40 protein-coding genes and 3 tRNA genes (1 of these 43 running past the window's edge) are annotated in these 57,671 nt (G+C 61.1%); 16 read left to right on the top strand and 27 right to left on the bottom strand.

The window, feature by feature from the left end:
• Both serS and ACWI6D_RS03305 read right to left on the bottom strand, forming a co-directional pair.
• Positions 1-304, bottom strand: the 5' portion of a protein-coding gene (gene serS, locus ACWI6D_RS03310; RefSeq protein ID WP_337368462.1) for a serine--tRNA ligase. The gene continues 989 nt to the left of window position 1, outside the view; 304 of the gene's 1,293 nt are visible here — the first part of the coding sequence; it begins with the start codon at positions 302-304; the stop codon falls past the left edge of the window.
• Positions 305-433: 129 nt separating this feature from the next.
• The gene (locus tag ACWI6D_RS03305) at positions 434-886 is read right to left on the bottom strand and encodes a peptidase dimerization domain-containing protein (protein WP_449133651.1); all 453 of its coding nucleotides are present in this window, start codon (positions 884-886) and stop codon (positions 434-436) included.
• A gap of 756 nt (positions 887-1,642) precedes the next feature.
• Here ACWI6D_RS03305 and ACWI6D_RS03300 point away from each other — a divergent pair.
• The 3 genes from ACWI6D_RS03300 to ACWI6D_RS03290 all read left to right on the top strand — a co-directional run bounded on the left by ACWI6D_RS03300 (position 1,643) and on the right by ACWI6D_RS03290 (position 5,102).
• Positions 1,643-4,471 carry a molybdopterin-dependent oxidoreductase gene (locus ACWI6D_RS03300; RefSeq protein WP_449133650.1) on the top strand — a complete coding sequence of 943 codons (2,829 nt, stop codon included), beginning with the start codon at positions 1,643-1,645 and terminating at the stop codon, positions 4,469-4,471.
• Between the two features lie 121 nt (positions 4,472-4,592).
• Complete coding sequence (locus ACWI6D_RS03295) at positions 4,593-4,781, top strand: DUF6724 family protein (RefSeq protein ID WP_288285013.1); 189 nt, start codon at positions 4,593-4,595, stop codon at positions 4,779-4,781.
• Positions 4,782-4,973: 192 nt separating this feature from the next.
• Positions 4,974-5,102, top strand: a complete 129-nt coding sequence (locus tag ACWI6D_RS03290; RefSeq protein WP_337368459.1) for a hypothetical protein — start codon at positions 4,974-4,976, stop codon at positions 5,100-5,102.
• A gap of 97 nt (positions 5,103-5,199) precedes the next feature.
• On the opposite strand, the gene ACWI6D_RS03285 is transcribed toward ACWI6D_RS03290, so the two are convergent.
• Positions 5,200-6,096 (bottom strand): acetamidase/formamidase family protein, encoded by an 897-nt coding sequence (locus ACWI6D_RS03285; RefSeq protein WP_129423436.1) that lies wholly within the window; start codon positions 6,094-6,096, stop codon positions 5,200-5,202.
• A gap of 296 nt (positions 6,097-6,392) precedes the next feature.
• Complete coding sequence (locus ACWI6D_RS03280; protein ID WP_449133649.1) at positions 6,393-8,708, bottom strand: serine/threonine-protein kinase; 2,316 nt, start codon at positions 8,706-8,708, stop codon at positions 6,393-6,395.
• 101 nt (positions 8,709-8,809) lie between these two features.
• Between ACWI6D_RS03280 and ACWI6D_RS03275 the strand changes: the two genes are divergently transcribed.
• Positions 8,810-10,174 (top strand): DNA/RNA non-specific endonuclease, encoded by a 1,365-nt coding sequence (locus ACWI6D_RS03275; protein ID WP_449133648.1) that lies wholly within the window; start codon positions 8,810-8,812, stop codon positions 10,172-10,174.
• Positions 10,175-10,847: 673 nt separating this feature from the next.
• Here ACWI6D_RS03275 and ACWI6D_RS03270 read toward each other — a convergent pair.
• From ACWI6D_RS03270 to ACWI6D_RS03240, 7 genes are all read right to left on the bottom strand, one after another.
• The gene (locus ACWI6D_RS03270) at positions 10,848-11,546 is read right to left on the bottom strand and encodes an SOS response-associated peptidase family protein (RefSeq protein ID WP_449133647.1); all 699 of its coding nucleotides are present in this window, start codon (positions 11,544-11,546) and stop codon (positions 10,848-10,850) included.
• A 15-nt stretch (positions 11,547-11,561) separates the two neighbouring features.
• Positions 11,562-12,830, bottom strand: coding sequence for a DNA (cytosine-5-)-methyltransferase (gene dcm, locus ACWI6D_RS03265; RefSeq protein WP_449133646.1), 1,269 nt, complete (start codon positions 12,828-12,830; stop codon positions 11,562-11,564).
• Between the two features lie 142 nt (positions 12,831-12,972).
• On the bottom strand, positions 12,973-14,466 hold the full coding sequence (locus ACWI6D_RS03260; protein WP_449133645.1) for a Sau3AI family type II restriction endonuclease: 1,494 nt from the start codon (positions 14,464-14,466) through the stop codon (positions 12,973-12,975).
• 1,007 nt (positions 14,467-15,473) lie between these two features.
• Positions 15,474-17,078 (bottom strand): chaperonin GroEL, encoded by a 1,605-nt coding sequence (gene groL / locus ACWI6D_RS03255; RefSeq protein WP_337368452.1) that lies wholly within the window; start codon positions 17,076-17,078, stop codon positions 15,474-15,476.
• A gap of 128 nt (positions 17,079-17,206) precedes the next feature.
• A complete protein-coding gene (locus tag ACWI6D_RS03250) occupies positions 17,207-17,740 on the bottom strand; it encodes an LOG family protein (RefSeq protein WP_288284519.1) in 534 nt (177 codons plus the stop codon).
• 412 nt (positions 17,741-18,152) lie between these two features.
• Positions 18,153-18,857 (bottom strand): TorD/DmsD family molecular chaperone, encoded by a 705-nt coding sequence (locus tag ACWI6D_RS03245; RefSeq protein ID WP_288284520.1) that lies wholly within the window; start codon positions 18,855-18,857, stop codon positions 18,153-18,155.
• 3 nt (positions 18,858-18,860) lie between these two features.
• Positions 18,861-19,676, bottom strand: a complete 816-nt coding sequence (locus ACWI6D_RS03240; RefSeq protein WP_449133644.1) for a hypothetical protein — start codon at positions 19,674-19,676, stop codon at positions 18,861-18,863.
• 440 nt (positions 19,677-20,116) lie between these two features.
• Between ACWI6D_RS03240 and ACWI6D_RS03235 the strand changes: the two genes are divergently transcribed.
• The 7 genes from ACWI6D_RS03235 to pknB all read left to right on the top strand — a co-directional run bounded on the left by ACWI6D_RS03235 (position 20,117) and on the right by pknB (position 31,409).
• Positions 20,117-20,578 carry a hypothetical protein gene (locus ACWI6D_RS03235; protein WP_449133643.1) on the top strand — a complete coding sequence of 154 codons (462 nt, stop codon included), beginning with the start codon at positions 20,117-20,119 and terminating at the stop codon, positions 20,576-20,578.
• Between the two features lie 405 nt (positions 20,579-20,983).
• Positions 20,984-23,080, top strand: coding sequence for a response regulator transcription factor (locus ACWI6D_RS03230; protein WP_449133642.1), 2,097 nt, complete (start codon positions 20,984-20,986; stop codon positions 23,078-23,080).
• Between the two features lie 720 nt (positions 23,081-23,800).
• The gene (locus tag ACWI6D_RS03225) at positions 23,801-24,943 is read left to right on the top strand and encodes an FhaA domain-containing protein (RefSeq protein WP_449133641.1); all 1,143 of its coding nucleotides are present in this window, start codon (positions 23,801-23,803) and stop codon (positions 24,941-24,943) included.
• 21 nt (positions 24,944-24,964) lie between these two features.
• Entirely contained in the window at positions 24,965-25,378 is a 414-nt protein-coding gene (locus ACWI6D_RS03220) for an FHA domain-containing protein (RefSeq protein ID WP_129423450.1), read from the top strand.
• Complete coding sequence (locus ACWI6D_RS03215; RefSeq protein WP_449133640.1) at positions 25,378-26,493, top strand: Stp1/IreP family PP2C-type Ser/Thr phosphatase; 1,116 nt, start codon at positions 25,378-25,380, stop codon at positions 26,491-26,493. The genes ACWI6D_RS03220 and ACWI6D_RS03215 overlap by 1 nt, the downstream gene beginning before the upstream one ends.
• A 6-nt stretch (positions 26,494-26,499) precedes the next feature.
• On the top strand, positions 26,500-29,295 hold the full coding sequence (locus tag ACWI6D_RS03210; RefSeq protein WP_449133639.1) for an FtsW/RodA/SpoVE family cell cycle protein: 2,796 nt from the start codon (positions 26,500-26,502) through the stop codon (positions 29,293-29,295).
• Positions 29,296-29,369: 74 nt separating this feature from the next.
• Positions 29,370-31,409: a Stk1 family PASTA domain-containing Ser/Thr kinase gene (pknB, locus tag ACWI6D_RS03205; protein ID WP_337369381.1), complete on the top strand. Its 2,040-nt coding sequence runs from the start codon at positions 29,370-29,372 to the stop codon at positions 31,407-31,409.
• A 198-nt stretch (positions 31,410-31,607) separates the two neighbouring features.
• On the opposite strand, the gene ACWI6D_RS03200 is transcribed toward pknB, so the two are convergent.
• Complete coding sequence (locus ACWI6D_RS03200) at positions 31,608-31,901, bottom strand: hypothetical protein (RefSeq protein WP_449133638.1); 294 nt, start codon at positions 31,899-31,901, stop codon at positions 31,608-31,610.
• A gap of 199 nt (positions 31,902-32,100) precedes the next feature.
• On the opposite strand from ACWI6D_RS03200, the gene ACWI6D_RS03195 reads away from it, so the two are divergent.
• The 4 genes from ACWI6D_RS03195 (at position 32,101) to ACWI6D_RS03180 (ending at position 35,284) form a co-directional block, all read left to right on the top strand.
• Positions 32,101-32,177: transfer RNA gene (locus tag ACWI6D_RS03195), tRNA-Arg, on the top strand.
• Between the two features lie 26 nt (positions 32,178-32,203).
• Positions 32,204-32,280, top strand: a tRNA-Arg gene (locus ACWI6D_RS03190).
• Positions 32,281-32,563: 283 nt separating this feature from the next.
• Positions 32,564-33,916 carry a magnesium transporter gene (locus tag ACWI6D_RS03185; protein WP_449133637.1) on the top strand — a complete coding sequence of 451 codons (1,353 nt, stop codon included), beginning with the start codon at positions 32,564-32,566 and terminating at the stop codon, positions 33,914-33,916.
• Between the two features lie 3 nt (positions 33,917-33,919).
• Positions 33,920-35,284, top strand: a complete 1,365-nt coding sequence (locus ACWI6D_RS03180) for an NRAMP family divalent metal transporter (protein ID WP_449133636.1) — start codon at positions 33,920-33,922, stop codon at positions 35,282-35,284.
• A gap of 298 nt (positions 35,285-35,582) precedes the next feature.
• Here the strand turns inward: ACWI6D_RS03180 and ACWI6D_RS03175 are convergent, their stop codons facing one another.
• Positions 35,583-36,047: an RrF2 family transcriptional regulator gene (locus ACWI6D_RS03175; RefSeq protein WP_302936765.1), complete on the bottom strand. Its 465-nt coding sequence runs from the start codon at positions 36,045-36,047 to the stop codon at positions 35,583-35,585.
• A gap of 266 nt (positions 36,048-36,313) precedes the next feature.
• Between ACWI6D_RS03175 and ACWI6D_RS03170 the strand changes: the two genes are divergently transcribed.
• On the top strand, positions 36,314-36,931 hold the full coding sequence (locus tag ACWI6D_RS03170) for a 5-formyltetrahydrofolate cyclo-ligase (RefSeq protein WP_302936766.1): 618 nt from the start codon (positions 36,314-36,316) through the stop codon (positions 36,929-36,931).
• A 295-nt stretch (positions 36,932-37,226) separates the two neighbouring features.
• Here the strand turns inward: ACWI6D_RS03170 and ACWI6D_RS03165 are convergent, their stop codons facing one another.
• The 14 genes from ACWI6D_RS03165 to rplI all read right to left on the bottom strand — a co-directional run.
• A complete protein-coding gene (locus ACWI6D_RS03165) occupies positions 37,227-38,873 on the bottom strand; it encodes a Na+/H+ antiporter NhaC family protein (protein WP_449133635.1) in 1,647 nt (548 codons plus the stop codon).
• 321 nt (positions 38,874-39,194) lie between these two features.
• Positions 39,195-40,745, bottom strand: a complete 1,551-nt coding sequence (locus ACWI6D_RS03160) for a sodium:solute symporter family protein (RefSeq protein ID WP_449133634.1) — start codon at positions 40,743-40,745, stop codon at positions 39,195-39,197.
• A gap of 1,184 nt (positions 40,746-41,929) precedes the next feature.
• A complete protein-coding gene (locus ACWI6D_RS03155) occupies positions 41,930-43,171 on the bottom strand; it encodes a phenylacetate--CoA ligase family protein (RefSeq protein ID WP_449133633.1) in 1,242 nt (413 codons plus the stop codon).
• A gap of 480 nt (positions 43,172-43,651) precedes the next feature.
• Positions 43,652-44,248: a 2-oxoacid:acceptor oxidoreductase family protein gene (locus tag ACWI6D_RS03150; RefSeq protein WP_449133632.1), complete on the bottom strand. Its 597-nt coding sequence runs from the start codon at positions 44,246-44,248 to the stop codon at positions 43,652-43,654.
• The gene (locus ACWI6D_RS03145; protein WP_449133631.1) at positions 44,241-46,181 is read right to left on the bottom strand and encodes a thiamine pyrophosphate-dependent enzyme; all 1,941 of its coding nucleotides are present in this window, start codon (positions 46,179-46,181) and stop codon (positions 44,241-44,243) included. Before ACWI6D_RS03145 ends, ACWI6D_RS03150 begins: the two co-directional genes overlap by 8 nt.
• Positions 46,182-46,557: 376 nt before the next feature.
• A complete protein-coding gene (purE, locus tag ACWI6D_RS03140; RefSeq protein ID WP_129423477.1) occupies positions 46,558-47,028 on the bottom strand; it encodes a 5-(carboxyamino)imidazole ribonucleotide mutase in 471 nt (156 codons plus the stop codon).
• A 357-nt stretch (positions 47,029-47,385) separates the two neighbouring features.
• Positions 47,386-47,461, bottom strand: a tRNA-Phe gene (locus ACWI6D_RS03135).
• A gap of 203 nt (positions 47,462-47,664) precedes the next feature.
• A complete protein-coding gene (locus ACWI6D_RS03130) occupies positions 47,665-48,993 on the bottom strand; it encodes a coproporphyrinogen III oxidase family protein (protein ID WP_449133630.1) in 1,329 nt (442 codons plus the stop codon).
• A gap of 153 nt (positions 48,994-49,146) precedes the next feature.
• Complete coding sequence (gene purD / locus ACWI6D_RS03125; RefSeq protein WP_288285609.1) at positions 49,147-50,439, bottom strand: phosphoribosylamine--glycine ligase; 1,293 nt, start codon at positions 50,437-50,439, stop codon at positions 49,147-49,149.
• A 123-nt stretch (positions 50,440-50,562) separates the two neighbouring features.
• Positions 50,563-51,879, bottom strand: coding sequence for an adenylosuccinate synthase (locus tag ACWI6D_RS03120; RefSeq protein ID WP_129423483.1), 1,317 nt, complete (start codon positions 51,877-51,879; stop codon positions 50,563-50,565).
• A 45-nt stretch (positions 51,880-51,924) separates the two neighbouring features.
• Positions 51,925-54,105, bottom strand: coding sequence for an ATP-binding protein (locus tag ACWI6D_RS03115; protein WP_449133629.1), 2,181 nt, complete (start codon positions 54,103-54,105; stop codon positions 51,925-51,927).
• The gene (locus tag ACWI6D_RS03110) at positions 54,102-55,388 is read right to left on the bottom strand and encodes a metallophosphoesterase family protein (RefSeq protein WP_449133628.1); all 1,287 of its coding nucleotides are present in this window, start codon (positions 55,386-55,388) and stop codon (positions 54,102-54,104) included. The genes ACWI6D_RS03115 and ACWI6D_RS03110 overlap by 4 nt, the downstream gene beginning before the upstream one ends.
• Before the next feature lie 36 nt (positions 55,389-55,424).
• Positions 55,425-56,837 (bottom strand): replicative DNA helicase, encoded by a 1,413-nt coding sequence (gene dnaB / locus ACWI6D_RS03105; protein WP_449133627.1) that lies wholly within the window; start codon positions 56,835-56,837, stop codon positions 55,425-55,427.
• 340 nt (positions 56,838-57,177) lie between these two features.
• The coding region (rplI, locus tag ACWI6D_RS03100; protein ID WP_449133626.1) for a 50S ribosomal protein L9 at positions 57,178-57,671 on the bottom strand (494 nt) is incomplete at its 5' end.

Genomic DNA, 57,671 nt, shown 5'->3' with positions numbered 1-57,671 from the left:
GGATGTCGTGCAGCTCGGAGTCGGCGGCTTCGCGCTTTGCGGACACCTCGGCCAGCTGGTCGTTGATCTGGCGCACGCGCTCCTTGGCGGCCTCGGCCTCGTCCTTGTTGCCGGCGGCCATCATCTGGCCGATGCTTTTGGACGTGGCGTTGCGCTCCGCCTGCAGGGCCTCTTCCTCGGTGATGGCGGCACGACGGGCTTCATCAAGTTCGGAGAAGCGCGACGCGTCCCATGAAGCATGACGATTCTTCATCGCCTCGGCGACGGCTTCTTGGTTTTCGCGAACGAACTTTAGGTCTAGCATTGCGCGCTCTCCTTCTATAAATCGGTTCTCGTAGAGCAGTTGAACCAGTATAGCGCAGCAAACGCGCGGGCGGCGCAACCGATGCAACGCCTTCACGGGAGCGGCACGCCCACACCCGCGGGGGCGCGATTATCGGCCGTGGTTTACTAGCCAGTTCAGAGCGCTGGCGGCGTAGATGGTGGCGGCTTGGGGCAGGTAGTCCTCGTTGAAGCGCACGCGCGGGGTATGGTGGCCGAACGGACCATTGGCCTCCGAAACCGTATCCGGAACTCCACGCTCACCAGGCGCAACAGCGGACGAAGCGGAGAATGTTTCCTGACAGCATGCCGACTTGCCCGCCTGCTCAGGGATGACGTTTGCCGCGTCGCCCACCTGAAACTTGCCGATGGTCAGCACCGCCTCGGCGAACGGCGACTTTTCGCGCGACATCAGCGTCTCCAACGCCTCGTGGATTTTGATGGCCGCCACGATGGGGTCGACGCAATTCTCAGGCGTGGAGCCGTGCCCGCCTTTGCCCGTCACCGTGATGCGGAACCCATACGCCGACGCCATGGTCACGCCGCCGAAACGCACCGTGCCCACGGTCCACCGCTAGCTCCTTCCATGTCGTCATTCCGGCTTCCCAGCTTTCGCTTCGAGGTCCTCTTTGTCCCAAACTCGCTCGAATTTGGGACTTAATTCCAACGTGCCTCATAACAGTGAAAATGACTTCGCATTTCCCCAGTTCACAGCCTTGCTGTTTTCGCGATAGCTCGCAAGCTTTCAACAAGCCCCAAACTCGAGCGAGTTTAGGCTCGCACCCTTTCGCCAAGCCAGCAATCAATCGTACGCGCCACCACGCAATCACCTTCCAACCGCCTCAGCCGGAGCCACCAGGAAATCGCCTTCCAAACGCCTCAGCCGGAGCCGCGCGTAACCAAAAATCGCTCATGTATGTGATTTAACTCGAAAACGCAGGCTTACGCCACTTTTTGTTTCACGTTTTCCCAGGTCACAGAAGTGTATTTTGCGACGATACTCAGACCCCTACCAACAAATCACATACATGAGCGATTTTTGTGGCAACCCTGCCGTCTGATGGAAGATTTTGAGGCGCAAGCATCTCCGCCGGCGAGCATGCAAGATAATGGGAGCATGAAAGCGATTTCGAACATAGCAAACCACATCTTTCGTCATACGCTACCAACGTTTCGCACGCAAGATAACAACGGCGGCAATGGCCTAATCCGCGAAAATCAAGGCCAGCCGAAAGCCTTGGAGCGAACCAGCCCATCTGTGCCAAAAAGCGCCTCATCCAGGGCGGTGCCGAGCGCCGAGCCATCACCCCGTGCAATTTCGATGGCGCAAAAGACCACGTCGCGGGCGTTTTGCGCCATCGATTGCCCGGGGCGTTGCCCGCTGGTGCTTGAACTGCGCGACGGGGAACTTGCGCGCGTGCGCGCCAACAAGGCCGCACCCGCGTGCCATCGCGGCCTGTCCATGCGCGCCTGGGCGAACAGCCCCGATCGCCTTATGTGGCCGATGCGCCGCGTCGGGCCGCGCGGGTCGGCGCAATTCGAGCGCATCACCTGGGACGAAGCGCTTGACACCGTAGCCCGCGAGTTGGCGCGTGTGCGCCGCGAGTTTGGCAACGACGCCATCTACCTGGCGTACAGCACGGGTCAATCGTGCACCACGGCCGACCCGTTCGAGCGCCTGCTCAACTGCTTCGGCGGCTTTCTCGACCGCTACAACAATTACTCGAACCCGCAGATCAACGCCATGGTGCGCGCTCTGTACGGCGAAGGCGCGCTTTACCCCGGCGGCAGCGACCTTGATGCGGCGGCCGATGCGAATCTGCTGCTTGTTTTCGGTGCTTCACCTGCGGAAACGGGAACCAGTCGCGCCACATGGCATGGCGCCTGGGACCGCGTATGCAAGCGAATGGCCGCGCGAGGCGGACGCATCGTGATGGTCGACCCGCGCCGCAACGGTTCCATCCGCGAAGCCGAGCGAGCGTTTGGGCGCAAAGCAGCGGAAAATAGTTTGGCCGCAACGCGCCAATCAGCCGAAACACCGACTTCCACAAATGATGCTTTACGCTCAAGCTCCCGCAAAACCAGCCCTCTCGATCAAAGCTGCCCATCCGATGGCCAATCGGAAAGCTCGGCAGCAAAGCATAATCGAGAAGCCGCGCCCAATGCCAACGTCACATGGCTGCCCGTCAACCCAGGCACCGACGGGGCGCTGGTTGCGGCGCTTTTGCACGAGCTGACGTTTACGCACAACGCGCTGGCCTGGGATTTCCTTCGCGAATGCTGCATCGGCTTCACTGACGACACGCTGCCTGCGCGCTGGCGCGGCAAGGGGCTTTCCGTCCTCGATTACCTGCGGGGCACCGGGTACGACTACGTGGCGAAAACGCCTGCGTGGGCCGCGCGCATCACCGGCGCAAGCGAAGTAGTCATCCGCGACCTTGCGTGCGAGTTGGCGCACGCGCAGCCCGCGTTCATCATGCAAGGCTGGGGGCCGCAGCGCCGCAGCAACGGCGAGATGACCAGCGGCATGATCATGCTGTTGGCGCTGGCGCTTGGCCAGGTGGGACTTCCAGGGACGAACAACGGCATGAACGTCGCGTGGGGTGGCGGGTTTCTTACGCATGTTTCCGCAGGTCACAATAGCGTTCCTTTCCGTATTCCCGCCTATCGGTTCCTTGACGCCATCGAGGACGGCACGCGCCTGGGCGCCGCCGAAGGCGTGCGCGGGCTTGCGGCCGACCAGCGGCTGGCCCACGGCATCAAGGCCATCGTGTGCCACGGCGGCAACTGCCTGACGAACCAGCATGGCGACGTCAACCGCGCGCATCGCGTGCTGGCCGACACGAGCGCGTGCGAGTTCATCGTGAACATTGACGTGGAGTTCACCGACTCGGCGCGCTACGCCAACATCGTGCTGCCCGACCTGTTCCGCATGGAGCAAGTCAGCGTCATGGATGCGGACACATGGGGCCGGCGCATCGTTGCCGCCGATGGCGCGCTTGGGCCGCGCTTCGAGCGCCGCGGCGCATGGGATATGTGCTGCGACCTGGCGAAACGCTGGGGCATCGAAGCCACGTTCGCCGAAGGGCTCACGGAAGCGGAGTGGATCCGCGAACTGTACGAAAACGACCGCGAACGCACCGCGCAAGCCAGCAGGCGGCTGGCGCCCGAGAAAAAGCACCTGATGACTGGAGGCGCACAAGCCGACAGCGAGCAAACCGATAGCGCGCAAACGCTTGGCGCACAACCCGCATGCCAAGCGCAGAAAACCCGCGACGACCACGCCGCAGAAAACGCGCCCGTCAGCACCTTGCCTCCATTCGAGCAGCTGCTTGAACAGGGCGTTTGCTTCCGCGAAGACGCAGCGGACGCGCCTTTCGTTGCATTGGCCGACTGGCGACGCGACCCCGTTGCGCACCCGCTGGACACGCCTTCAGGCAAAGCGGAAATCTTCAGCGAGCACCTGGCCGCCGTTGCCGAGTCGCTGCACGGCACGCCCGACGAAGGCGCCATCACGCCCATCCCCGCCTACGTGCCCGAATGGACCGCAGCGGAGTTCGGCGTAGACGAGCCCGAAGACAAGTGCGAAAGAGGCTACCAACCGGCATCTGAAGGCGAACCCGCAAAAGCGCTCGAGCCAAACGCGGGTCAAAACGCCCGCAACTTCGCCAACCCAGCAAGCACAGCAGGGCCGCGCGCCTGCGACCAGGCGCTTCGCGTGTTTGGGTTCCATAGCGTTGCGCGTATTCACTCGTCGTGGGGCAACGTGTTCGCCATGCCGAAGCGGCCGCCGCAGGTCATCTCCATCAACCCCGCAGACGCCGCCGCGCGCGGCATCCGCACAGGCGACCTGGTAGAAGCCACCAACCGCTTCGGCGCGCTGCGCCTGCCCGCCGAAGTCACCGACGACGTGATCGCCGGCACCATCGTCATGCCCCAAGGCGCCTGGTGGAGGGCCGAGTCCGCAGCATTCGCAACAAAGGCCCCGGGCAACCAAACGCGAAAGAGGACCGCCAGTGGCGCCGTAGCCGCCAGCCCCTGTCCCGTCGATGTTGGCGGCTGTATCAACACGCTCACGTCAAGCCGCCCCTCGCCGCTAGCGTTCGGCAACCCCCAGCACACCTGTTGGTGCCGTCTTCGGAGCGTGTAGCCAGTTTGCGAAGCGTGGTTGTTCTTCGTTTGCGCCGCGGTTTCGCGGCAAGTGGTGTAGTATACTTTGGCTTTGTAAATCGCGCCTGCAGGCGCAGTCGCATGAAACCGTGAGGATCAGCATGGATTGGGTCGGCCTTTACCATTTTCTTTTCGAAACGTACGCCGGAATCGGCGTTATGGTTGGTGCAGGCATCGTCATCAGCCTTATCGCATGCGTCATCATGGAGCGTCGCACGCGCAAAACGTTCGTCGACCGTCCGAAGGGCGAGGACGATTGGTCGTTCTTCGACGACGATGATGACGAGTAGCACCTCACGTTAATCCACGGCGGCCACTCACTCACACGATTTGCCGCCATAGCAGCGCCGACGTCGCCAAACGTCGGCGCTTTTCTTTTCTAGAGGACTGTTTCACGTGCGCTTTTGATGCGCCATATTCGGTATAGCGGGGTCGTTCAGAAGGGGAAATCCGTTCCCGCCTATACCTAAGGAGGCACGCCCATGGATGAGAAGAAACCCACAGAGCCGCAGGAAATCAGCCGCGAGGAATTCATGAAGCGCCTGCGCCCCGAGTACCGCAAGAGGCAAGGCGAAAAGCGCCAGGCAGCAAGCCGGCGCCAAGCGCGCTAGAAACGAGAAGGGGACGAGCGAAAGCTCGTCCCCTTCTCGCCAGCGCCCAAAGGGCGCGTCACCATTCTCCAATTGCGCCCGAAGGGCGCGCATTCCCTTACAGCTTGAAGCCGATGGAATCTAGGACGTACTTCGGCACCATGAAGCGGACGGTCTTTTGCGGGTCGACCATCTGACACACTTCCACGTCGGCAACCAGCGACAGCAGCATGACCAGGTCGGCCTCCGTTTCATTGGTGCGCGACGCCAGCAGGTCCACCATCTGCTGAACGGCCAGGTCAGCGGCCGCATCCAGCGAGTCGGCCGACACGATGATGCCCAGATGCGTGTCGTTTTCGATCAGCGGGTTCACCAGCGAAAGCTCGGGCATGGCTGTCAGCGTGACGGTAGCATGGCCTGCAACCTCGGCGCCGGAAACGCTGATTTCGCCATCGCCCATGGCCGCATGCATGTCGCCGCAGCCGAACAGCGCGCCGTCAACGGCCACGGGGAAGTACAGCGTGGCGCCCGTGGTGATGGCCGTGTTGTCCATGTTGCCGCCGTGCGTGCCCGGCGTGCCGCAGTTCACCGGCTCGCCCGCCGGCGCCACGCCGATGACGCCGATCATGGGGCGCAGCGGAATGCTCAGGCGCTCGTCCCACACCAGCGTGTTGCCCTGCACCTTGCAGTAATGCGTGGCCCAGTCCTCGAAGCGGTCGCCGCACGGGCCTTCGTCCTTGCCCGTGCACGAGCACGTCTGCTCGTCGAACTCGATGTTGTCGATGTGCACCTTCAGTGCACCGCCGGCCACGGCGCCCTCGACAAAGATGGGGCCGGTCGCCGGGTTCACGGCGTCCCAATCCAGGTCATCCATCTTGTCCTGCGGGCCGGTCAGCTGGTTGCTGAAGCAGTCCTTCGTGCGGATGCGCACCGTTTCGCCAGATGGCACGGTCAGCACCGGCTCCAGGTCGCGGTCGAAGAAGAACAGCGTTTTGTCGTCGTTCAGCTCAATCATCAGGTTCCCCATTCGTTCGTTTTCGCCATCCCCCTCGGGCATGGCATCCGCCACATCTCACGCCGTGGCCGCGTTTTTGTTGTTATGCGCGATTGTGAAATCGCAGGTCAGCAAGCAGTTTGCGAAGTTAGCGCGGCGGAATAGTGTAAACCTTGCCCAGCAATGCAAGTTTCGCGTGCGCAGCATTGCGCACCCGCCAGCGCGTGCGCCCACCAGGCAAGCCCACAAGTTCCCGCCCAGCGAACCGCCACCGCACCGCAGCTTCGGGCACCCCGGTCGCAAGCCATTGCGTTTCGCTATTCGTCGCCTTCGTCATAATACTCGGGATCGGGCAGAAGATAGCTGGCAAACAGCATGATTGCCGTCGAAACCGCCAGCGAGGCGATGTCGAAGGCCGAAGGCGTCCAAGGCGCTTGCGCGGAAAGCGAGGCCGCCGCCAAAGCCAGACCGCCCGCCATAGTCGCCGTGCCGGCCAGCGTGCCGAACGCCGCGAACAGCCGCGTGGGACGCCAGCGCAGCAGCGCGCAAACACCCGCCGCCACAACCCAGCTTGCCACCACCGCCCACGTGCCCGGCTGCGAAAGCAGTGCCACCATGCAATCGGAAACCACTTCGCCAGCGAACGCACCTGTGGAGAAATGCCAGGTCGCAAGCATATTCCAGCCGAACAGCGAGCCGCTTCCCAGGCCAGCGAGCAGCAGCGCGCACATCGCCTGGAACGCCGCCGTTATCATGGCGGGCACCGGACGCAGACAGAACCCGGCAGCCAGCGGGGCCAGCGGGCCCAAGCTCACCGCGCCTGCAAGCGGCGCCGCCAGCACGGCGTTCGCCGACGCATCGTCCGTGCGCCCGAGGTACCACCACCATACGCCCGCCGCAACCAGCAGCACGCAACCCGCCGCCGGGATGCCGCACGCGATGAGCATGCCCGAAAATGCCAGCAGCCCCAGCAGCGCACCCAGGTGCGGACGAAGCGCTCCTGCAAGCGTGACCAGGCAAAACAGTCCCCAGAACAGAGGATTGTCGAAGCCCGACGCTTGCGGGATGTTCACGAACGACACGAACGCCAGCACCGCCGAGCCCACCGCGCCGCACCCGTGCGACGCCACGCGCAAAAGCATCGGCGTGATGCGGTCGCGCAGCGGAATGCGCGGGGCGCGGGGCGCGGGCGCGGGCGCCTCGTCCTCCGCCGGCCCCTGCACGATTTCGGCCAGCGCCGCGCGACCCTGCGCGGCGTCGCCCAAAAGCGGCGCGAGCTCTTCGGCGAAGTCGCGCACCGATTCGTAGCGCTCGTCGCGTTCGGGGTCCAGCGCGTAGAAGATCACGTCGTCGGCCGCTTCGTCCAGGTCGTCCCAGCACAGCGACGGCAGCACCAGCTCGCCGTCCTCGATTGCCTCCTGCGCTTGGAACAGGTCGGGCGCGAAAAACGGGTTTTCGCCGGCCAGCATCTCGTACGTCACCGACGCAAGCGCCCACTCGTCGCAACGTGCGTCCAGGTTTTCCTGCCGCATCTGCTCAAGCGGCATGTAGCCGATGGTGCCGCCGCCAGCCGGGCCGAACCCCGAAGCGTCGGCCAGCGTGGCCAGGCCGAAGTCGGTCACTTTCACCTGGCCAGCGTGGTTGATCAGGATGTTGTCGGGTTTGATGTCCAGGTGCAGCACGCCGTTTTCGTGAGCAACCTCAAGCGCATGCGCCGCGCCATCGAACACGGCGGCCACGATATCAAGCGTCAGCTCGGCGTCGTGATTGTGCAGCAGCTCCGTCAGCGTCATGCCCTCGACGTACTCCATGATCAGGTACGCCGTGGAATCCTGGATTTCGAAGTCGTACACCGCCACGATGTTCGGGTCGGAAAGCATGGCAGCCGTACGCGCCTCGTCAAGCCCGGGAATGCGCGACAGCGTGCGCACCAACGGCTCGTCGTCGGCGGCCTGCGTGAGGCTGACAGATTCGCCCGGCGCAGGAATTGACGCGCGACCTGCGGAAACGAGAGCGGCTTCTTCGCCGAAAACATCCGCTTGCGCCTGCGCTTCGGCCTGCACCATGGCCCGACTGGTTGCGTTGAACAGCCAGGCTTCGGCAGCGTCTTCGTCCTGCGCGCGCGAGGCGCCCGCAACCAGCGCACGGTCGGAAGCCACGCTGCCTTCCGTAAACTGGCTGTCGCCCGCCGCAACCGGCGCGGCCTCCGCATCGCTTTCCCCGCCCGCTTCGCCGCACGCTTCCGGCAAATCTTCCCAAGGCGAAATATCTTGTGGGTCGATGGCAGCTTGCGCGCGAGATGCGGCAGCCGAGTCCGCAACGCCAGCGCCCATCAACGACGCGTCCGCCCCCGGTGTTCCGACACAGCCCGCGCTGCCAGGCTCGGCACCGGGCGATGTCCTGTGCATCGCAGAGCCATAACTTCTCGCTTCGTCTTCCTCATCAGGCAAAACGATAGCATCGGCACCCGGGAGCGCCGCGCGTTCAAGCTCGGCCTCGGAAAGCGGGATACACTTGATTGCCACCTTGCGCTGGATACGCGTGTCCCACGCCACCTGCACGGTGGCGAATCCGCCGGCCCCCGCTTTCCCCAGGGGCTTGTATCGATTCAGTATGAGCTGCTTTTTCGTCATGCACACATTATATTGGCCCGGTCGATTCGGCCTATCCCCGCGCGGCGCATTTGGCTACAATCTTCGCGACCTACACAGCAACCCCCGCGAAAGGAAGCCTCGTGCAGCCTTCGAACCACTCCGACCTCACCGAGCGCGCTGCTCGTTCGACCAGCGAGAATCAAGATAGCCCCGAAAGCCTGCCCACCCGGAATCAGCCGGCTGCCTTCGCCGACCCCGGCGCTGACCCCGAATGCGCCAACGCATTCGCAAGCCTTTTCGCTAGCGGCAAGCCGAAGACGTGCGACAACCACAACCTTGCCGGCCACGCTCACGTATGCAACGCCAACCAGGCCGCTGCCCCGAAAACGCGCGTCGCCTCGGCTTTCGCTGCGTTGCTGCTTGCGTTTGCGCTGACATTCTCGGGCTTTGGCTGCGCAAGCACCGCCGCGCCCGACGATACAAGCACTGGCGGCAATACGCCCGCCGCCAGCCAGCCGCAGGACAACGGCGAGGTCGACAGCGCCACCGATTCCGCGCGTGCGACCATCGCCGACATCCCGGCGTATTCGGGAGCCTTGTGCATCAACATCAACGGCGGCGTGCCCGGATTCACGGCGCAAGACGAAGCCCGCGGCGCGTTTATGCAGTTCAGCGAGCTGGATTTCGAGGGCCGCTGCGGCGAGGCGTTCGCGCGCATCGGCACCGACACCGTTTCCAACGACAAGCGCGGCGACATCTCGTCGGTTCACCCAAGCGGCTGGGTGCAACGCAAGTACAGCTTCGTGGACGACGGCATGCTGTACAACCGCTGCCACCTGATTGCCCATCAGCTGTGCGGCGAAGATGCCAACGAACGCAACCTCATCACCGGCACGCGCACGTTCAACGTGATAGGCATGCTGTATTACGAGGAGCTGGTGGGCGACTACGTGCGCGCAACCGGCAACCACGTGCTGTACCGCGTCACGCCGCTGTTCGCCGCAAACGACCTGGTGGCGCGCGGGGTGCAGATGGAGGCGAAGTCCATCGAGGACAACGGCGAGGCCGTGCAGTTCAACGTGTTCGTGTACAACGTGGAACCCGGCGTGGCCATCGATTACGTGACCGGCGAAAGCCAGGAGTCGGCCGACACGCCCGCCGTTGCCAGCAAAGGCGAGGGCACCATCACCACCGCGGCCGCCGCGCGCGCCGCTCAAGCTGCGGGCGAAAGCGGGGCGAGCAGCTCCACCGGTAACGCGGGCGAATCGAGCGATGCGGGCGCATCGGGTTCCGGCAGCAGCTCGACCAGCACAAACGCCAGCGATACTGCCAGTTCGTCCGCCGAGCAGCACGACTACATCCTGAACGTGAAGAACAAGAAGTTCCACCTGCCCACGTGCTCGGCAGCCAACGACATCGCCGCTGCAAACCGCCAAGACTTCACCGGCACCCGCGACGAGCTCATCGCGAAAGGCTACTCCCCCTGCGGCATCTGCAACCCGTAGAACAAACCGCGCCGTCCTGAGTATTTTTATGGTGGCGCGAAGGCAACAACGAGGTTGATTTCGTGTTGGCGAAAGGAACGGCGCTAGCGGCAATTGAAGTGAAAAGCGGGCACGAAACCGCCCAAAGCGGCATGGCCGAGTTCCTGAAGAAGCGTCCAGAAGCAAAGCGAATCATCGTCGGCGGCGGCTCAGCAGGCGCCTGCAGCATCGAAAGCTTCCTTCGCGATGAAGTGCCGCTGTTTTACGAATAGGCTCATTCACCTGGCAAAATCTCAATTACTCACTATACTGAGTAATTTTACTCAGTATAGTGAGTAAAAATGTTTTATAGGCTCATACGCAACGCGGCCCCGCTTACCATCAGCAGGCTTTTCGCCAACCGCGCGCATCCTCCTGCATCGCAAACCACTTCCCGTCAATCAATTTCGCTCACGGCAGCCAACCATAACCTCGCCGATGCCGTAAACAGCCGCAGCCACCCAAAAGTCGCAAAATCGTTGACTTTCGTCCCTGCCAGGGTGCAGAAGTGGCAGAACCATACCGTTTTCGGTATAGTTCTGCCACCCCGGAAGCAAGACAAGCCGTTTGCTCGGTCACGTTATCGTGCTTTTCCTTACGCGGGCGCCGCTATCGAATGGGCGAATCGGCTCATTGTCGAAATCGATTCGCATCGCTAGAACAGCGACGTTTGCTCGAACGGGGAATTTTGTTGCGGCGCGGCCGGTTGCACAGGGCACGAGGTCAACGCCACGTCGCCGCGATTCGCCAGCCTATGCCAGCCGTTCGCGAAATCGGGCCACGGCGCACGCAGCCACCACACAGCCTCTTGCGGGCTCAGCACCAACGGCATGCGGTCATGAACAGGCGAAACGACCGCGTTCGGGCTGGTGGTCACCACCGAGAAGCAGGTTTCGTCCCGCACGCCCGCAAGCAGCAGCGGTACCTCGTTTTCGGGGCCGAAACGATATCGACGCTTGATGTTCCGGCCCGTTTTCGGACTGCGAACCGTCTCCGTCGCGTGCGTTTCGAAGAAGCCGCGCGCGGGCACCACGCAGCGCCCGCGCGATATCGGCCCCGCCCACATGCCAGGGTTCGGCCCCATCGCTTTCTCCAAGCGCGTGTTATACACCGGGCGTTGCGACCACTCAGCAGCAAATCCCCAGGTCAAACACGCAGCGGAAAGCACACCGCGTGAATCGGCAACAACCACGTCAACCGCAGACCCCGGAACAGCATCCGTTGGCACCGCGCCAGCAACCCCAACCAAGCGAGCAGGCCAATCGGGCATCGCGTTAACAGGCGAGACCGCCTCAAGCACGCGAACAACGTCCGCAACCTCGTCCCAACCCAAGACCTCAAACCGCCCACACACCGCAAACCCCTCGCTTTAATCAGCGTTTGTTTCGCGCGCAATCTCAACGCCGATGCGGTGAGGCACGCCAACGACCAGGGCATTTCCCATGCAGAAGGCACGACGACCATCGCTCATGCCCGTATTGGTCCAACCCTTCGGGAAGCCTTGCAACTGGTCGAGTTCATCGGGAACCAAACGACGATACTTGCCATCAACCTCAACGACATGCTTGAAACGAGAAGCGCCAATGCCGCCTTCACCCGTCAGAATCGTGCGAGACGGCTTCTCAAGTGAATCAGGGAAAGCCATCGAACCTTCCGAGTAGAAATACTTGAAGCCCGTCTTCTTATTGACGCGCTCTTCACGCTTGCCGCCCTTGAGGTACTTCCACGATTCAAGTTTCTCATCAGGAATGTAAAACTCAGCAGGCACTTCCCCCTCGGGAACCAGCACATTGCCAAGCGCACCAAGCTTTCCCTCGTACTTTTCAGTCGCGTCAAACGTCAAGACTTTGAAGTCCTGCATGACGCCAACCGAGCAAAAAGGCGATTTCTTGCCTGAAAGGTCAAAGTGCTGAGTGATGTCGTAGGGGTCGTGCTGAATCTCAAACTCCGAAATCGAATCCGGCTCCGCAACGGGGAACGCACGCGCCATCACGCCCTCGCGAGTACGCGCAGCCAAATCCCAATTGCTGCTCGTGAGTTCAGCAAAAACGTACACACGCTTGCGGCGCTGGTCAAAGCCGTACTCGCCGCTGTTCACCACATGCCATTCAACCGAATATCCCAGGTCAGCCATACAAGAAAGGATAATTGCGAAATCGCGGCCACGCTGCGTTGCAGGGCTTTTCAGCAGACGGTCCACATTCTCAAGCAAAACGTACTTCGGTTCCTTCAGATGCAAAAACCGATAGATATCCCACCAAAGCACGCCCTTCTTGCCCTCGATACCTCGAGCAGCAGACAGCGGCTTCGCAACGCTATAGTCCTGGCAGGGGAAGCCACCGACCACCATGTCGACATCTGGAATGTCAATCTTGCCAGCCTCGTAGTCGTCCAGCACCTTATTGATGTCTTCGTTTACGCAACTACCTTCGCCAAAATGCTGCTCGTAGCAGCGCCAGGCGAACTGCTTGCCATCCGTTCCCGGCGGCTCCCATTGGTTCGCCCAAATCGTCTCAAAAGGACCGGCAGCAGGCATATCGAACTCGGGATGATCGGCATTTCGGTAGCCCTCAAGGCCCAGGCGAAACCCGCCAACGCCAGCAAACAGCTCGGCCACCTTAATCGTCATATTTCCCATCCTTTGCCTGATAAAAAGAAGCCGGCCGCTAGGCCTGCGCAAAAATCGAACCTATCCAGGATCGATGATCTTGCCCCAAAAGTCAACTCTCTGCATCTGGTTCTTTTATCAAAATCCGCAACTGATCCCCAACGAATCGCACTCACGAATCCGCCGCGTCAGATTCATCCGTCTTTACCACTTTATAGATGTAGCTGTTATTCAACCAGAAGCTCTGCCTCGTCATCATCCGACCATCAGGAAGCGGATAAGCGTCTCTTTCGACATCGCCCAATTCCGTTCCGTCAGCAAACCGATACGCAGATTTCGTTGCATGCGGGCGCACATGAGCAACGGCATTGTCTTCCGCCCCCGGCAAATTGTTCTTAACCCTAATGCTTCCGTCTCTCTGCCTTGTTACATCAAGGCAGACACCTTCTTCAACAACCTTTTTCGTTGCCTGCCAGCAATCATGAACAGGGCCGTCCAGATCCATCGTTGGCATAGACCAGAACAACGCGTCTTCCAAACGCGCGCAGCCATCTTCTTTCCTGAACACCACAAAGAAGAATCTTGTCTGCTCCAGATATTCAAATAGCGACGAGCCTTCCCAGTCTTCCTCTACCAAGTCAAGGAATTTGAACGTATCTAGCGATAAGTTTTCCTTTATCCCGCCCCTTGTTTCAAGGCGAACGGTTCGCACCGAGATATTTGCCTTCTCGAACTCCTGAGCCTTCTCACCTCTAACGCCGAGCATGGCGTACGACAAACTTGACCATTGCCGTTTATTGCCCTTGTATTCCAATCCAAACTCTTCGCAAAGTTCGCGATCGGTCTTTCCAAAATGTGGCTTGATCAGGGACAACACGTAATCTTCGAACGTCTGAGTTGCAGGAGCATCGCCCTTGATAATGCAATCAAGATCTTCGCTCTCATTCATTAGGTAGTGGTGCAGCACGTAATCCATGTATTGGCGCTTGAGACAAAACGCGCGCTTCTTCGCCTTTGGACCACCTGGCGCATAATATTGGTCAACCCAGCTTTTGGCCGCTGTCGGCCCCTTCGTGCAAGCACCCAGATAGACGGTCAAACTTTCACTGAGCCGGTCCGCTTTTCCTTCTTGGACCAGCGATGCAATCTTGCGATAGTCATCGCGAATGATTTTCAAGTCATTCTCTGGGATTTCGAACAATTTCGCATAGCGAATTTGCTGCTGATAAGGATCAATCGCCTTGTCGCGATGGTAATACACCAGCATCATCCGCTTACACTTTCGTGCAACAACAGCGTCATCGAATTCCGATTGTATAGGCTCATCGTAGGGAATCATCGAGACAACAAGCCGCTCACCAGCGGAATAATCGCCGTTTTTCTTCTTATCGAAGCACGAGACTTTCAGTTCAACGCCGGCCTCGGGAAAGTCCGCATCATGCTCGCTATTTGCTTTATAACCGAAAAAGCGCTCTTCAACGAGCGTGCCCATTCCGCCTTTGTATTGGCGGTTATCGTAATCGCGCGTTGCTCCATCTGGCGGATAAATTCCCATATCCAGGATGTCTTGGAATGTCTTCCCTTCGAGAACCGAAGCGCGCGAGGCAATGGCCTCAGGAGTTGAATAATCACCGCAAACTGACGTGCTAGGATTCGAAATCCCCATCTCTATCTCCGCTCGCTTAAACTCGCAACTACGCATGCTGCACCTATCGTACCAAACAAGCACGAACACCTCCGCAAGCACAAACAAGACCGGGTTCTCTCCGGAACCTTTTCGCAAGCGAGCGGCGAGCGAATCTCAAATGCGGCCGCGCGTCGAAATGTTCCTGCTCCGCAGCCAAGCGAACTAACGTTGTCCGGCCCGGGCTGGTCCCAGCAACCGCGCCAATCGGGGATGAGATGTGCAGCAATCACTTAGCTCCGGGCGCATGGATTGCGGCAAACGTCTGATTCCGATGCGCACGGATTCCGTTTTCGCGGGATGTGGGAACGTTTGCATTCCCATATCCCGCGAAAACAGCACCAGACGGCCCTCCGCGGTTCCCATTTCTCCGGTTTCTGCACCCCGCACGACAGCCCGCGCCTCATCCAAAGACAGAGGCGTTCCCACTTCTCCTGAAAACGGAATTCCTCCCGCCCCGTTCATCCCACTTCGCCAAATTACGGAACCCACGCTTGGCGCGGCAGACAGTAAGCCAAGCATGATGTCACGACAGCGTTTGCGAGGCACAGGCCTTAGCCTGCTCGAGAGAACGCAACATTGCCCATCGTGCTTCTCAACCATTTCCGACCAATCGTTTTCAGCCCCCCGTTTGCTGCCCCATTTTCCCTATCTATCAAATTTGCTAGACGTATCTATCGTTTTTGATAGTCGTATCTAGCAAAAGATAGTCGTATCTAGCAAAAATTGGAAGATTCTTTATTCGTGAGCAGACGATAGTCCCAGCGCATCCTTGCACCTCTTTATATGTTTTAGAGAAACGTATAAAGAAGCAAGGCGTTCCTTGGTTGCAACTTATACGTTTTGGCGAAACGTATAAGTTGCAGCTCGCCCATCAAGGCGGCCGGCGGCCTTAGTCGCCGCTTTCGTGCGAAAAAAAGGGAGGCCCGCTTTCGCGAACCTCCCTATTCTGATAGCTATCGGGCAGGCAACAGCCTGCGCGGTTGCGGTTATTTCTCTTCCGCTTCCTCGTCCTTCTTATCGGCTTCGGTGATGCTGCAGTTCGTGATGAGGATCAGCCCCGCCACGGATGCGGCGGCCTGCAGAGCCGTCACCGTTACCTTCGCCGGATCGGCAACGCCCATGGAAATCATGTTGCCGTACTTGCCGGTTTCGCAATCCAATCCATAGCCCGGCTCGGCCTCAAGCGCCTTGGCAACCTCAACGTCGCCGTTGTAGCCGGCGTTGCTGCACAGCGCGCGCATGGGCTCTTCGAGCGCCTTGCGCAGGATGTCCACGCCGAACTTCTCTTCGTCGTTGGCAACTTCCACCTGGTCAAGCGCCTTGGACGCCTGGATAAGCGCCACGCCGCCGCCAGCCAGAAGGCCCTGGCTTGCCGCGGAACGCGTTGCGCGCAGTGCGTCCTGGATGCGGCTGCGCATCTCGTTCATCTCGGACTCGGTGGCCGCGCCCACGCTCATGACGGCGATGCCGCCGGACAGCTTCGCCAGGCGCTCGCGCATAACGTCAAGCTCGTAATCGGAATGCGGGCGCTTCAGCTCGTTGCGAATAGCCTCGCAGCGCTGGTCGATGGCCTCCTGCTTGCCCTTGCCGCCGATGATGAGCGTGCGGTCCTTCGTAATCTGCACGCTTGCGGCGCGACCGAGCATGCTCTTCTTCGCATCGGCCAAGGTCAGGCCGCGGTCGGGCGTGATAACCTCGCCGCCCGTCAGGATGGCCATGTCCTCCAGCTCGGCCTTGCGGCGCTCTTCGGCGCCCGGCGCCACCACGGCGGCGCTGATAAGCGTGCCGCGCTGGCGGTTCATCAACAGCGAGTTCAACGATTCGCCGCGCACGTCGTCGGCTACGATCAGCAGCGGATGGCCCGTCTGCATGACCTCCTCAAGCACCGGCACAACGTCCTTGAAGTTGTCGGCCAGGCGCTGGTCGGTGATAAAGATGTACGGCTGCTCGAGTTCGCCGGTCATCTTGCCCATGTCATCGGCCATATACGGCGAAATGAAGCCGCGGTCGAACAGCATGCCCTTCTTCACGTCCAGGCTGATGCCGAACTTCGTGGACTTCTCAACGGAGATGACGCCGTCCTGCCCGATTTCATCGAGCGCCTCGGCGATGGTGTTGCCGATTTCCGGGTCGCCCGAGGACACGGTGGCGATTTCGGCCATCTGCTCGCGCGTGGTGACCTGCGTGGCGGACTTCAGCAACGCATCGGACGCAACATCGGCGGCCTTCTGGATGCCGCGGCGCAACGCCAACGGGTCATTGCCAGCGGTAACGTAGCGCACGCCCTCGCGCACGATGGCGTCGGCCAGAAGCGTTGCCGTGGACGTGCCGTCGCCGGCCTCGTTGTTGGCGGCAGTGGCGGCCTCGCGCACCACCTGCAGGCCCATCTTCTCCACGCGGTCGCGCGAGCCGACATGCGCGGCAACCGTAGCGCCGTCGTTCGACACGTACGGATGACGCTCGCCTTCCTTCGTGACGCCGACGTAGCGGCCCTTCGGACCGATGGTCACGCGAACCGTGTCGGCCAGCTTCGCCACGCCAGCCGCAAGCTTCTCGCGGGTTTCGTTATCGTACGAAATTTCTTTAGCCATGCTAAGAGCCCCTTCCTTGAGCACGCGCACAACAAAATATGCTACCTACGAAAGTTAGCACTCTTTGGCCTCGAGTGCTAGCCACAGCAGCCTATTAGTCAGAAAAGGGAAGCGTTTCGTTACCTTATTTATCCTTCCAACCACTCCACAAGGGGTTCGGAGGCGTTGAATACTTCGCAATCGCGGCGCCAGTCAGAGGAGTTCAGGCCCGTTTCGCATGCGCGGTCGAGCATTTCCACCATGGGATCGAAGTACCCGCCCACGTTCAGAATGGCGCTTTTCGCGTCGAGTTCGCCCGCCTTCACCTGCGACATGACCACGAAGAACTCGTCGAACGTGCCCAGGCCGCCCGGCATGGTCACGAACGCGTCCGCCAGCTCGATCATGCGCGTTTTGCGCGTGGCCAGGTCAGATTCGCAAATGAGCTCTTCGCACGGGAAGATGTCGCGGCCCTTCTGGTTCAGGCCCTCGGTGACCACGCCGATAACGCTGCCGCCCTCGGCCGCAACGCCGTGCGCCACCGCGCCCATCAGCCCCACGTCGTAGCCGCCGAACACCATGCCGTGGCCGTGTTTCGCCAGCGTGCGCCCCAGCTCGAACGCCGCATCCACGTACACCGCGTCCAGATTCAGGCTCGACGAGCCGAACACGCAAACCCTCATGGCAAACCCTTTCAATCGCAAAATCACAACGCCGCATAGCGTACACCATCCGCAAGGCGAAAAAGCGGGCCTCATGAGTGCGCGCGTACAGAAAATCGCTCATGTATGTGATTTAATCGCACCAGCAAGCGTAGCAACGGCAACTCCATTTCCATTTCCCCAGGTCAAAGGTGTGCGTCATGCAACGCTACTTGGCACCTTTCCAGCAAATCACATACATGAGCGATTTTTGCGCGCACGGCCAGCCGCAACCGGTTAGCCCGGCCGAACGCCGCCCTTCAGGTTACTCGAAGCGCAAAAGAGCCCGGCGCGGTCGCCGGGCCCAACAACAATCGCCGCGTTTTCGCAGCCTCTACCTTATTAGTAAGCAACGCTTCGCCGCAACAGCGCGAAACCCGTTTGCGACCTGCCGCTATGCCGCTTCCTCAACGCTGTCCAGCAGCTCTTCAAGCACGGCGGCGTCTTCCTCGACGTAGCCCATGACCAGCTGGGCCAAGCCCTGGTAGAACGCGGTGTGCGAGAAGCGACGCATGTCCTCGGTCATCATGGGCAGCCAGTTCAGCAGGTGGTCCTGCGCAAACGTACGCTGCGTCTCAAGCTGCTCGATGGCCTTGTCCTCGTCGCCGGCGCGCAGGGCGTCGGCCGTGCGCATGGCCATGCGCTGCATGAACTCCAGTTCCAGCGCGATGTGGTCCTCGCCCTCGGTCCAGCGGCCGCGCTTGAGGTTGTTCTCGCGCAGCGTCTGCAGCACTTCGGCACGCGCTTCCTGCATCATCAGGCGACGCTCGGAGGTGTACACGCTTTCGAAGGGGTACGCGGCGGAGAAGCCGTTCACGCCGTGGCCGATGAACGTGCGCACGTAGTCGATGGCCAGATCGGTGATGCTATCGTCCCAGCTGGTGCGCAGGTAGTCGTACAGCATGTGGTAGCCCTCGTCCACCTTCGCGTTGCCCGTGGCGGCCGGGAAGCGCATGCCCTGCAGCTCGGTGAGCGCCGCTTTGTCGACTTCCTTCAGGAACAAGCGTGCCATCAGGCCATACGTGCGCGCGCGGCCGTCCATCAGCGCCGCCAGGTCCATTTCCTCGGCCTCCTGCGCCGCAACCATTTCCTCTGCCATCCCTTATTCCCCCTTCTTCTCGACCTGCGCGTTCACCTCGGGCAGCATCTTGCGACCCAAGTCGGTCAGCTGCCACGAGCGGTCCTTCCAATGCAGCACGTCGGTGCGCTCCAGCATGTCGATGAAGTGCCCGCCGAAGCGGCGCGGGCTCTGCACAACGGCGAAACCGTCCACCAGCTGCTCGATGTCGTCCTTCGAACGCGGGCTTGCGGCAACGAAGTTCATGACCGCGCGGTACACCTCCACGTACTTCACGTCGCGGTTGAACACCATGTCGCGGAACGCCGACCCATCGGTCATCTGGGCAAACACTTCTTTGCCGGCCTCGGTGGTACGCCACGTGGGGTCGACGCGCTCCTTGATTTCCAGGTACTCGACGCCCTCTTCGATGTCCTCGTGCTCCTCGGCGGTCTCGGGCATCTCAAGTTCCAGCGCGCCGGCGCGTTCGAGCATGCGGCACAGCGTGGTGGTTCCGTACACGGAGCGGTTGTCGGCCTGCAGCGCGTCAACCTTCTCGGTCAGCTCGCTGTTCAGGCAGCCGCCTTCGCACCAACCCAGGATGGAAACGAGCGCCGGACGGCGCGCCGGGTTATGATCGAGCATGGCAAGCACCGCTTCAACGGCGCCGCCTTGGCGCTCGGGGCTGTACACCGACTCGCGCAACATGCCCTCGGGCATGTTGCGCATGGTGGGATAGTCCACCGTATCCAACGGGTTGTCGTCGTCCATGTCCTCCTGGTTGATGTCCAGATCGTCCACGGCCAACGGATCGAACTCGTCCTCTTCGTCCCACAAGTCGACGATTTGGTCTTCGGCCATTGCCTTGTCCCCCTGTTCTTCGATCAGGCCGCCCGGCATCCGCGCGGCGTTGCGCACGGGCCTTCGCAAGCTTGCACGGCGCGGGCCTTGCAAGCTCACCGCAAGCGCTTGACGGCGACAACACATGCCGCACGCCGCGCCCCATGGCGGCGATTGCCCGCAAACCTGCAGGTCACGGGCGTTTCCTCTTCGCTGCGGCTCATTATAGGAAGCGCGGCGGGCGCCCTATCATCCCGCAAACCCTAAAATGGCGAACTTGTTGGCCCGCACGGGCTGCGCCGGAACCTTCAAGCATCATACGCGCGGGCTTATTCTGTATTTCCCCAGGTCAAACACGTGCGAATGCCTTGCGGCGAAAACGCACGCCCCGTATACTTCCAATCACGTTGCCGAAAGCGGGGCTTTCCGTTCCTCACAGTTATGCGAGAAGGGAGGCTCTTATGGTCAACGCATCTTGGGGCAAGAAGATTCTTGCCATCGCGGTTGCGTGCTGCGCATGCGCGCTGATCGCCGTACCGGCCTACGCGTTCTACTACGTCCACAGCGATGAGGGCACTCAGGTGGAAAGCAAGGGTGTGTACGAGATCACGTGCGTGCTCGACGAAACCGCCCAGGGCGGCGCGATTCGTAGCGAGCTGGTCCTTGTCCCCGAGGGCAGCACGGTTGCAGACCTGCTGAACGAGGACGTTATGTCCAGCGAGAACCAGAATGGCATCGACGCCATTCACAACTACGACGTCACCAGCTTGAAGGACTACCTGTCCGGCAAGCAGTACACGTGCACGGTGCATGCGGCCGAAAGCCAGAAGCCGGGCACGCAGACCACGCACGACGGTCAGGGCACCACGGGTGAGAGCACCCAGCTCAACCGTTACGACAACGTGGTCATCACGGTGGCATAGCGTTTCGCCCACCGTCTGCTCGGGGCTGGTCGACCAGCCAGCCCCGGCGGCCCCTTTCGCGATCGCGCAAGACGGCACAAGGGCGTCGCCAATCCCGGCCCAACACCACCCGCCCGCCGGCCTAGCGCCGCGGCAGCGCAGAGACGCCGGAGATGCGCATGCGAAGCCGTCTTCTAGAGCGTTCTCCATGAGTGCGCTCGAACGAAATAGTCGAACGATTTCAGCCGATTCCGGCCCGCGTCCTCACCATCATCCCCCGAGGATGATTTTTTCATATACCCAGGTGAAACGCTTACCTTGACGTTTTCACCCCAAAAATTACCCCGCTCCCTCATACCACTGCCCCTTTGCGCCCGCTATTATAGGGAGTCGAAGAGGATGCAATTTAATAGGAGGGTTTTGCGTATGGGGGTACGTGTTCCTCGAATCACGCTCAAGGCTGATTTCGGAGATGAAAGCGCCTTTGGAGAGCTCAGCATGCTGTCGGTGGGCTACGGCCTGCACCAAGCATGGGTGTTCGCGACCATGTTCGGCACCGCTTCGGTGTTCGGCGCGGCGCACACGTTCAACGGCATCTACAACAGCAGCGTATCGCTGCCTTACCTTATTTCTTCATGCGTTTACGTTTGCGCACTCATATTCATGGCGCTGACGAACCAACGTTTCCTGAAGGCCTACACCACCCGCACCCTGCTGTGCATAGGCGCATGTCTGTCGTGCGTGGGCACGTTTCTGCTTATGGCACCGCCGAGCACCGGGTTCCCGCTGTTCGAACTGATTTCGGGCATCATGACCGGCATCGGTTCGGCCACGCTCATCATCTACTGGGGCACGGCGTTCGCTCGCTGCGACAGCGCGTCGATCGTGCTGAACACCGCCGTGGCCATCACCATCTCCATCGTGCTGTTCGCCAGCGTGCTGCATTACGCGCCCTTCCCCATCTCCGGCACGGCAACTGCGCTGGTTCCCCTGCTTGAGCTGGCCATTCTGTGGAAGAAGACGCCGGATGCGTACTTCAAACGCAACGATGTCCCCATTTTCAAGCCGCTGCCCATCAACCGCGGCAAGTTCATCGTACGCTTCGGCATGCCGGTGCTGGCGCTGGGCATTGCGCTGGGCCTGCTGCGCAGCAATTCCCTGCAGAACCTGGTCATGAACCCCAGCGTGGGCACGCAGCCCATGCTGATGCTGGCCGCCGGGTGCGCCACCGTCATCGTGCTGATCACCATCATGGCGCTGGGCGGCAGCGACCGCTGGAGCCGCTTTTTCCAGCCGCTAGTGCCCTTCGTTGCCGTCACCATGTTCTTCATCCCGTTCGCCAGCACGGAAAACTACATGCTGACCAGCGTGTTTCTGCTGGTTGGGTTCCTGTGCTTCGAGTCGCTTATGTGGATCTTCTTCGGCGACCTGTCGCAACGCTTCCGTCTGTCGCCCGTGTTCGTGTTCGGCCTGGGCCGCGGCATCCTAGCCTTCGCCATCATGATCGGCACGCTGGCGCCGGTGGCTGCCGTGAACTACGTGCATGCCCTGCCGTTTGGCGGCGAAACCGTGGTACTGCTGATGCTGCTGGTCATCATGTTCGCCTACGCGCTGCTGCCGCGCGAGCGCGAGATCGAGGCCATTGTGGCGCCGTGTCCGCTGGTCAAGGCCGTGTCCGAAAGCTTTGAGAGCCAAAGGGAATCCGCCCGCGTGGCCCAGGCGCGCAACTGCGGCGAGGCCCAGGGCATGACGCGTTCGTTCATGGACGCCGTCCAGCGCGAACGCGTCGGCGAGCGTGCCGGTGCGGCGGGCAACGCGCAGGCTGGTGCGCAAGCCGCTAGCCAGGGCGCGGCGCCGGAAGCGGCAGCCAATGTGGCCACGAGCGCCAAGAACACGAGCGTCGAAGGCGCTTCCCATCAGGAAGAACGCGTCGACGCGCACAACGCCGAAGCCGCATCGGACACGCCGGGCACCTCGGCGGCGGCCGAAAACGCCGCAAGCTCCAGCGACGCTGCGCCCGATGCGCCTGCCGCGCTCGAAGGCACCGCAAGTGCCCAGGCCCAGCAGCCCGCGCAAAACGGCGAAGGCGCTTCCGGCAACACCGCCGCAACAAGCAGTGCCACAGCTTCTGCAACCGCCTCACCTGCGCAAACGCATAGCGCTTCCGCTTCTAGCGCTGCCGGTTCGATGCCTGCGAGCAGCACCGCCTTCGTCACCGTAAGCCGCGCGCCGCTTACGCAGGAGCCGGCCGCAAAGCCCGCGAACGGCAACGACGCCGTGCGCGGCGGCGGGCGCTTCCGCGGCAAGTGCGAGACGGTGGCCAACACGTTTTTGCTGTCGCGCCGGGAAACGGAAATCCTGTTCTTCCTGGCCAAGGGCCACAACGCCGCTTACATCCAGGAGAAGCTCTACATCTCCGAAGGCACGGCGAAGACCCACATTCGCCACATCTATCGCAAGTGCGACGTGCACAACCAGCAAGACCTCATGCGCATGGTCGAAGACGCGCAACCAACCGAATAACCCAGCGCGGATTTTGGTGAAGCCAGCTTCGCCAAAATCCTCGGCGCATGAAGTCCAAATCTGGCAAGAAATCGAGATTCCTGTATCCTGCATGCCAAAATCGCGCTCTCGTGGCAAGAAAAACGGGTTTCTGTAGCTCCGATCCGCCGAGAAATCCTCATTTTGGCAAGAAACCCCGATTCCTGCAGGGTTTCAGGAGTCCGGAAAGGGTTTCGCGCTACAGAAATGCCGATTTCTTGCCACGAGAGCGTCCGGGGGGCATCGGGATACAGAAATGCCGATTTCTTGCCAAGCGCAGAAGCGCGAACGCTTTCCCGAACCGCCTGCGCCGCTCCGAAGAGCGCAACGCTGCCGCTTTTATCCCCCCGCTTTTTAATGGGACAGAGGAAAGGAGGAAGGCCAGTCCCTTCGCCGCTCGCTTCACACCGACCCGAGCGGCAACACGATGGAGAGTCAGCCCCTTCACCCCGCCTTCGCCGTCCCTTCACCCCGCCAACGCCATCGGCTACGCCCACGCCTTCGCCTTGCCTTTACCTTCCTCCCTGCCCCCCATTCGCAAGCGGGCGTGCCACCGGCGTGCACCAGGCAACTTTCCGCTTACGATAAAATGACGATTGCGTAAAAGGCCTGGGGCAGCCATTATGATTGTGTCATGATGGAGCATCGGATAATTTGCGGCACGCGCCGCCGATATATGAGACAGCGTTGCAAGGAGCGGTAATGGGCATCTTCTCGAAGTTCGAGGGCAAAATGGAGGATACGTTCGAGGGCACTGCGGACAAAATGTTCGACGCCCCCATTTCCCCTGTTCAAATTGCTAAGAAAGCCGAAAAGCAGATGCGCCGCGAAAAGATGGTCGGCGCCGGCAAGCAATACGCGCCCACGCTGTACACCGTGTTGGTGAACCCCGACGACGACCGTCGCCTGTTCGGTTACTACCCCACGCTTGCAGGCGAAACGGAAACGTACCTGGCCGCGAAGGCGTCTGAGCAGGGCCTGATGATGGACGGCCAGCCGCTCGTGCGCTTTATCGTGGACGAGGGCCTCAAGCACGGCAAGTTCGACGTCATCGCCGAGGCCGTGGCCGCGCCTATCATCGCGCAGCTGCGCAACGAGGAAATGCAGCGTTACGGCCTGGCGAACAACGGCTACGGCGCGGAGGCCGCCTACCCTGCGCAGCAGTTCGGCCGCTCGGCTGCCGCCATGGCGCCTGAGCAGCACTTCGAGCAGGCCCCGTACGAGCAGCCGCACTATAACCAGTACGAGCAACCGTACGACCAGGGCTATCAGCAACCGGCCGTCCAGCAGGCAGCCCCCGCTTCCAACGGCTGGGAGCCGCAGGGCTACCAGCCCGCGCCCGCGCCCATGCCGCAGCCCGACTTCGGCGCCGCGCCCATGGCCGGAGCGGCGGCCGCAGGTGCCGCAGCCGGTTACGCTGCCGCACAGGCCGCGCCCCAGCCGCAGGCCATCCCGCAGCCCGCGCCTCAGCAGTACGGCGCGCCCCAGCCGGCAGCTGCCGCCAACACCGTCGTGTTCGCGGGCAACCCGGCCGACCTGCAGCAGCCGCATCAGGCAGCTGGCCACGCTCGCTTGATCGACACGGCCGCGAACCGCGCGTTCGACCTGGCCAGCGCCCGCGTTTCGCTCGGCCGCGAATCGCACAACACCATCACCATCCCCGACATCAACGTGTCGCGCAACCACGCCGAAATCACGTTGAGCCCGCAGGGCATGTGGATCATCACCGATCTTGGCTCCACGAACGGCACGTACGTCAACGGCCGCGCCATCGCAAGCCAGCCGCTCAACGAGGGCGACCACATCTCCGTCGGCACCACCGACCTTGTGTTCACCCTGGCATAACGGAAAAGCGAAGGACACCCCGTGATTGATTACGCGCTACTTCTTATCCGCCTGCTGTTCGTTGCGCTGCTTTACCTGTTCCTGTTCGCCATCATGAAGACGGGGATTGGCGCCGTGCGCGGCCAGCGCAAGCGCGAGCGCACCTGGAGCCTTTCGGTCGAACGCGGCCCGAAAGAGCTGCGCGGCGTGTCCATCGTTGTGCGCGGGCCGGTCATCGTGGGCCGCAACCCCGGCGCAGACATCGTCATCGGCGCGGGCTATGTGTCGGGAAGGCACGCCCGCTTCAGCCTGATGGGACAAAACCTCTTCGTCGAGGACCTTGGCTCCACCAACGGCACGGCCGTGAACGGCCAATTTATTACCGAGCCCACCGCCCTGCGTAGCGGCGACACCGTTAACGTGGGCGACGTGGCCATTCGTGTGAGGTTTTCATAATGGCACGTGAACAGCGTTCCTATAAGTCCACGCAACGCACCCGCAAAGGCGCCGTCACCACGTTCGGCAGCCGCACCGACGTCGGCTGCGTACGCGACCACAACGAAGACAGCCTAATTGTCACGCCGCCGCTGTTCGCCGTCGCCGACGGCATGGGCGGCCATGCAGCGGGCGAAGTGGCATCGGAAATCGCCGTGAACGTGCTGGCGGAATTCGCCCCGAAAGATCTTGACGGAGCCGTACTCGAGCACGCCGTCGAAGAGGCGAATCGCGAAATCATCCGCGCCGCGCACGACGGTCGCGGCCGCGACGGCATGGGCACCACCATGACCGCCTGCATGCTCGAGAACGAGCGCCTGCTTATCGCGCAGGTCGGCGACTCACGCGCCTACCTGCTTCACCAGGGGAAACTCCAACAACTCACACGCGACCACAGTTTGATGGCCGACATGATCGAAGCCGGCCAGCTCACGCCCGAAGAGGCGCGCCACCATCCGCAGCGCTCCGTCATTACGCGCGCGCTTGGCAGCGACCCGCACACGCGCCCCGACATGTACGAGATCAACGTGGAAACCGGCGACAGGCTGCTGGTGTGCTCTGACGGCTTGTCGTCCATGATTCGCGACGAGCAGATCGAAGTCACCATGCGCCGCGTACGCGACCCGCAACGTTGCGCATCGCAGCTGGTCAACGAGGCAATCGCCGCCGGCGGCCACGACAACGTCACCGTCATCGTGGCCGATGTCACGGGCTTCGCCGAGAAGCGCCGCAAGAAGATGGCGCGCAAAACGAAGCTGTCCGTGGCGCTGGTGTTCGTCCTGCTGCTTGCCATCCTTGGCGGCACGGCCTGGGGCGTGCACACGTGGCTGCACACCACCGCCTACCTGGGCAACGACAACGGCAAGGTTGCCGTGTACAGCGGCGTGCCCGCCGACGTGTTCGGCGTACCGCTGCACAGCCAGGTGGAAACAACGGACGTGAACGTGTCCGACCTGCAGCCCGGCACCGCCGCGCGCCTACAAGACGGCATTCGCGTAGACACGCTTGACGCCGCAAACGACCTGGTGCAGCAGTACCGCGACGAGGCGGCGCAGCACAACAAGGCGGAAGGATAGCCCGCCATGTCCCGTCGCAACATAGAACTCATCCTGCTGTTGGTGGCCGCTCCCGTGGTGGCCCTGCTGTTCGTGATGATCGCCATCAACGAAGGCCAGCAGGTCAACTTCGATTCGCTGAGCGTGCCCATCGGCATCTTCGCCGCTTTCGTGGTGGCGCATCTTGCCGTGCGCAAGCTCGCCCCCGGCGCCGACCCGGCGCTGTTGCCGCTTGCGTTCTCGCTTTCGGGCATCGGCATCGCCTTCATCACGCGCATCGCCCCGTTCACCGACGCGCCCAACATGGCGCAAGGCCAGGTGGTGTGGCTGTTCGTAGGCGTTGGCTGCATGGTTGCGGTGCTGCTTTTGTTCCGCAACCTGGACAAAGTTGCCAACTATAAATACACGCTCATGCTTGCGGGCATCATCTTGCTGCTCAGCCCGCTTATCCCGGGCCTGGGCCAAGAAATCTACGGCAGCAAAATTTGGCTGCATATCGGCGGCTTCTCGTTCCAACCAGGCGAAATCGCGAAAATCGTCATCGTTCTGTTCATGGCAAGCTACCTGGCGGAAAACCGCGAGTTGCTCTCCGTGTTCACCGTGCGCATGGGGCCTTTCCGCCTGCCCGACATCCGCTCGCTGCTGCCGCTGCTGCTTATGTGGGGCGTGGCCATGCTCATCGTGGTCTTCGAGAAGGACCTCGGCAGCGCCATGGTGTTCTTCTTCGTATTCCTGCTGATGCTCTACGTTGCCACGGGCAAGAAGTTTTACCTGATCATCGGCCTGGGCCTTATGGCCATTGGCGGCGTGGCGGCCTTCATGGCCTTCAGCCACGTGCAGGTACGCGTGAACACGTGGCTTGACCCGTTCGCCGATGCGCAGAACACCGGCTACCAGCTGTGCCAGGCGCTGTACTCCATTGCCGACGGCGACCTGTTCGGCGTGGGCCTGGGCAATGGTCTTGCCGGCGGCACCGACGCGTTCAGCGCCATCCCCGTTGTGGAAAGCGACTTCATTTTCGCCGACATCGCCGAGGAAATCGGCCTGCTGGGCGCCTCGGGCGTGCTGCTGCTGTTCCTGTGCTTCGCCATCCGCGGCTTCCTGACGGCCGCGCGCGCGAAGTCCGACGTGTCCAGCTTCGTAGCCGTGGGCCTGACCAGCATGATCGTGCTGCAGGCGTTCATCATCGTCGGCGGCGTCACGCGCGTCATCCCGCTGACGGGCCTAACGCTTCCGTTCATCAGCCAGGGCGGCTCGTCGCTTCTGGGCAGCTTCATCATCGTGGGCTTTCTGCTGCGCGCGGGCGACGAGGCCACGGGCATCGAGTCCGAAATGCTGAACGGCACCACGTCCAGCCTGCACTCCAACAGCGTGCTCGGCCGCATCAGCCTGGGCAAACGCCTGACGCACAGCATGCTGTTCTGCAGCGCGCTGTTCGCCATTTTGGTGGCGAACCTGACGCTGATCATGGTGGTGAACGCCGATTCCTACCAAAGCATGCCAGGCAACAACCACACGCTTGCCAAGGAAGCGAAAAGCGAGCGCGGCACCATTTCCACGTACGACGGCATCGTGCTGGCGCGCAGCGTGCTTGACGACGACGGCAGCTACAGCCGCATCTACCCTGCCGGCGACCTGGCCAGCCACGTGGTGGGCTACGTGTCGCAGCAGTACGGCACGTCGGGCATCGAAGACGCGTACAACGACACGCTCAAAGGCCAGGAGAACTTCGCCACCTGGACCGATGTGCTCAACGACATGGCCGGCATCGGCACGACGGGCAACGACGTGACGCTCACCATCAACTCGAAGATCCAGCAGGCAGCGCAGGACGCCATCGCCGGCAAGAAGGGCGCTGCCGTGGTCATGGACCCGAAAACGGGCGCCATCCTTGCCATGGCCAGCGCGCCGACCTACGACGCCGCCAACTTTGAGCAGGTCATCGCCGCGGCGAACGCCGACAGCTCCGACTCGTCGCTTATCAACCGCGCAACGGGCAACCTGTACGCCCCCGGCTCCACGTTCAAGATGGTCACGTTGTCCACGACGCTTGAGGACGATGTTGCCAACGAGTCCACCACGTTCTCGTCGCCGGGCACCATCGACATCGGAAACGCGTCCGTGTCGAACTTCAACCACATGAGCTACGGCACGCAAACGCTCGAGCAGGCCACCTGGTGGTCCGCCAACACCGTATACGGCCAGCTAGGCGTGCAGATGGGCGCCGACAAGCTGGTGGAAGGCGCCGAGCGCTTCGGGTTCAACCAAACGTTCGACTTCCCGCTGGTCATGTACACGTCGCTTATGGCAGATCCCAACGAAATGACCGAATGGGAAACCGCCTGGGCCGCCGCCGGCGTGCCCGTCAACCCCATGAACCACGAGAGCCCAGCCGGCCCGCAGGCCACCGTGCTGCAGATGGCCATGGTGGGAAGCGCCATCGCCAACGACGGCGTGCAAATGACGCCGTACCTGGTCGACGGCATCTACAACGCCAACGGCGAACGCAGCTTTACGGCGCAGCCGCAAAAGCTTCGCACGTCCATCAGCGCCGAAACCGCAAAACGCGTGCGCGAGGTGCTCAAGGGCGTCGTGAATAACGGCACCGGCACCGCTGCGCGCATCGACGGCGTGGACGTGGCCGGCAAAACCGGCACCGCCGAGAAAAACGACGGCAACGACATGTGGTTCGTAGGCATGGCTCCCGCCGACGACGCAAGCATCGTGGTTGCCGTGGTAATCGAAGATGGCGAAGAAAGCGAAGGCACCATCAAAGCGCATGATATTTTGCAAACTGCTTTGGAAGTTCAGGGCCTGTTATAGATAAAGTGTGCTCGGCGCGGTACTATGAGGGTTACGCAAATACCGCCCAGCATGTGACCTAAAGGAGTTTAAACGTGACCGGAAACATGATCGGCAGGGTGTTCAACAACCGCTACCAAATAACCGAGCGCATCGGCATCGGCGGCATGGCCGAGGTGTACCGCGCGCAAGATAACGTCTTGGGTCGTATGGTGGCAGTAAAGGTGATGTTGCCCCAGTACGCCGCAGACCAAAGCTTCACCCAGCGCTTCAAGCAGGAAGCGGCAAGCGCTGCCAACCTGCAAAGCCCCTACATTGTCAACGTGTACGACTGGGGCCAGGACGAAGGCACCTACTACATTGTCATGGAATACGTGCGCGGCTCCGACCTGAAAACCGCCATCAACCAGCGCGGCGCCATCAACCAGCGCAAAGTCGCCGAAATCGGCAGCCAGGTGTGCCAGGCGCTTTCCGTGGCTCACGGTCTTGACATCATCCACCGCGACATCAAGCCGCAAAACATCATGGTGCAGCCCGACGGCAACGTGAAGGTCATGGACTTCGGCATTGCGCGTGCGAAGAACTCCACGAAAGAGCAAACGTCCAGCGTGCTGGGCACAGCACACTATATCTCGCCTGAACAGGCACAAGGCAAAGAACTCACCGCCACCAGCGACATCTACTCGCTGGGCATCGTGCTGTACGAATCCGCCACGGGCAAGCTGCCGTTCGACGGCCCCGACGCCGTCAGCGTTGCCATGAAGCAGGTGCAGGACGAGCCGGTGCCTCCGCGCGAGCTGAACCCCGAGATCGATCCGTCGCTTGAGGCCATCATCATGAAGGCCATGGCGAAAAACCCCATGGAGCGCTTCGCCACCGCAAAGGAAATGCGCTCGGCGCTCAACGACTACCTGGCCGGTCGCCCCGTTATGCTCGGCGGCGGCTTCACCAGCGCGCAAACGCAGGTCATGAGCAACGTGCCGCCTATCAGCCCCATGGGCGACGGCACCGCGGTTATGCCTGCAGTCGGCGGCAACCAGCACGGTACGTCCAAAAGCGGTCAAAGCCACTCGTATATGTCGGACAACACTGCGCCGAAGAACAACAAGAAGAAAATCGCCGCCATTGTTGCGGCCGTGGTTGCCGTGGTGGCGCTTATCGCCATCTGCGCGTTCGCGCTTGGCGGAAGCGGCGACAGCAAGGAGCAGATCGAAGTTCCCGATGTCACGGGCCAAACGCTTGACGAGGCGAAATCCGCCATCCAGTCGGCCGGCTTCACGGTTGGCACCGTGCAGCAGCAATACTCCGACAAGGTGGAGTCCGGCAAGGTTATCAGCCAAGACCCCATGGGCAAGTCGAAGAAAGCCAAGGGCTCCAGCATCAACTTGACGGTTTCGCAAGGAACCCAGGAAATCGAAGTGCCTGACCTTACGGGCAAAACCGCAGATGAGGCTAAGAAACTCTTGCAGGCAAACGGCTTGAAGTTCAAGGCCGGCGCCGCTGAATACTCCGACACCGTCGACAAAGACCTTGTTGTGCGCCAGAACGTTGAGGCCGGTTCGAAGGTTGCGAAGGACACTGTGGTCACGTACTACCTGTCGCTTGGTTCCGAAGGATCCTCCGTGCCTAACGTGGTCGGCCAAACGCGCAGTGCCGCTACCACCACGCTGAACAACGCCGGCTTCTACGTCACGTACGATGAGCAGTACTCCGACAGCGTCGCCGAGGGCGTCGTCATCAGCCAAACGCCCGAATCCGGCAGCAAGCTGAAGGCAGACGGCACCGTGAACATCGTGGTCAGCAAGGGCAAGGAAAGCAAGGCCGTCAGCGTGCCGAATGTTGTGGGCCAGTCTGAGGGTGCCGCAACCACCACGCTCAGCAACTCCGGCTTCCAGGTAACCACCGAATACCAAGCCAGCACTTCGGTTTCCGCCGGCAGCGTTATCAGCCAAACGCCTTCAAGCGGATCCGAACTTGACCCCGGCAAGACGGTGCACCTGGTCATCAGCACCGGCAGCGGGTCCACGGGCGGCGGTTCCGACAACAGCGGCAGCGGTGGCTCCAGCACAGGTGGCGGCTCTGGTGCCAATTCCACAGGCGGCGGCTCCGGCACCGGCTCCAACAGCACCAACTAACCAAAACGCGACACTCACTCGCGCCAACGAGAAGAGCCCCCGCCAAGGGGCTCTTCTCGTATATACGGGACAAGGGGACAGTCTCTTTGTCCCATACGGTGTGGCGGAATGGGGCAAAGAGACTGTCCCCTTGTCCCATTCCGCACCTGACAAACGACCTGGCGTCGTCAAGAAACCAGCTTCCCACGGAAAGCCCGGTCAGGCGGTCAAGCTGGCTGCGCTTGCAAGCGCGCCGGATCGGTCAAGGAGCACCCGTAGCTGAACGAGAACACCAGCGAAGAGGCGGGATCGTTCTCCTTCAGAGGCTCGCTGCGGCAACGCGCCAACATCCAAAGAAGGCTGCGTGACGTCGTCTTTCAGCAGCACGTCCAGGTATGCTTCCAAAACGCCTTCGTCCTGTGCGGCAAGCGGAACCTCATCGTTGTTTTTCGGCTCATCTGAACTGGGCTTTTCGCTATTGATATTCTCCGAGCTAGCGCTGTTTGATGACATCGCATCCCCCTTCGGATTGCCTTGTCGCAAGCGTTTACGAGCCCCTTGCCGCGCAATGCCTGCTCATCCTCTTCACGTCAAGTAAGCTCTATTGCATTGCTAATTTAACTGGTAACCAAAAAAATTTTTCTCATTTAACGAAATTAGGTGTTGACTTAGGGGCAAACGACAGGCATAATAACCGTTGCTGTTTCAACGTGCGCCGTTACCTCAGCTGGATAGAGGGACTGACTACGAATCAGTACGTCGGGGGTTCGAATCCCTCACGGCGCACCATTTTTAACAGCGCCGCTTGACAATGTGCGCCGTTACCTCAGCTGGATAGAGGGACTGACTACGAATCAGTACGTCGGGGGTTCGAATCCCTCACGGCGCACCATTTTTAAGCTTTGAAATCCGCAATGGCTCCATCGAGCACATGCGGTTTTTTGTTTTGTAGGCCAAGGAAAGGAATTCTGTTGAAGGTTCGAAAACCGAAACCTCACAGTATGTAGCCTTCCTTCGACGCCATCCCTTACCGGCAGCCGAAGGTCAGGCTGCAACGCGCTCTCGTTTGACAGAGTCTTTACGCACCCGTGATGCCGCGTAGATTCCGCGGCGGTACTATCGCGGGCACGATGAAAACTCTACCGAACGCGAGCATGGACAGTAAGGGAAATCACATGCTCTATCTCTCTCAAATGCTGGGGAAGCCGGTTGTGGACTCAACCGGTGAGAAAATCGGCACCATTTCCGACCTTGCCATCTCTACGGGCGAGGTTTTTCCGCGTATCACCAGCCTGGCCTTCCAGGGGCCGGGCAAAATCCCGTTCATGATCTCGTGGCGCAAGTACGTCGACGAATTCGACGACGACGGCATCACGCTGCAGGTTGAGGCGCACGACATCCGCTTCAGCTATCTGCAGCCCGACGAGGTGCTGCTTGCGCGCGACCTTATGAACCGCCAGATTGTGGACACGCAAGGCCTGAAAGTCGTACGCGTAAACGACCTGAAGCTTTCTGTTTCCGGCTCTCAACTGCGCCTTTTAGGCGCTGAAGTGGGCGTGCGCGGCATCCTGCGCGGCCTGGCGCCGTGGCTTGAGCGCACCGTTGTTTCCGTGGCGAAGCTGTTCGGCAAGAAAATCGACGAGCAGATTATCGCGTGGAACTACATGGACCTGCTCGACCGCGACCTGTCCGAAGTGCAGCTTTCCGTCACGCACAAGCGCCTTGACGAGCTGCACCCCGCCGACGTGGCCGACATTCTGGAGCAGCTTGACCCGCAGCAGCGCGCCAACGTGTTCCAGCACCTCGACGATGCGCAGGCCACCGAGGCCATTTCGGAGATGGAAGACGAGTACCAGTCCGACTTCATCGAAAGTTTGGACAACAAGCAGGCCGCAAACGTGCTGGGCAACATGGACCCCGACGACGCAGCCGACATTGTGCGCGACCTGTCCTACGAGCGCGCCGAAACGCTGTTGCGCCTGATGGGCGTGGAAGACGCCGCTGAGATTCGCCGCCTTCTGGGATACAAGGACGGCACGGCTGGCGGCATGATGACCACGCAATACGTGTCCGTGCGCGACACCGACACCGTTGGGCACGCCATCGAGGTTTTGCGCGAACTGCCTGAAGACCACCCCACCGTTCACTTCGTCTACGTGCTTGACGAATACGACAAGCTGGTGGGCGTGTGCTCGCTGCGCACGCTGGTGCTGACCGACGACAAAACGCCCATGTCGCAGTGCATGTACGACGACGTCATCACCGCAACGCCCGACGAAACCGAGGAAGACGTTTCGGCCGACATCTTCAAGTATGACCTGCCTGCCATGCCCGTGGTCGACGAGCGCGGCGCGCTTCTGGGCATCGTCACCGTCGACGACGCATGGGACGCCATCGAAGACGACGTGCAGGGCGACAAAACGAAGACGTCCGTCCTGAAATGGGTAGGCATCTCCACCGGCTCGCTGCTGTTCTTGGCGCTGTATACGCTGGTGCTGCTGCAAATCGTCGGATTCACGGGGAGATAAGCCATGGTTTTGAAGCACAAGGGCAAAACCGCAGCCGCCGTCGACATCGACGCCTCTAATCCGCTTGAGCGCAGCAGCTTCAAAACCGGCGAGGCGGCACGCGGCCCCGAAGAGGCGCTGGACGCCAAAAACGCCCCTAAGCAGAAGAGCAAGCTGCTGCTTATCCTGGCCGCGCTGGGCCCCGGCATCGTCACGGCCATGGCCGGCAACGACGCTGGCGGCATTTCCACGTACTCCACCGTGGGCGCGCAGTTCGGCTTCGCCACGCTGTGGGTCATCCCCGTCATGTGCGTGCTGCTTATCGTGGTGGAAATGACCGCTGCGAAAATGGGCGCCGTCACCGGTAAAGGCTTCGCCGCGCTTATTCGCGAGTCGTTCGGCATCCGTTTGACGGCCCTGGCCATGTTTGCCCTGCTCATCGGCAATGTTTGCACCACGTTCTCCGAATTCGCCGGCATTGCATCGGGAATGGAGATGTTCGGCGTCACGAAATACGTGGCCGTGCCCGTGGCCGCGGTGGCTGTGTGGCTGCTTATCGTGGGCGGCAGCTATAAGCGCGTGGAGAAGGTGTTCCTTATCCTGTCGCTCGTGTTCCTAACGTACGTGGTGGCCGCGTTTTTGGCCGAGCCGAACTGGGAAGAAACGGCCATCAACACGTTTGTGCCCCACGTGGTGTCCGACCAAAGCTTCGTGTCGCTGGTCATTTCCATGATCGGCACCACCATTGCGCCATGGATGCTGTTCTTCAACCAAAGCAACGTGGTGGAGAAGGGCGTCACGCCCGACGATCTGTTTGCGCAGAAAGTCGACGTGGTGTCCGGTACCATCGCAGCTTGTTTGGTGGCCTGGTTCATCATCGTCACCACCGGCACCGTGCTATTCCCGCAGGGCATCACCATCAACGACGCCGCCGACGCGGCACGCGCGCTGGCACCGTTCGCAGGCCAATACGCCGAGGCGCTGTTCGCCATCGGCTTGATTGCCGCGTCGTTTTTGGCCGCGTGTGTTCTGCCGCTGACCACGGCGTTCGTTATCTGCGAGGCATTCGGCTGGGAAGCGGGCGTGTCCTTCAAATGGAAGGAAGCACCGCTGTTCAAGAGCATCTTCACGTTCGTCATCGTGTTCTCCGCCGTCATCGTACTGATCCCGAACATCAACCTTATGGGCGTCATGCTGATGGCGCAGTTCATCAACGGCCTGGTGCTGCCGGTGCTGCTGGTGTTCATGGCGCTGATCTCATCGGACAAGCGCGTGATGGGCAAGTACAAGTCCGGCCGCGTCACCCGCGTGCTCATCTGGATCACCGTGGCCATTGTTACCGTGCTGACGGCGGTGCTGCTGGTCATGCAAGTGCTCGGCATCGGATAGCGGTGCCCTGCTGCCCTACAAGCTCAACCATATGAGAAGAGGGAGGCCCCGAAAGCATCCCTCTTCTTGTTTTCAGGTGGCAGGAGCGAAGCCGGGTACCCCAAGCCGAAGAGCAGCGCACCTCTTGCCCGGCCGGGTCCTCTTGTGATTCTTCCCCGCGTCATCCACTCAACCAAATTGCTGCACGCGTGTACTCAATCGGCAGCAACGGACGCAACGCAATACGGCTCAACAGCAAAACCAACCGCAAAAAGGGGAGGCACAATGCCTCCCCTTTCGTTCGCTATTCGGTTCGCTGCTATTCAGCCAGCAAGCGATCGATTTGCTGCTGCATCTGATGCGCGATGAATTCGTTGTCGGGCTTTTCGCTGTGCATGTAGTCAAGCAGCATCTGCAGCGTCAAAGCCGACATGTGCGCGTCGATGCCGCGCTCCACCATGTTGCACGCCGACACAACGCTGCGCGCGATATCCGTTTGGCGCGTGGCGGCCTTTTTGCGCTTCGCGGGGCGCTTCTGGTCGTCCGCAAGCGCGTGCATCACATCGTAAACGCTAATCTGAGCTGGGTCTTTCGCAAGACTGTAGCCGCCGTGCTTACCAGGACGCGCGGCAATGATGCCCGCATTGCGCAGCAGCTGGGCAAGCTGAATAAGGTAATCGCGGGGAATGGACATCTCCTCCGCCACGTCGCGCGACGAGCACACCGTGCCCCTTTCTGCCAAATACAGCACTGTGCGCATCCCGTATTCAGTCGAAGCTTTCAAGCGTATAGCCTCCTTTAACATCCTCCGCTCGCACCCTCCAGGCGAGCATCGCAGGCTGACGCGTGCAGCGTATCAGCATCCCGCTCGTTGCAGGTGAAGCATACCAAAATGCCGCACCCTTGTCTTTTCATACCGCCAAAGCGAATCTTGTCGCTCATATTCCGCTTTGCGCATATGATTGTTAGATGAAGCAATGCCTAATATTCTAGTATATTACTGTGCTTTCGACCAGGGTATATAACCAGCCTACATGATTGGACTTCCCAATGGCATTAAAGGAATCTACCCGAAAACTTGTGCTCGAAAAACGCGATGCGATTCCAGCCGATCAGCGCGTAAAGAAAAGCCAGCGAATCTGCGATCAACTGACGCAAATCGCGCTTCAACATGTTGGCGAATCGTCGAATGCGTCAAGGAACGGGCTGTTCATTGCGGCCTACGAGCCTATGCGCAGCGAAGTTGACGTGCACCCGTTCTTCCGCGAAGCATTCGCGCGCGGGTGGCATGTTTGCCTGCCTTGCATGGCGAAGGATGCGGAAAGCGCCAAGGCGCGCATGGTGTTTTTCGAGCTGTCCGAGACGCGCATTTTCGACGAGCGTCCGGCATTTCTCGACCACCCGGCACGGCCGTTTCTGCTTGCCGACTTGCATGCCCAGGGATGGCACGAGATAGATGAGGTTCTGTTCGATATCGCGGTTATTCCCATGGTCGCGTTCGACAGCACGCTTATGCGCCTAGGATACGGCGGCGGCAACTACGACCGATTCCTGCCGAAGCTTCGCCCCGATTGCCTTGTTGCCGGCGTGGCGTTCGCCGAACAACAGATTCCCGTCGTCCCTACCGAGCCGCACGACCTATCGCTCCCCCGCATCATCAGCGCCTAGTCAGCAGCAAGCCGCCCGCTTGCAGGATTATTTGCAAGCAAAAGCGGCCTGAAGAGCTCGCATTGCGTAACGTTTGCCCCCTGTAAGCAACGCTCGTCAACTGCGGTTCCACCTGCAGCAATGCTGCAGCGACGCCCCCTTGGCAGGCAGCCCTGCGTCTTTTAACCAGGCAGCGCCTCCGGTCAACTCCTTCCTCATCGCATAAAAAGAGGGTGCCCACAGGCACCCTCTCATTTCGCTTGCTTTCGCCAACTTTCCGTCAGATTGTCAGCTTCTGCCGGCTTTTCGCCAGCCGCTATTTCTTCGCACCGAAGCTGGACTTATGCAGGCACAGCACGGCCACAACGGTCAGCACCACGCCAAGCGCCAGGGAAATCCACGGGTTCGCCGTGAAACCAGCCACGATGTAGCACACGAAGCACACCACCATGACGGTGGTGGCATACGGCAGCTGCGTGGCCACATGACGCAGGTGGTTGCACTTCGCGCCCGCCGACGACAGGATCGTCGTGTCAGAAATCGGCGAGATGTGGTCGCCGTACACAGCGCCGGCCAGCGTTGCGCCAACCGCCACCAGGAACAGCGGGTCGCCTTCGGGGAACACGCCCACCACGATGGGCAGAATCAGCGCGATGGTGCCCCAGCTGGTGCCCATGGCAAAGCCGATGAAGCCCGCCACCAGGAAGATAATGCACGGCAGAATGCCCAGGCCAACGCCCAAACCGTTCAGGAAATTGCTCACGAACTCGCCCGTGCCCAGCATGTAGCGGCAGCAGCCGCCCAAGCTCCACGCCAGCACCAAGATCATGATGGCGCCCACCATGGAGCGCACGCCTTCGGAGATGCTCTCCACGAAGCCGCTCAGCGTGGTCAGGCCACGCGGCAGGAACATGGCGCCAGCAACGCACAGCGCCACGGTGGCGCCGATGCACAGGCCGCTGACCGGGTCTTCGCCAACTGCGGTGGCGAAGTCGACGCCTTCGAAGAAGCCGCCCGTATACAGCATGCCCAGGATAGAAAACACGATGAGCACCAGAATAGGCACCACCAGGTCGTACACCTTGCCCTTTTCGGAGATGTTCAGGCCCTTGTACTCTTCCATGGCCGGCGCAGCGGACATCTCGATGTCAGACTGCTCGGTAACCACCGACTCCAGGTTCGTATGGTCATCAAGGTTCGCCTCGGCCTTGTCGGACAGGCCCATAGTGGCCATCTTCTCAAGCGCGCCGCCTTCGCGCACGATCTCGCCGCGCGCCTCTTCCTCAGCCGCGCGCATCGGGCCGTAATCGTTCTTGCCCGAGATCAGCATGAAGAACACGAAGAAGATGGTCAGCAGTGCATAGAAGTTGTACGGTATGGATTGTACGAACGTGGTGAAGCCGTCTTCGCCCAGATAACCGCCAACCGCAACGGCCCACGAGGACACCGGCGCGATGATGCACACCGGGGCAGCCGTGGAGTCGATGATCCATGCCAGCTTTTCGTGGCTGACGCGGAACTTGTCGGTGACGGGGCGCATAACAGCGCCGACCGTCAGGCAGTTGAAGTAGTCATCCACGAAGATGATGATGCCAAGCAGCGCCGTGAGCACCTGGGCCATCTTCGCGTTCTTGATATGGGTGGACACCCACTCCGCATACGCGCGGCTGCCGCCCGCCGTGGCGATGACCACGGTCAGCGCGCCCAGCAGCGCAAGGAATAGCAGCAGCGCTCCGTTGTCGGCGATTTGCATGGCCATGGCGCTGGGCACGTCGGTAAACGCCGTGATCAGCGGGTCGACGCCAACCCCGTTGAGGGTGAACTGGTAGATGACCATGCCCACGAACACGCCGATGGTCAGCGACGAGTACACCTCCTTCGTGACGAGCGCCAGAGCCAGCGCCAGCAGCGGCGGCACGATCGACCACGCGCCGGTGCTGATAAGCTCGAAAGCCTCTTCCATTTCCCTTCCCTTCCTAAACTCGATGAACTTGTTGCGCACCAGTATACCCACGTCAAGCGCCCACACGCAGACGATTCCGCAGACGGGTCCCACGCGAAACAAGGGGCTTAGGGCAAGCGCGCAAAAGTTCCCCCATGACTCGAAGCGCATTCAAGGCGCGGTACAAGCGCGTGGGCGGCTTTAGAAGACATCCATGCCACGAACTCGCTTCGACCCCCGCAGCTGCTAACAACCTGCCGCTTCAGCCCGCAAAACACGAGAGGAGGACTTGCAACAAGTCCCCCTCTCCCTGGTTCTACGTATGTTCAGCTAGAGCTTGCGCTATTTTGCTTCGCTTTCGGCGGCCAGTTCTTGCTGGTATTCGCGGTCGATGGCGCCTTCGGGCGTAGGCGGATTCACCTCGAACGGCACCGCCTTCGTGAACAGGCTGACCACCGGCACAATAACCAGCGACAGCAGCATGGCCAGCGCGCCGCAGTTGATGGGGCTGGCAATCAGCGGCGTGCCTATAAGCGCGAGCACCATGTTTCCGCTGGTCAGGCACACACCCACGATGAAGCTGCACCACACGGCCGCCTTGGAGATGCGACCGGAGTACAAGCCCCACAGGAACGGGCCCAAAAATGCGCCGGCAAGCGCGCCCCAGGAAATGCCCATGAGCTGCGCGATGAACGTGATAGACGAGTTGTACTGCACCAGCGCCAGCGCAGCGGACACCACGATGAACACCACGATCAGACCGCGCATCCAGCCGAGCTTCTTTTTCTCGCTCATGTCCTTCACCACGTTGCCCTGCAGCAGGTCAAGCGTCAGCGTGGACGACGAGGTGAGCACCAGCGACGACAGCGTGGACATGCTGGCCGAAAGCACCAGCACGATCACGATGCCGATGAGCAGGTCAGGCAGCGTGGACAGCATGGTGGGGATGATGGAGTCGTACACCGGGGCGCCGTTGGCACCCATCTCGATCTGATCAGCGTATAAGCGGCCGAAACCGCCCAGGAAGTAGCTGCCGCCAGCAACCACGAACGCGAACAGCGTGGAGATGATAGCGCCCTGCTTCACGGCCGGACCAGACTTGATGGCGTAAAACTTCTGCACCATCTGCGGCAGACCCCACGTGCCCAGGCTGGTCAGCACCACCACGCCAAGCAGGTTGAACAGGTCAGGGCCGAACATGCTGACGAACGGGCCGGCCATCTGCGAGCCCTCGGCAGGAATCTGCGACAGCGTGGTGATGGCCTCGCTGAAGCCGCCGTTGTTCAGGATGACCGCCGCGATAACGGCCACAATGCCGAACAGCATGACGATGCCCTGCAGAAAGTCGTTCATGACCGTGGCCATGTAGCCGCCAAGCACCACGTACAGGCAGGTGATAACGGCCATGCCGATGACGCATACCTCGTACGGCAGGCCGAATGCCATGCCGAACAGGCGCGACAGGCCGTTGTACACGCTGGCGGTGTAGGGGATCAGGAACACGAAGATGATGGCCGCGCTGGCAATGCGCAGGCCCTTCGACTTGAAGCGCTTGCCGAAGAACTCGGGCATGGTGGTGGCACCCAAGCGGTGCGTCATCTCGCGCGTACGCGGGCCGAGCACCCACCAGGCCAGCAAGCTGCCCAGAATGGCGTTGCCAATGCCGGCCCACACGGCGGCGATGCCGTATTTCCAGCCGAACTGGCCAGCGTAGCCGACGAACACCACAGCAGAGAAGTAGCTAGTGCCGTATGCGAACGCGCTCATCCAGGGGCCGACGTTGCGGCCGCCCAGCACGAAGCCATCGACGCTTGACGTTGTACGTCTGCAGTACAACCCTACGCCGACTGCCACGCCGACGAAAATCAAAACCATGCAGATTTTTGCAACCATTGGTCTATTCCTTTATCGAGGTCTATCGAGGTACAAATGACCCGACGCTGTGCATTTCACCAGGTCAAGCTGGCGTGAAATCAATTGGTTCGCTGCGTCGAGGAGCTTTGACGCGCGAAAAGCACGCGCCAAAGCGCAAAGGCGCACACGCGATTTGCCCGAGTTTCGCCAAACGAAAGCGCCGAAGAGCTAACGCACGGCAGCAAATCCCGTGTGCTAGATATATCGATAGGAATAGTAGGTGTAGAAGCAAGGCTCCATTGACCCGAATTCACCGGCCTTCATCCTCGCAAGATACATTGCCTGGACATCCGCGTTCGCAAGCGCAGTAGAGCGCATGAGCGCGGCAAGCTGCAGCTGCAGACGGCAGCGAGAAGATTCAGCGGTATGTCCCTGGGCGATGTTCATGGCGCATACTCTACCACACTATTTTGGTTTAGCGTTCACAATTTCTTCAACGGTTACGGAGATTATCCTCATATTTTGATTCTCAGTTTTGGAATATTACCCGTATTTCATTGCATACTTTCATTATAGGCGCAGCAATTATCCTATAGGTTTCGCATATATTTACACAGATTCGCAAATATGTTTCTTTTCGAAGGGAATCGTAACCAGTAACATACTTGGTGTCGGGAGAGCAATCCCCTTCGGTGAGCGACATGCCATCCCCTTTTACGCAGTCGCCACCGGCATTCCTGACATTGGTATGGTGTAGCGTCGGTGCCGCGTTTTCTCCTCATCGCGACATCGTGAACAACAACACTACATCGGTCGCGCGGCTATCGGCTGCCGACCACCCCTCCTCCTTGCCGACCCGCGTCCCCTCACCTATGGCGGGTCGGCCTTCTTATGCCTTGATGTGCCCGAATGGGACAAAGGGACTGTCCCTTTGTCCCATTCGGGCACGCCGGTGCGAGCAACAAAGCCTATCAAGAAGAATACATAGCGTCGAGCGAAAGCTCGACACCAAACAGAAAGCGCCAAAGGCGCGCCAGCAATTTCCCCATGAGTAAAATTTGGTGACGCGTCCTTTGGGCGCTGACTAAAAAGGGACGAGCTTTCGCTCGTCCCTACGATTTCGCTCGCATATCGATTTCAGGCCACATTCCCACACTTCGGCCGCATATCGATTTCCGGTCGCGTTCCCACGCTTCGGTCAAACTTCAACCTCGCCCCGTGTTCTAGTAGCGGCTGTCGAAGATGCGCTTCGTTTTCTTTTCGCTGCGCGGCAGCTCTCCCATGGGAACGCCCTTTGCTTCGGGCGTGCAGCCGATCTTCGCCTTGAAGATGGCCTCCAGCTGCGCCTCGCAACGCTCGAGCTCTTCGCCCTCAAGCGGCGTCTCAAACAGCACGGTCAGCACATCGTGCCCGTTCACGGCCTCGATCATCACCTGATACTCCGACGAAGCGCCGTCGGTGAACTGAATGACTTCCTCTATCTGCGCCGGGAACATGTTGCAGCCCTTCACCTTCACCATGTCGTCGGTGCGGCCCGTCAGGATGTCGATGCGCGGATGGTGGCAACCGTACGCGCACTTGCAGTCGCCCGGGATGATGCGCGTCAGATCGTGCGTGCGGTAGCGGATAAGCGGCGCGCCCTGCTTGCGCAGCGTGGTCAGCACCAGCTCGCCCACTTCGCCGTCGGGCAGCGGCTTGCCCGTCTTCGGGTCGACGATCTCGCAGTACACGTAGTCTTCCCAGATGTGCATGCCGTGGTGCTCGCTGCACGAAATGCCGATGCCCGGGCCGTACACCTCGGTCAAACCGTAGATGTCGAAGATCTCGATGCCCATCTCGTTGGCGATGCGGTTGCGCATCTTGTCGCCCCAACGCTCGGAGCCGATCACGCCTTTGCGCAGGTCAAGCTTATCGCGCAAGCCGCGTTTGCTGATTTCCTCGGCCAGCAGCAGCGCATAGCTGCTGGTGCCGGTGATAACGGTGGCGTGCAGGTCCTGCATCATCTTCAGCTGCTTTTCCGTGTTGCCGGGGCCCATGGGGATGGCCATGGCGCCCAAACGCTCGCAGCCCAGCTGAAAGCCGATGCCGGCAGTCCACAGGCCATAGCCCGGAGTGATCTGGATACGGTCCTTGTTCGTGATGCCCGCCGTTTCGTAGCAGCGCGCGAAAATGGTTGCCCAGTCGATGACGTCCTGCTGCGTGTACGGGATGATAACCGGCGTGCCCGTGGTGCCCGACGAGCTGTGGATGCGCACAACCTCTTCGTCGGGAACGGCCTGCAGTCCCAGCGGATACGCCTCGCGCAGGTCGGCCTTTTCCGAGAACGGCAGCTTCTCGAAATCTTCCTGCGTCTGCACGTCGGACAGGTCGATTCCCTCGAATTTCCGCGCATAGAACGACGAGCGGTCCTTCAGCGTTTTGAACTGGTTCTTGATGAGCTCAAGCTGCTCCGGCTTCATGTCCATAGTAATCTCCCTTGGTAGGTGACGAATGATTCGATTGAATAGCAGGAAAAGTGCGAAAGGCGCTTCAAGCCCGTAAGCGAAGGGCAAGCGTGAACATCCAAGCCCCAAGCCTTGCAGGTCTTGAAGCTAAAGCCATCGACCAGCCAACGCGGTGCGCGCGGCTATGCGGGAAGATATGTCGGCTACGAAAGTCATATCGCCATTGTAGGGCAAAACGCAGGGCGCTCAATCCCCAAATAGCGAAGACGGGGCCGAATTAGGCCCCATCGGTGAAACGTTTTGCATACTCGAAAGATGGTGCGCTCACGATGCGCGCCACAGTTTTGCGAAGACGTTGCGTCGGCGGCGAACCGCACGCATGGCAACCCTCGTTAACGCGCACGCAGCGGCAAGTCGCAACGTTTCATACGCGAGACCGCCATCGCGCGCAAACCGCGCGCCACATTTCCCAACGAGCAATCGCCCGCAATAGCCTACCAGCTACTCCGACACAGCAATATCCACGGCACGCAGATTCATGGCCACCAGCTTCGGCTTCACGCACGCGGCGATGGCGCTGCGCAGGTCATCCAAGCTGATAGGAATGCAACCCGTTTGCAGGGCTTTCGCCAGAAGCAGGTTGTTCAGCACCTTGCGGCTTCCCGCGGCCTCCACCAGCGCCTGGTCGTCCACGGGAATGAACGTGGCCTTCGTGCCCTCAAGCGCGCGCTGGATGTTCGCCACCACGTCGGTTGCGCGGTACGGGTCGGTGGACAGCGCCGCCGTGACGGGCTGCACCGCCGTGGTTGCCGCGACCAGCGTGCCCGCCGGCGCCAAGTACGGGAGCACGCGCGCAGCCTCGGCCGGCTCGAACGCGATGACCAGGTCGGCCATGCCGCGGCTTACCAGCGATGCGTGCACCGTTTCGCCCTTGTCGCCGATGCGCACGTGCGACACCACGTTGCCGCCGCGCTGCGCCATGCCGATGGTTTCGGCCGTGCGCACCTGCCAGCCCTTTTCAAGCGCCGCCTGGGCCAACAGCTTCGCCGCCAAAACGGTGCCCTGCCCGCCTACGCCTGCAAGTAAAACGTTAAGCATTGTCGGCCCCTTCCCTCTTCGCAACCTGAATGCAATCGAACGGGCACACCTGCGTGCACAGCCCGCAACCGTTGCACTGGCCGGGGTCGATGAACGCCTGGCCGCGCTGGCCGCTTTTCGGGCCGCGCGCGTCGGCGTCGAACCCAATGCCCGGGCAGCCGATCTCGGTGATGCACTTCTTGCAGCCGGTGCAGCGCTGCGCGTCAAGCACCACGGGGGCTTCGGGCTTGAACAGCTGCACGCACGGGCTTTCGAACAGAATGGCCGACGGACCCTCAAACTCGATGGCTTTCTTCGCAGCGTCGATGGATTGCTGCAGGTCAAGCGGGTTTGCGTGCACGATACATTCCATGCCAAGCGCCTCAAGCACGCGCTCGATGGAGATGGGCTTGCGCTTCGGGCCCATCAGCGTCACGCCCGTGCCCGGATGCGGCTGGCTGCCCGTCATGGCCGTGGTAGCGTTGTCAAGCACGCACAGCGTGAAGTCGTGGCCGTTGTACACCGCGTTGGCCACACCGGTCATGCCGCTGGCGAAGAACGTGGAGTCGCCGATGAACGCCAGCGCCTTCTTGCCGGGGTCGGCCACCGAAAAGCCCTGCGCCATGGTCACGCCGGCGCCCATGCACAGGCACGTGTCCACCGCGTCAAGCGGCATGGCGTTGCCCAGCGTGTAGCACCCGATGTCGCCGCAGTACACGGCCGGCGTCTTGCCGAGCGCGCGCTTCACCGCGTAGAAGCTGCCGCGATGCGGACAGCCCGGGCACAGCACCGGCGGACGCACGGGCAGCGGGAACTTGGGTTCGACCGATTCGTACGTTACGGGCGCTTCCACCTGCGCAAGCTCGGGAACGCCCAGGAACTTCGCCAAGCGCTCGACGATGTCGTCGACGTCGTTCTCGCCGCGGTCGCGTGCCTCGCCCGTCAGCTTTCCGTGCACGTTATATGCCGCGTGCGTTTTGCCGGCGTACGCCAGCAGCTCGTCTTCGATGACGTGGTCAAGCTCTTCGAACACGATGACGTCCGAAAGCCCGGCCGCGAACTTCTCGCACGTGCGCTCGGGGAACGGGAAGGGCGTGCCCACCTGCCAGAAGCGGTAGGCCGGCATATGGATGCCGCGCTCCTCGGCGCGCTGCTCTAAGATGCGCAGCGCCTCAAGCGCATACGCCGCCGACACGCCGCCCGCCACAATGCCGAAATGCGTGGATTCGCCCGCGATGCGGCGTTCGTCCATGGGGTTGAAGCGCGCGAAACGTTCGTCGGCGGCGTACGTCACCGCAATCTTGCGCAGACGCTCGTTGATTTCGCCATGGCCTTCGAAGGCGCGCTTCGGGAAGATGACCCAGCGCGAGTCACGCTGAAAGCCCTCTTCCGGCACCGGCTTGGCCTGCGTGCTTTGCGCAACGTCGAAGAACGTGGACGCATGGCAAACGCGCGTGGTGGGGCGCATGATGACCGGCGTTTTGTACTGCTCGGAAAGTTCGAACGCCGCCTGCATCATGGCGAAGCCCTGGTCGGGCGTGGCCGGATCGAGCACCGGCACCTTCGAAAAGTTGCCGAAGCGACGCGTGTCCTGCTCGGTTTGCGACGAGATGGGGCCCGGATCGTCTGCCACGAACAGCACCGTGCCGCCCTTGACGCCCACGTAGTTCAGGCTCATAAGCGCGTCGCTTGCCACGTTCAGGCCCACCTGCTTGCACGTGAACAGCGTGCGCGCGCCGCAATACGCCGCGCCGGCCAGCAGCTCAAGCGCGCTTTTCTCGTTCGTTGACCACTCGACGTGCACGCCCTGGGCGGACCCGTCCGCATGCAGCTTCGCGATTGTTTCGATTACCTCCGATGACGGCGTGCCCGGATAGCCGGCGACCACGCGGACGCCCGCCTCCAAGGCGGCATGGGCAAACGCCTCGTTGCCCATCAGCAATTGTTTCGTCATACGCTTCCCCACCTCAAAGCTGTGTTCTCTCAAGCAAAACGTAAGGCTGTTTCACGTGAAACAGCCGCTTTGTCGTCTGACTATGCACTCCATGATAGCAAAACGAAAGCGCCCCTCAGCTGCGCTTTCGATGCAAGGGCTGAATAGGTCGATGAAGCAAGATGGGGATTGGAATCGATTTCCTTGCTGCGAGGGGGATCTTCAATCTGCCGATGGTTTTCGCTTCAGCCCGCCTTCACCGCAAGTGAGACCACGGGCTTTTGACGAATCCGCCGATGACCTCTTCCCCGCTTGCCCGAAGCCCAACTTGCCCATTGACGCCCATAACAGCAAAGAAGGCGACGGGCCGTCCCGTCGCCTTCTCGAAAACGCGCTGTTACGCCTCGGCCATAGCCTTCTTCATGTCGATGATCTTCTGGCGTGCGCCGTCGCAACCCGTGCCCAGCATCTGCACCGCCAGGATGGCCGCGTTCTTGGCACCGTTGATGGCAACGGTGGCCACCGGCACGCCGGAGGGCATCTGCACCATGGAAAGCAGCGAATCCAGGCCACCCAGGTCGCTGGTTTTCATGGGCACGGCGATAACGGGATCGGGCGTGTAAGCCGCAACCACGCCACCCAAATGCGCAGCCTTGCCGGCAGCGGCGATGATGACCTTGATGCCGCGCTCATGCGCTGTGGACGCCCATTCGTGCACCTCGGCGGGCTTGCGGTGCGCGCTGGCAACCTTCACCTCGTACGGGACGCCGAACTCATCGAGCTGTTTCATGCACGGCTCCATGTTGGGCATGTCGCTTTCCGAGCCCATGATGATGCCGACAACCGGATTCTTGTGATCGCAAGACATTGTGCAACCCTTCCTTCGCGCGATTCTTTCCACAAGTAGTGTAGCGCGCAAGAAGAAGCCAACACGAAACCGCACGAAAGCCGAATAAAGCCGCAGGGATAGGAAGAGAGAACGCACGGAATGCCGAAGTGCCTGGCATACGTCAAATCGTGGGGTTGAGCGAAAGCTCAGCCGTTTTAATGCAGCGCCCAAAGGGCGCGTCACTGTTTTTTTTCGAATGCGCACACGCAATTCAAGCTAGTGATGCGCCTTCGGCGCTTTTGGATGGGTCGAGCTTGCGCTCGACGCTACGAGGTCCGTCCCCGAGGTAACCTCGATAGCAAAAAAGTAGGAGCCCGAAGGCTCCTACTGTGTTTATGGTGGTCGGAGGGGGACTTGAACCCTCGGCACGGGGATTTTCAGTCCCCTGCTCTACCAACTGAGCTACCCGACCAGAAGTCGTTCGTTTCGAACGCGAGTTAGTATAATACGGGAAGCATCCCGGTCCGTCAAGCGGTTTGAGAAAATTCTTTTCTCAAACCTCCCGTACGCTCGCAACATCCCGATTGCGCACAAGCAGCGCACCGTTTCCAGCTGCACAGCGCTCGTCGCCTTCGCGCGCAAAATCGCATAACGCTTAGCAGCAACCGCAAACCGCTACTTGCACTCGGCGCAGCCGCTGCCGAACAGCAGCTCCTTCTCTTCGCCAGGAAGCACCGCACGAGCCTGGTCGCGCAGGTTGTTCACGCCGATGAAGAACTGGCGCATCATCACCACCAGCAGGTAGCGGCCCTTCGGCGTAAGCGTCAGTTCGTCGGCGTTGTCGGTGGCGAACGCCCCCGACGCCTTCATGAACGCCATCTCCGCAGGCAGACCGCGCTCGACCGAGCAGCCGAAATCCTTCTTGAACTGGCGCTTGTCCAGACGCAGGCCGAACAGCTGCATCATGAAGCGATAGCGCATGCGGTCGCGCTTGCTGAACGTGGTCTTGCCCATGATGGACATGTGACCAGCCTCGATGCACTTGTTGTAATCCTTCACGCTAAACGTGTTCACGTACAGGTTGCTGCCCAGATACGTGATGCCGCCGCTGCCGATGGCCGGATACTCCTCGTAGTCCACCACGTACTCGTCGATCATGGCGTCCTCGCCTGCGGCCGACGTGTTACGCTTGTTGAACGTCCACGCGCTACCGTGCTCGAACAAATGCAGCGGGCCGCCCGTCAGAAGTTCGCAAATGATCTCGTAGTACTTCTGCTCGCGCGCGTAATCCACCTTGCCAACGGTGCGCGCCAGGCTGCGCTCAACCGACGGCGACGCCATCAGCGGGTAGAACGTCGTCTGCGTGCAACCGCTTTCGATGACGCGCTCGATGTCGTTGATGAGGATATCCTCGGTCTGCGCAGGGAAGTTGAAGATCATGTCCGCGTTCATGGACGTGAAGTACGGGCTGGCGTCCTGAATGCGCGCGATAATCTCCTGGCCGCTGCCGTACTTGTCGTAGCGGTCCATCTGCTTGAGCAGGCCGTCGTCGAAGCTTTGCACGCCAACGGACAGGCGCTGCACGCGCCCCTGCAGCTTGTCAAGGTAGCTGGGAATCAGATGGTTCGGGTTCGTTTCGCTGGAAACTTCCTTAATGTTGAACAGCTCGCGCGCCTGATCGATGGTGTCGCACAGTTCATCGATCATGATAGTGGGCGTGCCGCCGCCAATGTAGACGCTGTCGAAGTCGTAGCCCAAGTCCTTCAGCATGCGCATTTCCTTGCGCATGTTCTCGAAGTACGGGCGTGCGCGCTCCTCGGAGAACGGGAAGCGGTTGAAGCTGCAATACGGGCACAAGCGCTCGCAGAACGGCACGTGCATGTACAGCATATAGCGCTGACCAGGCACGGGAGCCGGCATCATCACTTCATCGGTCGGTTTCAGTTTCAGGTATTGGTTCGTGCACTGGCGAACCACCGTGGTAAGCAAACGCTCGGACAGCATGTTTCGCGTGCTCCTTCTCTCGTCATAAGTAAACGGTAGGAATTATATCCTACCGTTTAAGTCTCATATAATCTTAACGAAGCCTTCAAGCGGTCAGCTCGAGTTCTTCACCGTCCAAGCGCGCCGCGCGGACAGACGCGCCAAGCGTGCCGTTTACGCCCAGGCACCGCGACCGGCGGCCGCCTTCGCACCGATGTCGGTGCGAAGCTGCTTGCCCTCGAAGTTGATGACGTCGCAAGCCTCGTAGGCCTTTTCGCGCGCCTCGTCGAACGTCTTGCCAAGCGCAACCACGTTCAACACGCGCCCGCCGGCCGTAACCAGCTCGCCATCGGCGTTGCGGGCGGTGCCGGCATGGAACACCGTCACGCCGTCCATGGCCTCGGCGTCCTCGACGCCGAGGATGACCTTACCCTTCTCGTACTTGCCCGGGTAGCCCGCCGAAGCAAGCACCACGCACACGGCCCATTGGTCGTCCCACGCCAGGTCGATGTCGTCGGGACGGCCTTCGGCCACGGCCATCATCACGTCCACCAGGTCGTTCTGCAAACGCGGCAGCACCACCTGCGTTTCCGGATCGCCGAAGCGGGCGTTGTACTCAAGCACCTTCGGGCCTTCGGGCGTCAGCATGAAGCCGCCGTACAGCACGCCGCGGTAGTCGTGCTCAAACGGCGCGCGGGCCGTTGCGGCCGCGGCCGTCTGCATGACCTGCTGCATGGTCTCAAGCTCTTCGGGCGTCACGATCGGCACCGGCGAGTACACGCCCATGCCACCGGTGTTCGGACCCTTGTCGCCATCGAAAGCGCGCTTGTGGTCCTGCGCCGTGGCCATGCAATGCGCCTTGCCGCCGGAAACGAACGCCAGAAGCGAGCACTCGGGGCCGGTCAGGCACTCCTCCACCAGCACCTTCGAGCCTGCGTCGCCGAACGCACCGTCGAAGCAGCTGCGAACGGCTTCTTCGGCCTCTTCGATGGTCTGCGCAACCACAACGCCCTTGCCAGCGGCCAGGCCGTCGGCCTTCACCACAACGGGGGCGCCCAGCTCGCGCACGTAGGCCAGCGCCGGCTCAAGCTCGGTGAAGCTGCCGTAGCGCGCCGTGGGGATGCCGTTGGCCTCCATGAATTCCTTGCTGTAGGTTTTGCTACCCTCAAGCTGCGCACCCTGCGCGTCGGGGCCGAACACGGCCACACCAGCCGCGCGCAGCACGTCGGCCACGCCGGCAACCAGCGGAGCTTCCGGGCCGATGACCACCAGGTCGATGGCGTGCTGCTGCACAAAGGCCAGCACCGCTTCGCCATCTTCGGCATTCAAGCCCGCAACGTTTTGCGCGATGTCGGACGTGCCGCCGTTGCCGGGAGCAACGAAAAGCTCGTCAGTGCGCGCAGATTTAGCCAACGCCCACGTGATGGCATGCTCGCGACCGCCGCCGCCCAAAACCAGGATGTTCATGAATGACAACCTCCCAAGTGTCCGAATGTCGTTTTCCGAGGTAATACGCGCGTGCGGGCCTGCAGCTTAGCAGCCCCGCACGATAATGCACTTCTATTTCACGCTGATGCCGACAAGCAAGGTTTAGCCCTGCCAGCCGCGCATGATGGTTTGGTCGCGATCGGGGCCAACGGCCACGATGCTGATCGGCACGCCGATGGTGCGCTCGAGGTATTCCACGTAGGACTTGGCGTTTTCCGGCAGCTCGTCGAACGTACGGCATCCGGTGATGTCCTCGCCCTTCCAGCCCGGCAGCTCCTCGTAGATGGGCTTGGCGTGGAACAGCACGCTTTGCTGCATGGGGAAATAATCGTAGCGCTCGCCGTTGCACTCGTAGGCAACGCACACCTTGATGGTATCGAACGCGGAAAGCACGTCGAGCTTCGTGAGCGCCACGTCCGTCAGGCCGTTCACGTCAGCCGCATAGCGCGCGATGACCGCGTCGAACCAGCCGCAGCGGCGCTTGCGGCCGGTGGTCACGCCGTATTCGTGGCCCACCTGGCACAGCGTTTCGCCCTCTTCGGCCTCGATGCCTTCGCCACCGTCTTCAGCGTACTTGAGCTCGGTGGGGAAAGGACCGCCGCCGACGCGCGTGATGTAGGCCTTCTGAATGCCCAACACGCGGTCGATGTTGACCGGGCCCACGCCCGAACCCGTGGCCGCGCCGCCGGCGCAGCACGAAGAGGACGTGACGTAGGGGTACGTGCCGTGGTCGATGTCGAGCAGCGTGCCTTGCGCGCCCTCGAACAGGATGGACTTGCCGGCGCGCACGGCGTCGTTGAGCATCTGGCTGGTTTCGGCCATGTACTGCTTGAGGATGCGGGCGTACGGCAGGTACTCTTCGCAAATCTCCTCCACCGTGTAGGTATGCAGGCCGTAGATCTTCTCGAGGATGGCGTTTTTCTGCACCAGCGCCGTTTCAACCTTCAGGCGGAAAATCTTCTCGTCCATAAGGTCCTGGATGCGGATGCCTTTGCGGGCAACCTTGTCCTGGTAGCACGGGCCGATGCCGCGCTTCGTGGTGCCGATCTTGTGCTCGCCCAGGCTTTTCTCGTCCGCGCCGTCAAGATCTTTGTGGTACGGCATGATCACATGCGCGTCGCAGCTGATCTTGAGGTTCTTGCAGGAGATGCCCTCGGCTTCCAGCATGGCCATTTCCTTGACCAGCACGCCGGGGTCGACCACAACGCCGTTGCCGATGACCGGGATGGCGTTCTCGTACATGACGCCGGACGGCATCAGGTGCAGCGCCAGCTTTTTGTCGCCGTGAATCACGGTGTGGCCGGCGTTGTTGCCGCCCTGATAACGAACGACATAGTCGTATTTGCTTGCGATAAGATCGGTAATCTTGCCTTTACCTTCGTCGCCCCACTGGGCGCCAACCAGAACGGTGTTCGGCATGTGTGCGCATCCTTTCAGTTACTGTGTCGCAACCCTCACAGTTTACTACAGAACCACTTCATTCAACGACGAATCGGCCAGGCGCATCGTATCGACGATTTCTTCATGGCACGTCAACATGATCACCTGGCGATGACGCGCCAGCTCCGCCAGCGCGCGGGCGGCAGCCGCGCGGCGCTTGGAATCGAAGTTCACCAGAATGTCGTCGGCGATGATGGGGATGTTGCGCCCCACGTTGTCGGCCGTGATAAGCAACGCGATGCGCAGCGCCAGGTATAGCTGCTGGCACGTACCCAGCGAAAGGTGCAGCGGTTCGCGCGTGGTCAGCATGTCGTTGGAAACCTGCAGGCGGCCTTCCCTGCTCATGGAGACGCTTGTCCATTTGCCGTCGGTCATGTCGGCAAGCAGCTTGCTGGCGCGCGCATACACCTCGGGCTGGCTTTTGCTCTCCCACGCCGCGATGGCCGTTTCCAGCATGCGGCGCGCAAGCAGCAGCTTGGCGAATTCCATGGCGCTCTGATCGCGGCGCGTTTGCAGCTCTTGGTAGCGCAGCTTGAGCTCGTCGAACGTGCGCTCCGATCTGCCGTGTGCCAGAATTTGGCTAAGCTCGCCATAACGCCTGTTCAGATGCTCGCTGTTTTCCATCAAGCCCTCGCGTTGCCGCGTTTTGCGCGCAACGAACGCGTCCACGGCCTCGATGGTGCCGCGCTCGGGGCGAAAACCCATGTCCTCGTACAGCGCTTTGCGGGTGTTTATGGACGCATCCAGCGTTTCCTCAAGCGCCGTGCGTCGCGACACCAGCGCTTGCCGGCGCTGCAGGTACAGCGCGTTGCTGGCGCGCATGTCGCGCGCCTCGTCCAGAAGCGTGCGCGCGTGGCGCAGCGAGTCTTTCGCTTCCGAAAGGCCCATCTCCGCCAGCTCGTTTTCCACGCGCACACGGTGTTGCTCCTGCTCAGCGCAACATGTTTCAAGCTTTTTCTTGTCCTGCAACATCACCCAGCGCGCATCTTGCACGCGCGCATCTGCCGCTTCGGCCTTCTTGTTCGGCTTGAACAGCAACGCCAGGGAAGCCGCCGCCAAAATGACCGCCACCAACACCAAGCAGAAGCCCAGCGCCGTGAATGATAGGCTGGTGATTTCGCGGCCGTGCATGAACAGAGGAAGGCCCGCGGACATGAACGCCACCGGCAGTGCGATGGACAGCGCTACCTGCACGTATTGCTGCCGACGTGCCGCCTGAGCAATTGCCTGCTCGTCATCGGCCTCAAGCAGCGCCTCGTACGACGCCTTCGAGGTGGCGAAATTGTCGCGTGCCAGGTCAACGGCGTGTTCGAACTTGGCGTTTTCGGCCGCCAGCACCTCGATGCGGTCGCGCAGGTGCCGCTCTTCGGTGGCCGTGATGCCCGCAAGCTGCACCGCGTGCTCTTTCTGGGCCGAACGGTGCTCGCGACGCAGGTCGTCTTCCTGCTCGCGCAGATCCGCAATCTTCGCCTGCAGATCGCCCGTTTCAGCTTCCAGCTTCTCAAGCGTCTTGCGGTTTGCCGTCAGCATCTCGATCGATGCGTTCAGCTCGCTGATCTTCGTCAGCAGGTCCTCGCGCTGAGGGGCAAGCTCGGCGAACTCTTCGCTTTCGCGCTTGAGCTTCTCGACGCGCTCCGTCTCCTGCGCAATCTGCTCGCGAACAGCATCCTGCTCGCGCTCGATGTTCACCAGAGAGTTTTCCGCCGCCTGCGCACGCGACGTGAACGAGGCCAAACGCTGCTGCAGCTCCGCCAGCGCATGCGCCGGGGACGCGCCCGTGCCCGAGCCCGCCGTCAGCAGCTTCGCCGCCACATCGGACGTGTTCTTCAAGCGGCGCAGCTCATCGCTTGAAAGGCTGAACATGGTGCGATACGTTTCGCGGTCGATGTCGGCCGCCACGGAAACGTCCCCCTGCAGCCCATCGGCGTTGCGCACGCGCGTGACCTGCGCCGTTTCGCCCGTTTGTTCATCGGCGAACACCAGCGTGCCCGAGCGCTCCGCGTTTGCCGGCTTGTACGTGTTGCGCAGGCCGCGCGCCTCTTCCCAACCGAACAGCACGCCGCCCACAAACTGCGACAACGTGGTTTTGCCCGCCTCGTTTTGACCGAACACCACATTCAGATGCGGCCCGAATGGCCCCACCACGCGGTTCGAGAACGCGCCGAACGCATCGATTTTCGCATGCTTCAAATACTTTCCGCTCATTGGTCTTCACCCCAAGACAGCAGGTCAAGCACCAAATTCTCGGCCTCTTTCGTCAACTTGTCCACTTTACCAGCGCACGCGGCGGGCATCTGCAGGTTGCGGTCGATGAACTCGGCCTGCAAAAACGCCACTGCATCTTCCTTGTTCTCGATTTGATCGTCGGCCACGCGCATCAACACCGCCGGGAACAGCCCTTCAGAGCGAAGCGCCTGCTCATCGCGCGGTTCGACCGTCGCGTCCACCAGCGTGTCGCAGAAAAACGACGAGTACGAGTCGTTCACGTGCTTGCGCAAGTCCTCGATGACGTCCGGGCGGCTCAGCACCTCGTGCAGCTTCGTTTTGCCCACCAGCGTGATGCGAGAGATCATCTCCTCGCAATGCGCTTTGCTGTTGGCGCGGAACTGCTCGCGCATAATCTTGTCGCCCACCTCGGGCAACGTTGCGCATTCCTCGACGTTCACGTCAAGGCGCTGCCACACCACGCTTGCCGTGGGGATATATTCCAGCTGCGGCGCGGCGCCTTCCGCAAGCGTCACGGCCATCACACCGCGCGTGCCCGTCTCCTTGATGTCGCGCCCCTGGATGCACCCCGAGAACGCTATGCGCGGATTTTCCTTGCTGGGATAGAGGTAACGCATATGAATATGCCCGCAAGCCCAGTAATCCATGCCGGCGTTCATAAGCACCGAAGGGTTCACCGGCGCCTTGATGGGGTCAAGGTTCAGCCCCGTGTGCAGCACGCCAATGGAAAACGGTGCCTCGGCCGCACGCGGACGAGCAGGCGAAAGCGCCTGAATGGCCGCTTGGCGTGTCAGGCCATCGGCGATGCACTCGTCCATGGGCCACGTTTGGTTATAGTAGCCGCGCCCCGCGATGATGCACGCAGGTTGGCCGTCTTTCTCGAACAGCTCGAACCCGGGGTGGTCGGCCGCAAGCATGCGCACGTTATCCGGCAGCGCGAACATACTTTGCTGCCACGACGTAAACGGATCGTGGTTGCCTGTGATCATGTACACGGGAATGCCCGCGGCGCCAAGCGTGCGCATTCCCTCGAAAAAGTGCAGGTAGTCGCCATACGACGCGCGCGAAGCATCGAAGATGTCGCCCGCAATCACCACGAAGTCAACCTGCCGCTTCACCGCCGCATCGATCATACGGTCGAACGATTCGGCGATAGCCTGAATCAGCCGCGCGGCCCACAACTCGGAAACCTGCGCAAGCCCGCGAAAAGGCGCACCAAGGTGAAGGTCGGCGGAATGAAGGAATGTCAGGCTCTTCGTCATGCAGCAGGCACGGCTCCTATCTTTTGCGTTGCTTCTTTACATATACCCGGGCACGCGAGAATCGTCAACGAAGTCCATGAAGCGCGTGTACTCGGCGTTGAACGCCAGCGTGATGTCGCGCGTGGGACCGTTGCGGTGCTTCGCCACGATCAGCTCGGCCGTTCCCAGGTCGGGGCGGTCTTCGCTTTCGGCTTCCATCTCGTCCATGCTTCGGTCGATGAACATAACGATGTCGGCGTCTTGCTCGATAGCGCCGGATTCACGCAGGTCGGAAAGCATGGGGCGCTTCTTGCCGCGCATCTCAACGGCGCGGGACAGCTGCGACAGAGCAATAACGGGCATGTCCATCTCCTTGGCAAGCACCTTCAAGCCACGCGAGATTTCTGCGACCTCAACGGCGCGGTTGCCGTCGCGACGCGCCTGCGGAGGCTGCATAAGCTGCAAGTAGTCAACGATGATGAGTCCTTTTTCCGCGTCGCGCAGTTCGCGGCGGGCCTTTGCGCGCAGCTCCAAGATGGAAAGCGCCGGCGTGTCGTCGAACTCGATTTTCAACTTCGAAAGGTTACTCGAAGCCTCGATGATGGCCGCCCAGTCGGCGTCTTGCACCTGACCTGCGCGCAGCTTCGACAAGCTGACGCGCGCTTCCGAAGCCAAAACACGTTGTACCAGCTGAGAGGCGCTCATTTCCAGCGACAGGAACGCCACGGTTGCGCCCAGCTTCGCCGCGCTGGTTGCAAGGTTCAGCACGAACGCCGTCTTGCCGACACCAGGACGCGCCGCAAGAATAACCAGGTCGCCGCCGCGAAAACCGTGGAACAGGTCATCGACATCTTTGAAACCAGATGCCACGCCGGAAATCTTGTTCTCCTGCGCCGCCATTTCCTGCAATTCTTCGAAGGCGTCGACCAGCAACGTGTCGATGCCCGTGAACGCCGACGAAACGCGCTGCTCGGTAACGCGGAACAGCGTTTTCTCCGCCGACTCCACCACCACGCCTAAATCGTCGGGCGCATCGTAGGCCATGGCCTTGATTTCCTCGGACGCTCGGATAAGGTCGCGCAAAATAGCGGTGCGCTTAACGATTTCAACGTGGTTTTGCCAGTTCGTCAGAGCGAACGTGTTCGAGGAAAGCTCAAGCAGGTACGACCTGCCGCCCACAGCTTCAAGCTGTCCGGCAGCATTGAGGTTGTCTGCCACCGAGATCTGATCGATGGGGATATGGCGCACGTACAGGTCCACCATCGACTCGAAAATACGCTGATGGGAAGCGCGGTAGAAGTTCTCGGGAACCAGCTTCGCCGCCACGTCCTCAATGGCCGCAGGAGTCAACATGCACGCCGCCAACACCGATTTCTCAGCTTCAATGTTCTGAGGCTCCACTTTTCGGTTTGGCTGCGTACCGGCAACCTCAGGCGCGAAATCGGGATTGTAGGGAACGTCAACGGGCATGTGTCATCCTTTCTTTGCTTCGGCTATTTTACCGCAGCCTACACGGCACGCCGATTTTCCATCGCCCCTTTACGGTACATGGCGTGCTCTACGCTCGCGCAAGATGCAACCTTTGGCAGGACGAGACCAACAAGCAGCATTACAGCATCAAGGCGAACGTAACGAACAGCTGTTGGCCCGCTATTCGATGGTGTCAACCCAGCCTAATGGCATGCACGCACCCCACACCACCCGCGCCGCGCCGCACCATGTCATCACAAGCAGACCCGCACCATGGGCGAAAAAAATCCCCGCACCGAAACGATGCGGGGATGCAAAAGTCTTCAAAAAAGACGCTGCGTTATTCAGCAGCCTCTTCCGTTGCGACTTCCTCAGCCTCGGGAGCAGCCTCTTCGGCCTCTTCCTCAGCCTCAACCTCGTCGATGCCGACGAGCAGGGTCACCGTGGCCTTGATGTCACGGTAGATGGAGATGACAACCTCGTGCTGACCAGCCGTCTTGATGGCCTTGCCAGCCTCAATACGACGACGGTCGATCTCGACGCCCAGGGACTCCTTGATGGCCTCGGCGATCTGAGCGGCGGTAACGGAGCCGAACAGCTGGCCCTCTTCGCCGACCTTCGCGTCAACCTTCACGGAAGCACCGTCAAGCGCAGCCTGCAGCTTGGCAGCGTCGGCCAGGCGAGCCTCTTCGCGCTTAGCGATGTTCTTCTTGCGCATCTCCAGCTGCTTCAGGTTGCCCTTCGTAGCCAGGATGGCGATGCCCTGCGGCATCAGGTAGTTGTTGGCAAAACCGGGGGCCACGTCCACGACGTCGCCTTCGCCGCCCTTGCCCT

This window comes from Senegalimassilia sp. (assembly GCF_977052095.1).
The sequence above is the reverse complement of the archived record's forward strand: the minus strand, read 5'-3'. Positions and strand labels throughout refer to the sequence as shown.

Coding starts and splice junctions, on each gene's coding strand:
- ACWI6D_RS03115 (WP_449133629.1), bottom strand. CDS start 54,105: ATGAGCGGAAAGTATTTGAAGCATGCGAAAATCGATGCGTTCGGCGCG.
- ACWI6D_RS03260 (WP_449133645.1), bottom strand. CDS start 14,466: ATGGGGATTTCGAATCCTAGCACGTCAGTTTGCGGTGATTATTCAACT.
- ACWI6D_RS03150 (WP_449133632.1), bottom strand. CDS start 44,248: ATGCTTAACGTTTTACTTGCAGGCGTAGGCGGGCAGGGCACCGTTTTG.
- ACWI6D_RS03245 (WP_288284520.1), bottom strand. CDS start 18,857: ATGGCAGAGGAAATGGTTGCGGCGCAGGAGGCCGAGGAAATGGACCTG.
- purE (WP_129423477.1), bottom strand. CDS start 47,028: ATGTCTTGCGATCACAAGAATCCGGTTGTCGGCATCATCATGGGCTCG.
- ACWI6D_RS03165 (WP_449133635.1), bottom strand. CDS start 38,873: ATGGAAGAGGCTTTCGAGCTTATCAGCACCGGCGCGTGGTCGATCGTG.
- ACWI6D_RS03120 (WP_129423483.1), bottom strand. CDS start 51,879: ATGCCGAACACCGTTCTGGTTGGCGCCCAGTGGGGCGACGAAGGTAAA.
- purD (WP_288285609.1), bottom strand. CDS start 50,439: ATGAACATCCTGGTTTTGGGCGGCGGCGGTCGCGAGCATGCCATCACG.
- ACWI6D_RS03130 (WP_449133630.1), bottom strand. CDS start 48,993: ATGCTGTCCGAGCGTTTGCTTACCACGGTGGTTCGCCAGTGCACGAAC.
- ACWI6D_RS03170 (WP_302936766.1), top strand. CDS start 36,314: ATGGCATTAAAGGAATCTACCCGAAAACTTGTGCTCGAAAAACGCGAT.
- dcm (WP_449133646.1), bottom strand. CDS start 12,830: ATGGGAAATATGACGATTAAGGTGGCCGAGCTGTTTGCTGGCGTTGGC.
- ACWI6D_RS03155 (WP_449133633.1), bottom strand. CDS start 43,171: ATGGACATGAAGCCGGAGCAGCTTGAGCTCATCAAGAACCAGTTCAAA.
- ACWI6D_RS03110 (WP_449133628.1), bottom strand. CDS start 55,388: ATGACGAAGAGCCTGACATTCCTTCATTCCGCCGACCTTCACCTTGGT.
- ACWI6D_RS03290 (WP_337368459.1), top strand. CDS start 4,974: ATGGATGAGAAGAAACCCACAGAGCCGCAGGAAATCAGCCGCGAGGAA.
- ACWI6D_RS03215 (WP_449133640.1), top strand. CDS start 25,378: ATGGCACGTGAACAGCGTTCCTATAAGTCCACGCAACGCACCCGCAAA.
- ACWI6D_RS03250 (WP_288284519.1), bottom strand. CDS start 17,740: ATGAGGGTTTGCGTGTTCGGCTCGTCGAGCCTGAATCTGGACGCGGTG.
- ACWI6D_RS03285 (WP_129423436.1), bottom strand. CDS start 6,096: ATGATTGAGCTGAACGACGACAAAACGCTGTTCTTCTTCGACCGCGAC.
- ACWI6D_RS03295 (WP_288285013.1), top strand. CDS start 4,593: ATGGATTGGGTCGGCCTTTACCATTTTCTTTTCGAAACGTACGCCGGA.
- ACWI6D_RS03200 (WP_449133638.1), bottom strand. CDS start 31,901: ATGTCATCAAACAGCGCTAGCTCGGAGAATATCAATAGCGAAAAGCCC.
- dnaB (WP_449133627.1), bottom strand. CDS start 56,837: ATGCCCGTTGACGTTCCCTACAATCCCGATTTCGCGCCTGAGGTTGCC.
- ACWI6D_RS03280 (WP_449133649.1), bottom strand. CDS start 8,708: ATGACGAAAAAGCAGCTCATACTGAATCGATACAAGCCCCTGGGGAAA.
- ACWI6D_RS03185 (WP_449133637.1), top strand. CDS start 32,564: ATGCTCTATCTCTCTCAAATGCTGGGGAAGCCGGTTGTGGACTCAACC.
- ACWI6D_RS03230 (WP_449133642.1), top strand. CDS start 20,984: ATGGGGGTACGTGTTCCTCGAATCACGCTCAAGGCTGATTTCGGAGAT.
- ACWI6D_RS03240 (WP_449133644.1), bottom strand. CDS start 19,676: ATGGCCGAAGACCAAATCGTCGACTTGTGGGACGAAGAGGACGAGTTC.
- ACWI6D_RS03145 (WP_449133631.1), bottom strand. CDS start 46,181: ATGACGAAACAATTGCTGATGGGCAACGAGGCGTTTGCCCATGCCGCC.
- ACWI6D_RS03160 (WP_449133634.1), bottom strand. CDS start 40,745: ATGGTTGCAAAAATCTGCATGGTTTTGATTTTCGTCGGCGTGGCAGTC.
- ACWI6D_RS03300 (WP_449133650.1), top strand. CDS start 1,643: ATGGCGCAAAAGACCACGTCGCGGGCGTTTTGCGCCATCGATTGCCCG.
- groL (WP_337368452.1), bottom strand. CDS start 17,078: ATGGCTAAAGAAATTTCGTACGATAACGAAACCCGCGAGAAGCTTGCG.
- ACWI6D_RS03235 (WP_449133643.1), top strand. CDS start 20,117: ATGGTCAACGCATCTTGGGGCAAGAAGATTCTTGCCATCGCGGTTGCG.
- ACWI6D_RS03225 (WP_449133641.1), top strand. CDS start 23,801: ATGGGCATCTTCTCGAAGTTCGAGGGCAAAATGGAGGATACGTTCGAG.
- ACWI6D_RS03180 (WP_449133636.1), top strand. CDS start 33,920: ATGGTTTTGAAGCACAAGGGCAAAACCGCAGCCGCCGTCGACATCGAC.
- ACWI6D_RS03210 (WP_449133639.1), top strand. CDS start 26,500: ATGTCCCGTCGCAACATAGAACTCATCCTGCTGTTGGTGGCCGCTCCC.